This window comes from Bradyrhizobium sp. SPXBL-02 (genome assembly GCF_051853065.1).
In the GTDB taxonomy this organism is placed as follows: domain Bacteria; phylum Pseudomonadota; class Alphaproteobacteria; order Rhizobiales; family Xanthobacteraceae; genus Bradyrhizobium.
In genome coordinates this window covers 3775327-3831294 of record NZ_CP182474.1, presented here as the reverse complement: position 1 = coordinate 3831294, position 55968 = coordinate 3775327, and the positions used below count along the sequence as shown (strand labels likewise).

At 64.0% G+C, this 55968-nt stretch carries 55 protein-coding genes, 1 tRNA gene and 1 pseudogene (2 of these 57 cut by a window edge); 17 read left to right on the top strand and 40 right to left on the bottom strand.

Annotated features, from left to right (window positions below; translation table 11 throughout):
• From proS to ACNJYD_RS17785, 7 genes are all read right to left on the bottom strand, one after another.
• A protein-coding gene (gene proS / locus ACNJYD_RS17815) for a proline--tRNA ligase (RefSeq protein ID WP_172783563.1) crosses the window boundary here: on the bottom strand, positions 1-257 show its 5' portion. The gene continues 1063 nt to the left of window position 1, outside the view; the window shows 257 of its 1320 coding nt (coding positions 1-257); its start codon is at positions 255-257; its stop codon lies beyond the left edge, outside the window.
• Positions 258-422: 165 nt separating this feature from the next.
• Positions 423-1985 (bottom strand): copper resistance CopC/CopD family protein, encoded by a 1563-nt coding sequence (locus ACNJYD_RS17810; protein ID WP_212257242.1) that lies wholly within the window; start codon positions 1983-1985, stop codon positions 423-425.
• On the bottom strand, positions 1985-2512 hold the full coding sequence (locus ACNJYD_RS17805; protein ID WP_212257243.1) for a YcnI family copper-binding membrane protein: 528 nt from the start codon (positions 2510-2512) through the stop codon (positions 1985-1987). Before ACNJYD_RS17805 ends, ACNJYD_RS17810 begins: the two co-directional genes overlap by 1 nt.
• Before the next feature lie 15 nt (positions 2513-2527).
• A complete protein-coding gene (locus ACNJYD_RS17800) occupies positions 2528-3304 on the bottom strand; it encodes a DJ-1/PfpI family protein (protein WP_212257244.1) in 777 nt (258 codons plus the stop codon).
• A gap of 36 nt (positions 3305-3340) precedes the next feature.
• A complete protein-coding gene (locus ACNJYD_RS17795) occupies positions 3341-3871 on the bottom strand; it encodes a copper chaperone PCu(A)C (protein WP_212257245.1) in 531 nt (176 codons plus the stop codon).
• Between the two features lie 67 nt (positions 3872-3938).
• Positions 3939-6185, bottom strand: coding sequence for a TonB-dependent receptor family protein (locus tag ACNJYD_RS17790; protein ID WP_439367212.1), 2247 nt, complete (start codon positions 6183-6185; stop codon positions 3939-3941).
• A gap of 49 nt (positions 6186-6234) precedes the next feature.
• The gene (locus ACNJYD_RS17785) at positions 6235-6609 is read right to left on the bottom strand and encodes a DUF2946 domain-containing protein (protein WP_212257247.1); all 375 of its coding nucleotides are present in this window, start codon (positions 6607-6609) and stop codon (positions 6235-6237) included.
• A gap of 484 nt (positions 6610-7093) precedes the next feature.
• Here ACNJYD_RS17785 and ACNJYD_RS17780 point away from each other — a divergent pair, with 484 nt between their 5' ends.
• The 4 genes from ACNJYD_RS17780 (at position 7094) to ACNJYD_RS17765 (ending at position 11223) form a co-directional block, all read left to right on the top strand.
• On the top strand, positions 7094-7498 hold the full coding sequence (locus ACNJYD_RS17780) for a globin (RefSeq protein WP_212257248.1): 405 nt from the start codon (positions 7094-7096) through the stop codon (positions 7496-7498).
• 143 nt (positions 7499-7641) lie between these two features.
• Positions 7642-8664 carry a sugar ABC transporter substrate-binding protein gene (locus tag ACNJYD_RS17775; protein WP_172783556.1) on the top strand — a complete coding sequence of 341 codons (1023 nt, stop codon included), beginning with the start codon at positions 7642-7644 and terminating at the stop codon, positions 8662-8664.
• A 19-nt stretch (positions 8665-8683) separates the two neighbouring features.
• Positions 8684-10186, top strand: a complete 1503-nt coding sequence (locus ACNJYD_RS17770; protein WP_172783555.1) for a sugar ABC transporter ATP-binding protein — start codon at positions 8684-8686, stop codon at positions 10184-10186.
• 11 nt (positions 10187-10197) lie between these two features.
• Positions 10198-11223, top strand: a complete 1026-nt coding sequence (locus tag ACNJYD_RS17765) for an ABC transporter permease (RefSeq protein WP_439367209.1) — start codon at positions 10198-10200, stop codon at positions 11221-11223.
• Positions 11224-11530: 307 nt separating this feature from the next.
• Here ACNJYD_RS17765 and ACNJYD_RS17760 read toward each other — a convergent pair whose 3' ends face one another.
• Positions 11531-12220, bottom strand: a complete 690-nt coding sequence (locus ACNJYD_RS17760; RefSeq protein WP_439367207.1) for an L-2-amino-thiazoline-4-carboxylic acid hydrolase — start codon at positions 12218-12220, stop codon at positions 11531-11533.
• 45 nt (positions 12221-12265) lie between these two features.
• Entirely contained in the window at positions 12266-12658 is a 393-nt protein-coding gene (locus ACNJYD_RS17755; protein WP_439367205.1) for a RidA family protein, read from the bottom strand.
• A 130-nt stretch (positions 12659-12788) separates the two neighbouring features.
• On the opposite strand from ACNJYD_RS17755, the gene ACNJYD_RS17750 reads away from it, so the two are divergent.
• Positions 12789-13415, top strand: coding sequence for a LysR family transcriptional regulator (locus ACNJYD_RS17750; protein WP_439367203.1), 627 nt, complete (start codon positions 12789-12791; stop codon positions 13413-13415).
• 276 nt (positions 13416-13691) lie between these two features.
• On the top strand, positions 13692-14261 hold the full coding sequence (locus tag ACNJYD_RS17745; RefSeq protein WP_172783550.1) for a hypothetical protein: 570 nt from the start codon (positions 13692-13694) through the stop codon (positions 14259-14261).
• 229 nt (positions 14262-14490) lie between these two features.
• Here the strand turns inward: ACNJYD_RS17745 and ACNJYD_RS17740 are convergent, their stop codons facing one another.
• Positions 14491-14943 carry a cupin domain-containing protein gene (locus ACNJYD_RS17740; protein WP_172783549.1) on the bottom strand — a complete coding sequence of 151 codons (453 nt, stop codon included), beginning with the start codon at positions 14941-14943 and terminating at the stop codon, positions 14491-14493.
• 595 nt (positions 14944-15538) lie between these two features.
• On the opposite strand from ACNJYD_RS17740, the gene ACNJYD_RS17735 reads away from it, so the two are divergent.
• On the top strand, positions 15539-17290 hold the full coding sequence (locus ACNJYD_RS17735) for an adenylate/guanylate cyclase domain-containing protein (protein ID WP_439367200.1): 1752 nt from the start codon (positions 15539-15541) through the stop codon (positions 17288-17290).
• A gap of 543 nt (positions 17291-17833) precedes the next feature.
• Positions 17834-18820, top strand: a complete 987-nt coding sequence (locus ACNJYD_RS17730) for a VOC family protein (protein WP_439367198.1) — start codon at positions 17834-17836, stop codon at positions 18818-18820.
• A gap of 310 nt (positions 18821-19130) precedes the next feature.
• On the opposite strand, the gene ACNJYD_RS17725 is transcribed toward ACNJYD_RS17730, so the two are convergent.
• From ACNJYD_RS17725 to ACNJYD_RS17700, 6 genes and pseudogenes are all read right to left on the bottom strand, one after another.
• Complete coding sequence (locus tag ACNJYD_RS17725) at positions 19131-19520, bottom strand: hypothetical protein (protein WP_439367578.1); 390 nt, start codon at positions 19518-19520, stop codon at positions 19131-19133.
• Between the two features lie 450 nt (positions 19521-19970).
• On the bottom strand, positions 19971-20999 hold the full coding sequence (locus ACNJYD_RS17720; RefSeq protein WP_439367196.1) for an ABC transporter ATP-binding protein: 1029 nt from the start codon (positions 20997-20999) through the stop codon (positions 19971-19973).
• Complete coding sequence (locus tag ACNJYD_RS17715; RefSeq protein ID WP_439367194.1) at positions 20992-21972, bottom strand: ABC transporter ATP-binding protein; 981 nt, start codon at positions 21970-21972, stop codon at positions 20992-20994. Before ACNJYD_RS17715 ends, ACNJYD_RS17720 begins: the two co-directional genes overlap by 8 nt.
• Positions 21969-22790 carry an ABC transporter permease gene (locus ACNJYD_RS17710; RefSeq protein ID WP_271498646.1) on the bottom strand — a complete coding sequence of 274 codons (822 nt, stop codon included), beginning with the start codon at positions 22788-22790 and terminating at the stop codon, positions 21969-21971. Before ACNJYD_RS17710 ends, ACNJYD_RS17715 begins: the two co-directional genes overlap by 4 nt.
• Positions 22787-23710, bottom strand: coding sequence for an ABC transporter permease (locus tag ACNJYD_RS17705; protein WP_260379339.1), 924 nt, complete (start codon positions 23708-23710; stop codon positions 22787-22789). The genes ACNJYD_RS17710 and ACNJYD_RS17705 overlap by 4 nt, the downstream gene beginning before the upstream one ends.
• A 54-nt stretch (positions 23711-23764) precedes the next feature.
• Positions 23765-25353 (bottom strand): annotated as a pseudogene (locus tag ACNJYD_RS17700) (ABC transporter substrate-binding protein).
• A 168-nt stretch (positions 25354-25521) separates the two neighbouring features.
• Between ACNJYD_RS17700 and ACNJYD_RS17695 the strand changes: the two are divergent.
• Positions 25522-26463 (top strand): hypothetical protein, encoded by a 942-nt coding sequence (locus ACNJYD_RS17695; protein ID WP_439367192.1) that lies wholly within the window; start codon positions 25522-25524, stop codon positions 26461-26463.
• Positions 26464-26588: 125 nt separating this feature from the next.
• Here the strand turns inward: ACNJYD_RS17695 and mtnK are convergent, their stop codons facing one another.
• From mtnK to ACNJYD_RS17585, 22 genes are all read right to left on the bottom strand, one after another.
• Positions 26589-27875, bottom strand: coding sequence for an S-methyl-5-thioribose kinase (gene mtnK, locus ACNJYD_RS17690; RefSeq protein ID WP_439367190.1), 1287 nt, complete (start codon positions 27873-27875; stop codon positions 26589-26591).
• A 31-nt stretch (positions 27876-27906) separates the two neighbouring features.
• Positions 27907-28254, bottom strand: a complete 348-nt coding sequence (locus ACNJYD_RS17685) for a hypothetical protein (RefSeq protein ID WP_172783539.1) — start codon at positions 28252-28254, stop codon at positions 27907-27909.
• Positions 28255-28407: 153 nt separating this feature from the next.
• On the bottom strand, positions 28408-28683 hold the full coding sequence (locus ACNJYD_RS17680; protein ID WP_439367188.1) for a DUF1467 family protein: 276 nt from the start codon (positions 28681-28683) through the stop codon (positions 28408-28410).
• Between the two features lie 11 nt (positions 28684-28694).
• Positions 28695-29099: a methylmalonyl-CoA epimerase gene (gene mce / locus ACNJYD_RS17675; protein ID WP_097662509.1), complete on the bottom strand. Its 405-nt coding sequence runs from the start codon at positions 29097-29099 to the stop codon at positions 28695-28697.
• A 42-nt stretch (positions 29100-29141) separates the two neighbouring features.
• Positions 29142-30812 (bottom strand): ribonuclease J, encoded by a 1671-nt coding sequence (locus tag ACNJYD_RS17670; RefSeq protein ID WP_260379346.1) that lies wholly within the window; start codon positions 30810-30812, stop codon positions 29142-29144.
• Positions 30812-31618, bottom strand: a complete 807-nt coding sequence (locus ACNJYD_RS17665) for a biotin--[acetyl-CoA-carboxylase] ligase (RefSeq protein WP_172783536.1) — start codon at positions 31616-31618, stop codon at positions 30812-30814. The genes ACNJYD_RS17670 and ACNJYD_RS17665 overlap by 1 nt, the downstream gene beginning before the upstream one ends.
• Before the next feature lies 1 nt (position 31619).
• Positions 31620-33056: an NADH-quinone oxidoreductase subunit NuoN gene (nuoN, locus tag ACNJYD_RS17660; RefSeq protein ID WP_439367185.1), complete on the bottom strand. Its 1437-nt coding sequence runs from the start codon at positions 33054-33056 to the stop codon at positions 31620-31622.
• Positions 33057-33078: 22 nt separating this feature from the next.
• Positions 33079-34587 carry an NADH-quinone oxidoreductase subunit M gene (locus tag ACNJYD_RS17655; protein ID WP_439367183.1) on the bottom strand — a complete coding sequence of 503 codons (1509 nt, stop codon included), beginning with the start codon at positions 34585-34587 and terminating at the stop codon, positions 33079-33081.
• Positions 34588-36690, bottom strand: a complete 2103-nt coding sequence (gene nuoL, locus ACNJYD_RS17650) for an NADH-quinone oxidoreductase subunit L (RefSeq protein ID WP_212257263.1) — start codon at positions 36688-36690, stop codon at positions 34588-34590.
• 8 nt (positions 36691-36698) lie between these two features.
• Positions 36699-37007: an NADH-quinone oxidoreductase subunit NuoK gene (gene nuoK, locus ACNJYD_RS17645; protein ID WP_008547737.1), complete on the bottom strand. Its 309-nt coding sequence runs from the start codon at positions 37005-37007 to the stop codon at positions 36699-36701.
• On the bottom strand, positions 37004-37642 hold the full coding sequence (locus ACNJYD_RS17640) for an NADH-quinone oxidoreductase subunit J (protein WP_212257264.1): 639 nt from the start codon (positions 37640-37642) through the stop codon (positions 37004-37006). The genes nuoK and ACNJYD_RS17640 overlap by 4 nt, the downstream gene beginning before the upstream one ends.
• 9 nt (positions 37643-37651) lie before the next feature.
• The gene (gene nuoI / locus ACNJYD_RS17635; RefSeq protein ID WP_210268102.1) at positions 37652-38146 is read right to left on the bottom strand and encodes an NADH-quinone oxidoreductase subunit NuoI; all 495 of its coding nucleotides are present in this window, start codon (positions 38144-38146) and stop codon (positions 37652-37654) included.
• An 8-nt stretch (positions 38147-38154) separates the two neighbouring features.
• On the bottom strand, positions 38155-39222 hold the full coding sequence (nuoH, locus tag ACNJYD_RS17630; protein ID WP_172783531.1) for an NADH-quinone oxidoreductase subunit NuoH: 1068 nt from the start codon (positions 39220-39222) through the stop codon (positions 38155-38157).
• A 10-nt stretch (positions 39223-39232) separates the two neighbouring features.
• On the bottom strand, positions 39233-41308 hold the full coding sequence (gene nuoG, locus ACNJYD_RS17625) for an NADH-quinone oxidoreductase subunit NuoG (RefSeq protein WP_212257265.1): 2076 nt from the start codon (positions 41306-41308) through the stop codon (positions 39233-39235).
• Positions 41309-41313: 5 nt separating this feature from the next.
• Positions 41314-42639: an NADH-quinone oxidoreductase subunit NuoF gene (nuoF, locus tag ACNJYD_RS17620; RefSeq protein ID WP_439367180.1), complete on the bottom strand. Its 1326-nt coding sequence runs from the start codon at positions 42637-42639 to the stop codon at positions 41314-41316.
• A gap of 15 nt (positions 42640-42654) precedes the next feature.
• Positions 42655-42861, bottom strand: a complete 207-nt coding sequence (locus ACNJYD_RS17615; RefSeq protein ID WP_172783529.1) for a hypothetical protein — start codon at positions 42859-42861, stop codon at positions 42655-42657.
• Entirely contained in the window at positions 42861-43472 is a 612-nt protein-coding gene (nuoE, locus tag ACNJYD_RS17610; protein ID WP_172783528.1) for an NADH-quinone oxidoreductase subunit NuoE, read from the bottom strand. The genes ACNJYD_RS17615 and nuoE overlap by 1 nt, the downstream gene beginning before the upstream one ends.
• Positions 43473-43483: 11 nt before the next feature.
• Entirely contained in the window at positions 43484-44461 is a 978-nt protein-coding gene (locus ACNJYD_RS17605) for an FkbM family methyltransferase (RefSeq protein ID WP_439367178.1), read from the bottom strand.
• Entirely contained in the window at positions 44461-45657 is a 1197-nt protein-coding gene (locus tag ACNJYD_RS17600) for an NADH-quinone oxidoreductase subunit D (RefSeq protein WP_172783526.1), read from the bottom strand. Before ACNJYD_RS17600 ends, ACNJYD_RS17605 begins: the two co-directional genes overlap by 1 nt.
• 2 nt (positions 45658-45659) lie before the next feature.
• A complete protein-coding gene (locus ACNJYD_RS17595) occupies positions 45660-46274 on the bottom strand; it encodes an NADH-quinone oxidoreductase subunit C (protein WP_172783525.1) in 615 nt (204 codons plus the stop codon).
• Between the two features lie 11 nt (positions 46275-46285).
• A complete protein-coding gene (locus tag ACNJYD_RS17590; protein ID WP_036025347.1) occupies positions 46286-46876 on the bottom strand; it encodes a NuoB/complex I 20 kDa subunit family protein in 591 nt (196 codons plus the stop codon).
• Positions 46867-47232, bottom strand: coding sequence for an NADH-quinone oxidoreductase subunit A (locus ACNJYD_RS17585; protein ID WP_008136158.1), 366 nt, complete (start codon positions 47230-47232; stop codon positions 46867-46869). The genes ACNJYD_RS17590 and ACNJYD_RS17585 overlap by 10 nt, the downstream gene beginning before the upstream one ends.
• A 163-nt stretch (positions 47233-47395) precedes the next feature.
• Between ACNJYD_RS17585 and ACNJYD_RS17580 the strand changes: the two genes are divergently transcribed.
• A complete protein-coding gene (locus ACNJYD_RS17580; RefSeq protein WP_439367174.1) occupies positions 47396-47797 on the top strand; it encodes a hypothetical protein in 402 nt (133 codons plus the stop codon).
• A 132-nt stretch (positions 47798-47929) separates the two neighbouring features.
• Here ACNJYD_RS17580 and ACNJYD_RS17575 read toward each other — a convergent pair whose 3' ends face one another.
• Entirely contained in the window at positions 47930-50179 is a 2250-nt protein-coding gene (locus ACNJYD_RS17575) for a TonB-dependent siderophore receptor (RefSeq protein WP_439367172.1), read from the bottom strand.
• A gap of 420 nt (positions 50180-50599) precedes the next feature.
• On the opposite strand from ACNJYD_RS17575, the gene ACNJYD_RS17570 reads away from it, so the two are divergent.
• From ACNJYD_RS17570 to pepT, 4 genes are all read left to right on the top strand, one after another.
• Positions 50600-50803, top strand: a complete 204-nt coding sequence (locus ACNJYD_RS17570) for a hypothetical protein (protein ID WP_015685754.1) — start codon at positions 50600-50602, stop codon at positions 50801-50803.
• Between the two features lie 159 nt (positions 50804-50962).
• Positions 50963-51039, top strand: a tRNA-Asp gene (locus ACNJYD_RS17565).
• A 202-nt stretch (positions 51040-51241) separates the two neighbouring features.
• Positions 51242-51571: an HU family DNA-binding protein gene (locus ACNJYD_RS17560; protein WP_172783522.1), complete on the top strand. Its 330-nt coding sequence runs from the start codon at positions 51242-51244 to the stop codon at positions 51569-51571.
• A 114-nt stretch (positions 51572-51685) separates the two neighbouring features.
• A complete protein-coding gene (gene pepT, locus ACNJYD_RS17555; RefSeq protein ID WP_439367170.1) occupies positions 51686-52936 on the top strand; it encodes a peptidase T in 1251 nt (416 codons plus the stop codon).
• A 55-nt stretch (positions 52937-52991) separates the two neighbouring features.
• Here the strand turns inward: pepT and ACNJYD_RS17550 are convergent, their stop codons facing one another.
• Positions 52992-53882: a hypothetical protein gene (locus tag ACNJYD_RS17550; protein ID WP_439367168.1), complete on the bottom strand. Its 891-nt coding sequence runs from the start codon at positions 53880-53882 to the stop codon at positions 52992-52994.
• A gap of 359 nt (positions 53883-54241) precedes the next feature.
• Here ACNJYD_RS17550 and ACNJYD_RS17545 point away from each other — a divergent pair, with 359 nt between their 5' ends.
• From ACNJYD_RS17545 to ihpA, 3 genes are all read left to right on the top strand, one after another.
• Complete coding sequence (locus ACNJYD_RS17545; protein ID WP_439367166.1) at positions 54242-54472, top strand: hypothetical protein; 231 nt, start codon at positions 54242-54244, stop codon at positions 54470-54472.
• A gap of 120 nt (positions 54473-54592) precedes the next feature.
• Positions 54593-54955 (top strand): hypothetical protein, encoded by a 363-nt coding sequence (locus ACNJYD_RS17540; protein ID WP_439367164.1) that lies wholly within the window; start codon positions 54593-54595, stop codon positions 54953-54955.
• A 55-nt stretch (positions 54956-55010) separates the two neighbouring features.
• Positions 55011-55968: the 5' portion of a divalent metal ion exporter subunit IhpA gene (gene ihpA / locus ACNJYD_RS17535; RefSeq protein WP_439367162.1), read on the top strand. 317 nt of this gene lie beyond the right edge of the window; the window shows 958 of its 1275 coding nt (coding positions 1-958); its start codon is at positions 55011-55013; the stop codon falls past the right edge of the window.

Genomic DNA, 55968 nt, shown 5'->3' with positions numbered 1-55968 from the left:
TAGCGGCCGCTCTCGCGCCAGAGGTCGGCGAGCTGGAGCGTCGGCATCAAGACCTCGATCGCGCCGGAGCGGTTCTGCTCCTCGCGCACGATCTGCTCGATTTTCTTCAGCACGCGGAAGCCGAGCGGCAGCCAGGCATAGATGCCGGCCGCCTCCTGCCGGATCATGCCGGCGCGCAGCATGAGCCGATGCGAGACGATCTCCGCCTCTTTCGGATTTTCCTTCAGGATGGGCAGAAAGAACCGCGACAACCGCATGGTAATACTCTGGGAATCAGTGATCGCCTGCAGTGAAACCGGATTGGAAGCGAAAACACAAGGCCGGGAATGAGGAAAAGCCGCTAACGCGACGAAATTCCTGTCATTTTTCCGTTGCCTTCAGGTTTGACTCGAACAGCAGCATGTTCTGCAAAGCCGGCGAGCCTAGGGCGGCGGCACATCGAGTTCATCCGCGAGCGTGATCTTCTCGAAATCGCTCACGAGCGCCTCGATCCGGACGCGCCAGCGGCCGGCGAAGGGCAACTCGACCTTGCGCACATGCCAGTAGCCGTCCGGCCCGAGCGAGGCGCCCCGGTCCATCGGCTCGATCCCGCGCTCGGGCAGGCTGAGCGTCAACGTCACCTCTTTGGCTGCCAGGGGCGTCCCCTCGCCGGTCATGAGCTGGAGCACGAAATCGTCCTTGCCGACCTTTCCAGGAGACACCAGCACCTGGAACATCGCCTTGTCGCTGTGGATGTGGATTGCCAAAGGCGTCTCCGGAACAATCGTTCGCGGCGGCGGGGTGAAGCGCCAGCCGGCGACGACGGCGAAGATGGCGAGGGCGACAGCACATTCGAGAAGGATCGAGCGCTTGAGGATGGACCGGGCCCCGCGATCACGCGCGAGTGGCGGGGTGAAGCGGAAGCGGTTGAGCGCCGCAAGTGCGAGCAGCATGAGGACCAGCGCGAGCTTGATCGAGAGGATGAGCCCGTAGCGGGTCTCGACCAACGCCGACGCCTTTTCGAGCTGAACAATGGCAAGGGCAAGCCCCGTCAATGCCAGCACGCCGACGGCCGGCACGGCGATGGCCGAGAAGCGGTTCACGACGGCAAATGTTGCTGGCGTCGGCTTCGACAGTAAAGCCGCCAGCGGAGCAAGAGCGCCGATCCACAGCGCAACGCACAGGCCATGAAGAAACATCGCCGGGCGCATCATCATCTGAGGCGGCGCCGTTGCGGCGTGCCCGCTCATGGCGAGCGACAAGCCCACACCGACCACCGCCATCATCGCAAGAGCCCGCGAAGGCCATGCGCTGCGCAGCGCCAGCAGAGCGAACAGCATCGCGGCGGTGGCAAAAAGAAGCGCGCGGCCGGCACTGGTCGCGAACGCGACCTTCCAAGGCGCGGCCGTCGCGAGCGCCGCCGGCGGCAGGCCGAGGAGATCGAGACCAAGCGCACCGAGGGATACCACGGCGCTCGGAAGGCCGACCGCGAGCGCAACGCGCGGCACGGTCATGCCAGTCAACGTCCGTGATATCCAGCGCGCGAACCACACACCACCGACACCAACGAACAGTCCGAGGTAGAGGCCAACGCGCGCCAGCCAGATCAGCGCGCCCAACCCGTTGCCCGCACTCGCCGGCGGCTTCGTGTCCGACGGCGTGCCGACTGAAAACATCACTGATCCGACCACCGGATGGCCATCCTGCGAGATCACGCGATAGCTGACGACCGCGGTTCCCTCAGGTAGATCCGCCGGCATCGCCACGGAAATCGTCTCGCCCGACGCACTGACACGCGAATCGTCCCGCGCCCTGCCCGCCCCGTCGATCAGCCGGATCGCGCCCGGCGTCACCGGCTCGTTGAACCGCAGCTCCACCACCTTGGGCGCGGTCGCGAGCGTGCTGCCGCTCGCCGGCTCCACCGAGATCAGCGCCGCATGCGCGAGCGCACAGCTCGCAAAGCCCGCAGCGAAGAGCAGCGTCGCGAGCGCGGCGAGGAGGCGCATCAGGGTTTGGGCAGGAGCTTCACGCCAGGCGCCGGCGACTTGCCCTCATGAGAATGCCCTGCCCCCTCGGTTGGGATTTCGATCCAGCGGCTGACGCCGGTCTCGCATTCCTGAACCACGGGGAAGTACAAGGTCGTGTTGGCCTTGAGCTTGTCGGTGAGCACCGTGTGCATGATGAACTCGTCATAGTTCTTGTCCAGCAGCTTGCCGCCGGACCACGCCACCTCCTTGACGCCGGACGAGAGCTTATTGCCGTGATAGTCGTATTCCCCGGCATATTTGCCCTCGACGACATCGATGGTCCAGCCGGCCTTCGGCATCGGCTTCACCGCAATCACCCCTTCCGGAATCTGCACGCGGATCTTCACCGTCGGCGAGCCCGCGCAGCCATGCGGAACGGTGAAGACCGCCTTGTAGGATGCGCCGATGGTGGCCTGCTTGGTCTCCAGCGAGACATGCGCGCTTGCGGGCACGGCTGCCAACAGGCATGCAGCCGTCGTGGTGGCGTAAATCGAACCTATTCGCATTGGAGCCTCACTTGTTCATAGATGCATTGCGGCACCGGCCGCCTTTGCTGCAGATTCTGCTTCGCGAATAAGGTCCTGCCGCCGCTTCAAGACATCGCCCACCAGCGCAGGACCGGCACGCTCGGGTGATCCGGAATCGAACGGCGGCTTTGGATCGTACTCGATCACGAGCTGAATTCGTCGTGCAACCTCTTCGCCCGCCAACCGAGCGGCGATCGCGAGCGCAAAATCGATGCCGGCCGTCACGCCGCCACCCGTCACTCGGTTGCGATCCTCGACGACGCGATCGGTCCGCACCACCGCACCCATCTGCGCGAGCAGATCGCGAACATACCAGTGCGACGTGGCCTGATAGCCCCTCAGCAGCCCGGCGGCGCCAAGCAAGAGCGAACCGGTACAAACGCTAGTGACGAGGCGCGCCGATCCACCCTGCTGCTTGAGGAATTCGATAGTTTCACGGTCCTGCATCGCAGCGACCGTTCCCTTCAGACCTCCAGGCACGAACAACACATCGAACATCTGTGGGGCGCTCTGGAAGGTCGCCGTCGGCGTAACCGGCAAGCGGACGTCGGTTATGACCGGCTGCTCTGTTTTGGCTATCAGGTGGACGTCAGCCTGCATAATGCTGAACACGGTGAGCGGACCGGCCAAATCAAGCAGGATCATGTCCGAATGGATCAACAGGCCCACGCGCGGTCGTGTCGGCGACGCCGGCTGCGCAAGTGCAGGCGGCGCGACGAAGTTGAGTAAGGATACGGCGGCAAGCGTCGCGTTGAACTCTCTTCGATCCATGCTGTTGCTCCACCAGTTATGAGCAGATCATGCCCATCACTTCTTCATTCCCGAATGATCCGGCATTTTCTTCATGTCCATGTGACCCGAGTGCCCGCCATCGCCCGGGGCCTGCGCGCCGACGCCCTGGACGTCGAGGGCAACAGTGATCTTTCCGGCCTTCTCGAACTGAAGCGTCACCGGCACCTTGTCGCCCTGCTTGAACGGCCCCTTCAGCTCCTGAAGCATCAAATGATTGCCGCCGGGCGCGAGCTTCACGGTCTTGCCTGGATCGATCGCCAGTCCCTTGTCGAGCGCGCGCATCTTCATCACGCCGTTGTCCATCGCCATCTCGTGAATCTCGGCCTTGCCTGCGATGTCGGCGGACACGCTGACCAGCCTGTCGGCCGCGTTGCCCTTGTTTTCGATCGTCAGATAGCCGCCGGCGACCTTGGCGCCGCCCGGCGTTGCCCGGCTCCAGGCCTGCGAGATGACGAGATCGCCGGCCTTGACGTCCTCGGCTGCGAACGCCGCGCTGGTGCCGAGCAGCATGGCGACGGCGAGAATTGAAAGCTTGATCCTGTTCATTTGGTTCCCTCGGTTTTGATCTGATCGAGCACGGTCGGTCGTGGTGGTCGCGGCAGCCTCAGTGCGCTTACCATCGATACCTTATTCCGGTGTAGACCGCCCGGCCGGCTCCTGGCTCGAACAACGCTGACGTCGCGGTGGCGCGATCGATGATACTGGCGCTTGCAATGTAGGTCTTGCTGGTTAGGTTTCGACCCTCGATATAGGCGGAGAACGGCCCGCCATTGTCGAAGCCCGCTTTCAATCCGAGCAGTGCATACGGCTCCGTCGTCAACGTGTTCATACTGTCGACAAAATAGGCTTGCGGCACCCATTCGACGTTCGGACCGGCATAGAACCCGGTCGGATGCTTGTAGAGCAATTCGGCGCGCAAATAGTGACGCGGCGCACCGGGCAGCTGGTTGTTGCCGAACGTCGGGTCGCTATCGAAGCGAAAATCGTTATAAGTATAGGCAAGGTTGAGCCAAACTTTGTCGGGCGCTCCTCCTTTCACGAAGATGTCGCGGAAGATTGCTGCCCCTGCCCCAGCCTCCACGCCCTGATGGAAGGTTCGGTCGGCATTGGTCACGTTGCAATTGCCGAAGGCGCTGTAGAGGCACAGCAGCTCATCGCGGATATTGGCGCGATAGGCGGTCAACTCCCACGAATAGTCGGGCCGTCGCATGCGCGTCCCGATCTCGTAGGTGGTCGCAATCTGCGGACGGATACTGGTGAACGGAATCGTCGGAATGCCAGGACCGCGCGCGCTCTCGCCGAAGCTCGGCACTTCGGCGCTCCGCGAAACGTTGGCGAAGGCCTGCCACGTCGGGTCGATCTGCCACAGCAGACCCGACTTCGGCGACCAAAGATCAAAACGGGTTGCTCCCGACTGGTCGCCGTCGCTAAAAAACCGGTCCCGCCGACTGCGCGTCGCATGCAGAAATTGCGTGCCGGCAATCGCAGCGACGTTCGGCAGAAAGTAGAAGCTGTCCTCTACGTAAATCGAGGTGTTCTCCGAGCGATCGACCGACGACGACAGCAATGCCCCCTTCTGTCCGGCAATGTTAGCGAATTGCTGATTGTCGATGCTGCCATTCAACAGGTTGACGCCCGCGACAAGCCTGTTGCGGTAACCGCCGATAATGCGGTCGTCCGTAACTTTCGCGAAGCCGCCGTAATCCTTGTAGCGATAATCGAGCCACTGGAAGATCGGATGCATGAGGTGCCGGTCGACGCCGAAGGCACCGAACTCGAACCTGGTGTCGTCGAATCGGATCGTCGTTTTGTTTGCCAGCCTGACCGTGTCGATGTTGCGCTGCTGGTCCATGGCAACGTTCGCCGGAGCCGCGGCCTCCGGATTGGTCAAGGCAGACACCTTGGTGACGGTTCCTGGAATGCGTTGCCGCACCTCGTTGGCGTTGAGATAGAATCGCGTCTCGAAATCCGGCGAGAACTGGTAGCCGACATTGCCGCTCACGCGGTTGCCCGAGCCGAAGCTGTGATCGCGGAAGCCGTCCGTGACCTGCGTCGATGCGGTGACGAAACCATCCCATGGCCCGTTGGCGCCCCCTGCATTGGCCTGCAGTCGCCTGAAGCCGAAGGCTCCCACGTCGAGCGAGACGCCATTCGGAAATCGGTCGCGTCCCGATGCCGTCACGAAGTTGACGGCGCCTCCCAGCGAATTGGCTCCGAACTGCAGCGCATTCCCGCCCTTGTACACCTCGACGTATTTGTAGGCGGTCGGGTCGATCTCCTGGAAATCGCCGTAGCCGTCGGCCGTGTTGATCGGGATGCCGTCCATGTAAAGCTGCACGCCACGCAGATGGAAATTGCGCGACAGGCCGGATCCGCGAATCGAAAGCCGGGTATCGTCGCCCCATTTCGGCTGCGCAAACACGCCGGGCACGTAGTCCAGGATATCCTTGATCGTGTTGGCGGGAGTCGAATTCCGGTAGGCCTCCGCTGTGACCAGCGCTACGCCGCCCGGCGTCTGGTTGATCTCGCTCAGCGCCTGCTGGGCGGTGAGAACCGTCAGGGCACCGGGGCCGGGGCCCCCTTCGGAAGCTGCCGTCGGTTGTGCAGGCGCAGTTGCAGGCGCGCGGGCCCGCGTTGATCGCGCGGCAGCTCGCTGTGCGCGGGCTGGTGAGGCCCGTTTCTCCCGCGGCGCGTCGACCGTGACGGGAGGAAGCTCGCCTCGGTTTTCCTCCGCAATCGCATTGGACGGCACAACGAGGGCAGAAGCTGAGGCAAGCAGAATTCCTGGTGCGGAAAGCAGTCGAAAGAAGCCTGAACGAGGCATGCGGTCATTCCTGATGCCGGCAGAGAGCCGGTGCATTGCGATCCCGGCACGGCCGAAGCCGGCTCGGAGCTGAAGGTTTCGCGGATCAGGAAATGCGAGGGGGAGCGCGTGCCCGGGCGCTCGAACCGTCGACGGCGGCGAGGACGGGCGCGTTCGCCACATGCCAGACGATGCGGGCGATGGGGCGGACGGGAGTTGAGAACGCCGCATGGGGCGGCGCGTCAAGCGAGGCGCCAGCGTGCGCGAGGCAGCAAAGCGCACATGCGCCGGCTTTTGCGGCCGGCGTCCCGGTCTGGTCTACCGGGCCGCCCTGCTCAGTTGCACCATGGCAGATGATGGCGGCAGAGAGCGGATCGGCAACGGCCTGGCCCGCCGCGAGACAGGCGGCGATCGGCGCCAGCACCTGCATCACCAGGGCGAGCAGGACCAGAGGCAGGAATTTTTGCAGGCGTGCGCGCATCCGGCGAACCATTCGTTCGTGCGCTAACTAAACACCGCGCCGGCCCCCGAGTCGAGGTCGGTTCCGCCGGCTACTTGGCACACCGCAAATTTCGCTAAAAACTGGGGCCGGAGCCCCCTCCTGCGGCTGGCGTCCGGCAATTGAGGCAGCTGCCCCGCCCCCGCCCATCCACAGATTTCTTATATTTGTCATGTGCTTAGATGGCTAAAAGCCCGATCATTTCGTCAGCTGCTGTTATTTTGAACATTCGTTGCTGAAAATGATGACAAGTGAGAAAAGTTGATCTAGCATCCCTCTTGCTCAGGCGCTGACCGCGAGGTCGAGGCCTGGTGGTCCAAGTCTCGGGAGGAGCCCCTGGCGCGCAAAACGCAGCGTCGCCCCGTCAATCAAGATCAAATCTTAAGATCGGGGATAATAGGGTCGACACAATTTTTGAGCGGGGCCAGGGCCCCGCTCTTTTTTTGCCCGCGCGGCTGACCTGTCGATGAACGCGGCCTCTCATCCCATCGAAGACAGCTTCGAACGCGCCGCCTCCCGCTGCGCCGATCTCACGCCCCTGGTCTACCAACGTCTGTTCGATCAGCATCCGGAAACGCAGGCGATGTTCCGCTCGGACGGCGGTGACCTCGTGAAGGGGTCGATGCTCGCGCTGACGATCGAGGCAATTCTCGATTTCGCCGACGAGCGCCGCGGACATTTCCGGCTGATCGCCTGCGAGCTCGCCTCGCACGATGCCTATGGCACGCCGCGCGAGCTGTTCGTCGCGTTCTTCGCCGTCATCAGGGATGCGCTCCGCGCTCTGCTCGGCGATGAATGGGCGCCGGAGATCGCGCAGGCCTGGGATACATTGCTCGCCGAGATCGATGCATTCGCCGCCGCGCCCACTTGACGCTTTGCGCTGCACCAACACGCGGGCCGCGACGACGCTGCGGCTGATTGCGGATTGAGTGCGAACAACTCTTGTGAGAGACTTTCGGACATCGGTAGCGCTACCAATGACGCGCCGACGACAAGTATATATGGGAGCGAGCGATGTCCGGGACGAAAGATTTCTCGACGACGAGGCGCGATCTTCTTCAGGCGGCTGCGACCGCCGGCGCCGGGGCTGCCCTGTTCGGCAGCATGGGCATAAACCCTGCACTGGCCGCCGAGGTCGGACGCAGCGAAAAGCCGCTGAAGGCGGCCTTCTCCAATGCCGGTCTTCAGGCGACCTGGTGCGCGCAAGGCAAGCAGGCCGCGGAATTCTGGGGCAAGCTGTTCAATGTCGAGGTCACCTGGTTCGACGGCCAGCTCGATGCAGTGAAGCAGCGCGCGGCGATCGACAACATGGCCTCGCAGAAATGGGACTTCGTGGCGATCCAAGCCTTCGGCATCGGCACCCTCACCCAGCCGGTGCAGAAGATGATCGACGCCGGCACGCCCGTGATCGACATGGACACGCTGATCGCGCCACTCGACCAGATCAACGTCCACTCCTTCCTCGCCCCCGACAACGAGTTCATGGGCGCATCGGTGACGCAGGCGCTGTGCAACGCCATGGGCGGCAAGGGCAAGATCATCATGACGCAGGGCGCGCTCGGCCATACCGGCGCGCAAGGACGGGCGAAGGGCTTCAACTCGGTCGTCAAGCAATTCCCGGGGATCGAGGTGCTCGACACCCAACCGGCCGATTGGGACGTGTCGAAGACCGCACGTCTCTGGGAGACCTATCTGACCAAATACCCGCAGATCGACGCGGCGTTCTTCCACAATGACGACATGGCGCTGGCCGCCGCCAATATCATGAAGGCACGCAATCGCACCAACATCCTGATCGGCGGGGTCGACGCCATGCCTCCGGCGATCCAGGCGGTCAGCGAAGGCCGCATGTTCGCCACCGTCCGCAATCCCTCGTGCCGCATCCATGGCGGCGCCATCATCGCGGGCGTCTCGGCCGTGGTCGGCGGCGAGAAGAGCGGACAGGGCATTCCGAAGAACGTCGTGACTGACGGCCCGGTCGTGACCAAGGCGAATGCGGCCGGGATGCAGTGGATGCAGGATCACTTCCTGATCTGAGCCTCAGATCTGAACTTTCATGATCGTGGGACAACAGCCCATCCTGGAACTGCAGGGCATCACGAAGAGCTTCGGCGGCGTCGAAGCGCTTCGTGGTGTCGACTTCGCGCTCTATCCCGGCGAGATCCATGGTCTCGTCGGCGAGAACGGCGCCGGCAAAAGCACGCTGATGAAGATCATCGCCGGCGTGCACACCGAGTTCTCAGGCCGCTTCCTGGTCGACGGCCGGGAGATGCATTTTCGCTCGGCGCGCGATGCGCACGCCGCCGGCATCGCCATGGTGCACCAGGAGCTCAGCGTCGCGCCCGACTTGACGGTGGCGGAGAACGTCTTCCTCGGCAATCAGCCGACCAACGCCCTCGGCCTCGTGCAATGGCGGCGGATGGCGCGCGAGGCGGGCGAGCAGCTCGCCCGCTTCGGCATCGACGTCGACCCGATGGCTCGGCTCGGGGATCTCCCGATCGGGCTGCAGCAGCTGATCGAGATCGCGCGCGTGCTGTTCTCCGGCGCGCGCATCGTCATCCTGGACGAGCCGACCTCCGCCCTCTCCCCACCCGAGGTCGAGCGGCTGTTCACAACGCTGCGGCGGCTGCGCGAGGAAGGCACCGCCATCGTCTTCATCTCGCATTTCATCGAGGACATCCTGCTGGTGTCCGACACGGTGACCGTGTTCCGCAACGGCCGGAAGGTCGCGGAGACGGCGAGCGCGGCGACCAGCAAGGGCGCGCTGATCGAGGCGATGATCGGCCGCGGCGGCGAGGCGCTCGAGCATAGCTACACCGACGACCTGATGCTGCCGCAGCCGAGCGACCGCAAGGTCGTTCTCAAGGCCGACCAGCTGTCGCTGTCCCGCAGCCTTCAAGACGTATCGTTCGAGGCCCGCGCCGGCGAGGTGCTCGGCATCTACGGCTTCATGGGCTGCGGCCAGCAGGAGCTGTCGCGCATCCTGTTCGGCAAGCTGAAGCCGGACAGCGGCACGCTTGTAGTCGAAGGCGTGCCGAAAACTTTCGCCAGCACGGCTGCGGCGCGCCGCGCCGGCGTGGCGCTGGTGCCGGAGAGCCGGCGCGACATGCTGTTTCACCAGGAGCCGGTCTACAAGAACATCTCGATCAGCATCCTCGACCGCATCTCCTCGCTGCTGCTCAAGCCGGCGCAGGAGCGCGACATCGCGAGGCGCCAGGTCGAGCAGCTGCAGATCAGGCCGCCGGTGGTCGGCCTCGACCTCGGCATGCTCTCGGGCGGCAACCAGCAGAAGGTCGCGCTGGCGAAATGGCTGACCTACCCGCCCAAGCTGCTGGTGCTGTGCGAGCCGACCCGCGGCATGGATGTCGGCGCCAAGAACGACGTCATCAACATCGTCCGCGACCTCAGAACAAAGGGGCTCGCGATCATCGTGCTGTCGACCGAGCCGGAAACGGTGCTGTCGCTGGCCGACCGCATCCTCGTGCTCAAGCGCGGCGCATTGGTGCGTGAATTCAAGAACGAGCCGGTCAGCAAGGACCGCCTGCTGGAAGCGGCGTGACGGAGAAGCACATGAGCAGCGAGACGGCTTTGGCGACAGGACAACGGGCGCGGGGCCTTGCGCCCTTCCTGCGCTCGCAGATGCGCAACATCGCCCCGTTCCTGACGCTGATCTTCCTCACCGCCTTCTTCGCCTTCGCCAGCCCCTCCTTCGCGACGCTCGACAATCTCGGCAACATCCTGACGCAGGTGTCGGTGACGAGCATCATCGCCGTCGGCCTCACCTTCGTGATCCTCTGCGCCGAGATCGACCTGTCGATCGCCAGCATTGCCAACGTCACGGGCATTGCGGTCGCCTACTTCACGCTGCAGGAATCCTACGTCAACATCGCCAACATTCCCCTGCCCGGCGCGGTCGCAATCATCCTGTCGCTCCTGCTCTGCGCCCTGCTCGGCCTCGTCAACGCGCTCGGGCTGACCGTGATCGGCATCCCCTCCTTCATCATGACGCTTGCGATGATGCAGATCGCCGCCGGCATCTCGGCGCTCCTGGTGCGCGGCCAGATCGCCTACAAGGTGCCGAGCCTGATCACGACGCTCGGCTCCGGCTCAATCGGCGGCATCCCCTGGATCGTCATCGTTGCCGCCATCATGCTGCTCGGCGGCCATCTGGTGCTGACCTACACGCGCTTCGGCCGCTACGTCTACATGGTCGGCGGCAATCGCGAGGCGGCCGAATATTCGGGTCTGAACGTCAAGCTGATCCTCGGCGCGGTCATGGTGATCTCGGCGGTGTGCTCTGGTATCGGCGGCATGCTCGGCGTCGCCCATTTCGGCAGCGCGCAGCAGAACGAGTTCGACACCTACCTGCTCGATTCCATCGCCGCCGTCGTGGTCGGCGGCACCAGCCTGTTCGGCGGCCGCGGCGGCATCGGCAACACCATCGTCGGGCTGTTCGTCCTCGGCGTGCTCAACAACGGTCTCGACCACGTCAACATCGACAGCTTCCTGAAGATCCTGATCCGCGGCCTGATCCTGTTGGCGGCGCTGGTCATCAACGTCTATGCGCAGCGCTTGAGGGAGAAAGCGGCGGAGTAGACGGCCGGCAAAACAAAAAGTGCGAAAACAACCCCATGCACAGTAGCCGGGGCCAGCGGAATCAATGACTTGCCGGCGGGTGTCGTGAACTTGCGGATTTTACGAAGCCGATTTGCTCCGTCGGGCAAAACAGGGGTATGATGTCATCATCGGCAGCCGCCTCGAAGACCCGTGGCTTACCCCGTCATTGCGAGCGCAGCGAAGCAATCCAGAGTCTTTCTGCGGAGGGATTCTGGATTGCTTCGCTGCGCTCGCAATGACGAGGTTGCGGCAGAACGGCGATCCAGGATCTACCTCTATCGCGCGGTCAGCGGGTGCGGTCTAATCGCGAGAAGCGGAAATTGCAGTGGCTGGCGCCGCCCGCCAGCGTCTGGGTCCGTTCCAGGCGGATGCCTCGCGTGGCGTAGGCGTCGAAGTCGAGGCCGCAGATGTTCGGGAGGATCTCCTTGTCGCCATGACGCGCCGCGAGCTTGCAGAAGCCGCAGGCCTTGTAGTCGATGCCGAACTCAAAGCTGTCTTGCGGGCCCGGCTCGACGAAATCGTAGACGAAATCTTCCGGAAACTCCGCTTGATGAGCTTTTGTAACGCTTCTTGCCGCCTGTTCGCGCATCAAGGCCTGGTTCTCCGGTGACATGAATTGATGCCCCGCGGCGAGACGCTCGGCTTCGGGAATCGTCAGCAGCTGCGCCTTGTAGGTTTCCCGCTCGATCTCGCCGATCACGGGCACCGGCACGCCGTGGCGCCGCAGCACCCGACTGATGGCCATGAAGCCGGTCAGGCGCATGAAGAAATCGCTCATGCGGCTTGCCGCGCCACCGACATAGGGCATCTGGGTGAGGACGATCGCGAATTCGTCCATCACGTCCTGCCTGACTCCATCGATATCGGAGAGATGCGCGCGCTCGCGAAGCATCGCTTCGGCAAGGTCTAGTCGCTCGCGCATGGCGGCTTCCATCGCATGGCGGTGCGTCTGGTAGAACGGATGGATCTCAGCCATTGGACACCTGATATGATTGGCTCATTGCAAATCGACGCCGCCGCCTCATTCCGCGGCGATCGCCTCGATCTCCAACAGCCATTTGCTGTCGACGGTCTCGACGACCACGACGGTCAGCGCCGGCTGGTGTTCCCCGAGCATGTCGCGGCGAATGGCGCGGTTGGTGACGACCTGACTGCGGTCGGTCAGGAACGTGGTGACCTTGACCAGGTGCTCGACGCCAAGGCCTGCCGCGGCGAGCACTTCCCTGACATTGCGCCAGGCCTGCTCGCATTGCGCCTCGAAGCCGTCGGGCACGGTGCCGTCGGACCTTTCTGGCACCTGGCCGCTGATGAACAGCAGGCGGCGATGCTGCTTCAGCTCCAGGCCCATGCTGTAGCCGCCGGCGGGCGGGTGAACCGTTGCTGGATTGTGGCTGACGATGTGAGCTGGCGACATGGCCTTTCTCCGGATTTGCGCGTCAAGCGTATCCGGCGGCACCACGCTAGCGCAAAGCATCATTGCTGCGGTTCAGCGCAAGAAAATCTATTGCAGGGACGCGGCCCATCGGTGTCAAAGTGCAGTTGCGATGACATACGCCCTGCCCCCACTCAACGCGCTCCGCGCCTTCGAGGCCGCCGCGCGCCATCTCAGCTTCAAGCTGGCCGCGCACGAACTGCACGTCACGCCCGCGGCCGTCGGGCAGCAGGTGAAAGCGCTGGAGGCGCGCCTCGGCGTGCAGCTGTTCGAGCGGCTGCACAAGCAGCTCATCCTCACGGAGGCCGGCCAGGCCTATCTGCCCGGGATCTCCGAAGGCTTCCGCCACATTGCCGAGGCGACCACGCAATTGAAGCCGTCAGGCACCGTGCTGCTGCAAGTGGGGGTCCACGGCAGCTACGACCTGCGCCGCCTCGAACTTGCGGAGTTTCGCAGCGCACATGCGGAGATCGGTTTGCGCGTGCTGCAGCCCGCCGGCCTGCACGAGCTCGTCGAGGGCAAGGTAGACGTGCTGATCGCCCGCGGCGTGAGCCACCATCCCGGCTATCGCTGCGAGCGGATGGATGAGGGATCGGGCCCGGGTGATTGGCTGGTTGCGCCAGAAGGCACGGCGGACTGTCCGGAGATCGTGAGTTTTCGCGCGTGGCTACGTGCGCTGCCCGCGGCGAAGCCGCTGGCAAATCGCCGCCCGCGTCTGGTCGGCGGCGTCGGGAGTTGACCGGGCTAAAGGTTGCGGGCCGAGGCCCAGGCTTCCGTTCAACTCAACGCACCCTTACCCGTATAGAGAAAAATCGCGGTGGCCGTCTAGCGCGCGTCGTCATAAACCCGCGCCGCAGTTGGAACGCGGATAAGGTCCGCTGTGCTCCTGATAGCCGCCCAGAAGCCGGCGTCACCAGACGTCAGAGTTGGGCCAACGGCGATCATGGCGCCCGACCGCATGGCAGGCTAGTTGTTATAGAGTCCTCGCCTTAGGGGCAGCTTGGAGAATTGCACGTTGACACGATCCAGAAGGTCGATCGTCGCTTTAGGAATCTTTCTGGCGTCGGTGGGCGCCGTGGTGCTCGGGCGTATGGCCTATGTCGAGGCGTTCGGCAGCGATGAGATGGATTACCGCGGCGAGAAGATCCGGCTGTCAAAGAAGTATGTCGATTACGACGACTACAAGAACGATCCCGCCAACCTTGCAGCATCGGAAATTCCGCGCGTCGAGAAGCTGATGACAGATGCGAAGGTTGGCCCGCTTTTCGCGGACTGGCACGACGTCGCGCGTCAGCTCAGCAATATCAAGGTTCCGGGCTACGGCATGGGAAGCGCTGACGACGTGGTCGCCGTTGGACGAGAGTTTGCCGTCCGCTTTATGGAAATCCCGCAAGTCGCCAAGGAACGCTATTTCGTTCTGGAAAAGCTGGAAGGGGGGAGGTTTCGTCTGGCTGATGATTTTGTGGCGCCGCGCGACCCTGGGTCGGCCTTTGCGCGGATATCCTCCATTCGCCTCGCTGACGACAGACTGATCTATGCCGACCGCAATGGCAGGGTTGTCCGCGAGACGCCCGTGGCACGCTAAGGCGCCGACTTTCATTCCATCTGCCGCTCACCAGGACTAGAGTCCGCTTAGGGTCAATCGCGAGGTTTTGGCCCGGTTTACGTTAGGTCCGATCTACCCCTTACAGCCGACATATCCTCGCCGTGGGGATGCGGCAGCGATGGGCCAACAGCCGACATCGCGCCGGTGTCGGAATTACGAAAGAGGCCGCCCGATTGAGGTGGCCTTTTTTATGCTTCGGCGTTCGTTTTTACTTCTTGCGCGGATCGTCGGCTGGATCGATGAACACGATGCCCCCCGGCCCGGTGAATACAATTTGGACCATCGTTTCTTCGTTTGTCGTCCATACATAATGGGGGTGCTTTGCCGGCAGCGCGAAGACGGAGCCCGGCTTCAATATCTCGCCTTTCGAGGGATCAAACCTTTCCCCCATGGCGTTCCCAAAGCTGCCACTCATCACGGTGACGACCTCGGCATAGGGATGAGTATGCGGCGGAACTTTATAATTCGGCGGGAATTTCACCCGCTGGACTATCGTCTCGGCCTTTGTTGGGTCACCGATCAAGATGGCGGTTTGCACGCCCCTGAAGACCGGATGCTCTATCCACGTCACCCCATCGGGCTTGACCACCTTCATCGCATCTTGAGCCATCGCAGAACTTGCCAACGCGATCAAAGTGGCAGCGACAAAGGACTTGTTCATCCTAACCTCCTCCCAATATTGCGGAGCTGGAAGGCCCAATAGGATACAGCAAAAATACTCAGACTGAACCGCATAAAATTCATTTTTGCATGGGCTTGAATCGTCCATCGCAAACCAAGTCCGAATTGGGTCACAAGCAGCGGTCATGGCGGGCACGGCCCTGCGACCGGTCTGCCGCCGATAGCCAACGCGGCAAAGGCCCGCCACTTTGCTCGGAACGCGCCAGAAGCTGAAGCCGCGTCCTCGCGCAATTTGGTTAGTTGGATCATGATTAGTTTAGTATGCAGGACCTCAAAAGGTCGCGCCGATCGCAGGCTCCGTACTCAGAACCGTAAACCGGGAAGAAATTGCTCATTTCCATGCTGAGCTCGGTCTGAGCGCGAACGAGCATCAACACGGGCGCGCATTCGCGCTCTTTCCATGTCCCAGACAAACCTCGGTCAGTCCGGCTGACGGGTTTCAATTTAGCGGCAACGAATGTTAGAGCTCAGTTTGGCGCTGCGGTCTGATCCATTGTAGAATATGGTGGGTTGGTGGGCCGTGGTGCGGCATGGTGCACGAGCGGGTCCGAGTCGAGCGTAGATTATCGGCGATCTTGGCCGCCGATGTGGCTGGCTATTCTCGGCTCATGCATAATGACGAAGAGGCGACCCACGCCAAGCTGACAGCACTCTTCGCCGGAGGTGTTGAGCCCGCAATTGCGGAGCACGGCGGCCGCATCGTGAAGAACACCGGCGACGGGTTTTTGGCGGAGTTTCCAAGTGCGGTCGAAGCGGTGCGGGCTGCCATGCAGTTCCAGTCCCGCATCAACGAACTTACCAGCGACGATGCAGAGGACAGGCGCATTCTCTTCCGTGTGGGGCTCAATATCGGCGACATCATCGTCGAATCCCATGACATCTTTGGGGACGGCGTCAACATCGCGGCACGGCTCGAGAGCATCGCCGAACCCGGCGGCATCTGCATCTCTCAGACGGTCTTCAATCACGCGCGCGACAAGGTGTCTTTCGACGTCGAGGAAGCGGGCGAGAAAACTCTCAAGAACATCGCCCGGCCCGTCCACGTTTACCGCATCATCATCGACCCAGGCCCGCGGACCGCAACGCTCAAACGCGGGGTTCCGGCGCTCGCGTTGCCTGACAAACCCTCTGTCGCCGTGCTGCCGCTGACCAATATGAGCGGCGACCCCGAACAGGAATTCGTTTCCGACGGTATTGCCGAAGATGTGATCACGGCGCTATCGCGCTATCCCTCGTTGTTCGTCATCGCTCGGAACTCGTCGTTCACTTACAAAGGGCGAGCGGTTGATGTGAGACAGGTCGGGCGCGAGCTTGGCGTCCGCTACGTGCTCGAAGGTAGTGTGCGCAAGGCCGGCAGCCGGATCCGCGTGACCGCGCAGCTCATAGAGGCGGCGACCAGCAATCATGTCTGGGCCGAGCGCTACGACCGCGATCTCGCTGATGTTTTCGCCGTGCAGGATGAGCTTACCGAAGCGGTGACGACTGCGATCGCCCCCGCCATTGCGGACGCCGAACTCCGACGCGCCATGCGCAGGCCGCCGGGGAGCCTTGATGCCTGGGCAGCCTATCAGCGCGGCCTGTGGCATCTGAGCAAAGCGACCGCAGACGACGATGAGATCGCGGAGAACTTCTTCAGACAGGCGATCGATCTCGACCCGACCTTCGGCGGCAGCTACAGCGCGCTCGGTCTCTACCAGCTGCAAGCGGCCGCGCTTTACCAGAAGATGGAACTGCGGGATGCGCAACGCTCGGCGGAGGCCTTGGCCCGCCGGGCGGTCGCGCTGGATGGCGCCGATGCGGAGGCCCGTTCGTGCCTTGGCTGGGCCTTGCAAGCCCGCGGCGAGGCTGAAGATGCGTTGGCGGAGATCGAGCGAGCTCTCTCCATGAGTCCAAATCTCGCGATAGCGCATGGCCATCGAGGCGCGACATTGATCTTTGCCGGCCGGCCCAAGGAGGGGGTCATGGCTCTCAACGCGTGTATCAGGCTCGATCCCCGCGACCCCTATCTGGCAGTCCGCTTGTTGCACATTGCATGCGGTTTATATTTCTGCGGCGAATACGAGGCTTCGATTGAGGCAGCAAAACGTCTGATCCGGTCGTATCCCGATTTTCCGATGATCTACCGCTGGACCGCGGCGGCGCTGGGCCAGCTTGGCCGCGCGGCGGAAGCGAAGGAAGAACTGGAAAAGGCCATCTCGCGTGCACCGGGAGCATTCGACATGTATGTCCGCAACAGAGCTCCGTGGTTTCGGCCAGAAGACCACGCGCATCTCGTCGACGGTTTGCGTAAGGCCGGCTGGAGGCAATGGGAGAACAAGGGACGATGAATGTCGCCTCGGGGTCACGAGCGCTAGTCTGGACCTGAGCCGACGACTTCCGGTTCAGCCCTGTCTCCGGACGTGCCCCATGCCGCGCAAACCGTCGCGAACGGCCACAAACCGAACCCAAGTCGATAACATGCGGCCACCGCTTTCACGACAGTAATCTATTCATAACTGGGGCAGGCGCCCGGCAGGGGACGAACAATTGCGACATGGGGCCAACCGAGACTCGTCACTTAATCGTGTTGGCGCGAGTGCTGTACGTAATCCGACCTTCGGCGTCGGCTGGAAGGCGACTCCGCAACCGCGCCTTGACTATTTCGATGCTGTCCGCTGACAGCAGCAGGCCTAAGCAGCGTCGAGGTTAGGTGATCACACAGCCTGGGCCCTGCCAACTTGGTGGCGTGAATTTGTGATGTTCGCTATTCCGGCTGTCACGACCACAGGAATTTTAGCTGTCCTGTGACGAGCGAACGCCCCAAAACTCCAATTGCAATGGCGTTCGCTGCCTCTTACCCTTGTCAAGAAAACAACCGGGGAGGATACACCATGGAAATCCAGGCCTTCGGTTATCTCGGCGTCGGCGCGTCGAACCTCGATGATTGGGCCGCATTCGCCGCATCAAACATTGGCATGCAGGCGGTGGACCGCGCCAGCTCGATGCGTGCCTTCCGTATGGACGACCGCAAACAGCGCCTGTTCATCGACCGAACCATTGAGCCGGGCGCTCAGGTCTTCGGCTGGGAAGTCGCCAATGCCGCGACTCTCGACTCACTCGCTGCCCGCCTCGAAACCGCTGGCGTCGCCGTGAAGCGCGAACCCGCAGGGCTGGCGGACCAGCGCTGTGTGACGGAGCTGATCTCCTTTGCTGATCCCGCCGGCAATCGTTTGGAAGCTTTCCACGGCGCCCAGGTAGCTGACACAGTCTTTAAGCCTGGCCGCGACGTCTCCGGCTTCCGTACGGGCCCACTAGGCATGGGCCACACCCTTCTGACATTCCCAGACATCGATGTCGCCCTGGCCTTCTACAAGGACCTGCTGGGGTTTCGCATTAGCGACTTCATGGTTGCCCCGCTGAAGGCTTACTTCATGCATGTCAACGCACGCCACCACAGCGTGGCTCTCGTGGCCGCGCCAGTGCGCAGCATGCATCACCTGCTTGTCGAGTATTATCTGCTCGACGACGTCGGTCAGGGGTATGACCTGCTACAGGGCAGCCCGCAGAAAGTTGTCGCCACTCTCGGCCGCCACCCGAATGATCTCATGACGTCGTATTACATGCGCACTCCGTCAGAGATCTACGTGGAGTGCGGCTGGGGCGGCAAGGAGGTCGATGACACAACGCCGCCGGTGGAGATGACCAGCGTGGGTAGCTTCTGGGGCCACAAGGGCCTATTTGAAGATATTGGCGCGCCTCCCTCGGCCGCGCCGGAGATCGGTCCACGTCGCGCCCCTGTTCAGGTGATGGAAGGCAACTACGAACGCATGGCGGGCACCTGTCCGTGGTGGGATGCGATACGCGGGAAGACCCGCTAATTTCGTGCCCGGTGTTGAAAGCATTGCGGACCTCGATGTCTCAGTCGGGTCAAAATGCGAAGAACTCAGGTCAGCAAATCTGGTCCGCTCTGGGTCAACGAGCGGACTACCGACCGCCAAGGCGCAACTTCGCCGATGGGCCACAAGGACATTCGAAAGGATGAGGGTCTCTAGCTGATGCGGCGTTACTCGTGAAGCTACGCCGATCTGACCGTCCTTTCGCCAAACAATTATGGCAGCGCATAGCTGCCGCGCCGAGCGGACCTTCGACAGACGCGACGCAACTTCGAAGATGCGCCCGAAGCTATCGTCAACTACAGGACTTTACTTCTGCAATCGCTTCAAGCAATCGCTCCGCTTCCGCGACGCTCTCCAGCTGCGCCGCCGTCCGGAGATAAGTGCGAGCGATGATGGTCAGTGTTTGGCGACGGGCCGCCGTCACCGCGAGTTCAGCCAGTTGTTCTGCCTCGGCAGCCTTGTCGCGGTATCGCTTTGCTTCGGCAATGCATTGATCCGATCGTCCTGCCGAAGCAAGTTCGCCGGTTATTAGGCATACACGACCCCGGCCTTCGGAGGTGGTAATTGCGCTGCTAGCAAGTGAGGTCGAAAGCAAGGCTGTGATCTTCGGAGGTGTTACGGAAGCGAACCTGCCGCAGGAACTTAAAAACTCGCGCCGATCGTCTTCTTCTGGAGAGGACATTGCGGCTCCTATGATTTTTTTTGAAATATTTATTGGTCGATTAGAGAGTTAAGCAGCTCAATCAAGAAATGTAACTATATCCCATGTCGTATCGGAGACCCGCCGCCGCGGGCATTGAAATTTTGACGAGGTCCGGTGCGAGTCATAAGCGGTGGTCGAAATGAGCACGGCGGCGCGTCCGGTTTCCCCCGGACAGCGGCCAACAGTGGGCATGCTAAATTTCTTCGACGACCTTGGCATCGAATTGCCTACCGCCACAGCAAACCGTTATCACGTCGCCCATGACGGCCGCAGCACCTGGGAAATAGTTTGCATCCCGACCAAGTTCTTTCGGTCACGATCTCCCCTGATTTGAGGAGAATTCGCTTGACCCAATATGGCAACTGGCAGTCCTCGCTTACGGCATCTATTGAGAGACCGAACAGACGAATACGCAAGATCAGCTTCGGGTCACGCCCCGGTCGAGACTAACCCCGTCCACCCCGCAATCTCCTCGCTCCGCCAGCATCGCACCGCATGCCCATCGGGTCGCGTCTCCAGCGTTGGCCCTGGCTCGCTCCGGCACACCGCCTCCGCGTAGCGGCAGCGCGGGCTGAAGGCGCAGCCGTTCGGCGGGTTGAGCGGATTTGGCAGGTCGCCGCCCGTCGTTGCCAGCGGGGCGTGGCGCAGCGGATCGGGGATGGCCGCGATCAGGGCCTGCGTGTAGGGGTGCGCGGGACGTTCGAAGATCTCGCGCCAGTGGCCGTTCTCGACGATGCGGCCGAGATACATCACGGCGACGCGGTCGCTCATGTGCTCGACGACGCCGAGGTCATGGCTGATCATGATGTAGGACAGGCCGAGCGTGTCCTTCAGCTCCAGCAGCAAATTGATGATCTGGGCGCGGATCGAGACGTCGAGCGCCGAAACCGGCTCGTCGCAGATGACGATCTTGGGATTGAGGATCAGGGCGCGCGCGATGCCGATGCGCTGGCGCTGGCCGCCGGAGAATTCATGCGGATAGCGGTCGGCCTGCTCGGGGCGCAGGCCAACGTGCTTCAGCATCGTCGCGACGCGGTCCTCGATCTCGCTTTTCGCTGTCACGCCGTGCACACGCAGGGGATCTTCGAGGGTGCGGCGAACGGTCTGGCGCGGATTGAGCGAGGCGTAGGGATCCTGGAACACGATCTGCACGATGCGGGCGAGCGCCTTCCGGTCGCCGGATTGCCGGTTCGTGACGACCTGCCCGTCCAGCACGATGCGGCCGCGCGTCGGCGCCAGCAGGCCCAGGATCGACAATGCGACCGTCGACTTGCCCGAGCCGGACTCGCCGACGAGGCCGAGGCATTCGCCGCGCTTCAGCCTGAGGTCGACGCCGTCGACGGCGCGGAGCAGCCGACGGCCGCGGCCCAGCAGGCCGCCGCCGAGCGGGAAATGAACGGCGAGATCCTCCACGCTGAGGATCACATCGTCATCCGCTCTCCCCCGCGGTTCATGCATGGTGGTGACACCGGACGAAACCGCCCGCCTCCAGCCCATCCGTCTGCGGCGCGGTGGTTCGGCAAATTTCCGTCGCCTGCGCGCAACGCGGATTGAACCGGCAGCCATCCGGGAAACGCGTGATCGCCGGCACGACGCCCGCGATCTCCTTCAGGCGGCTGCGGCCGAGCGCTGCGCGGCTGCCAAGCCGCGGCAGCGAGTCGACCAGGCCCTGCGTATAGGGATGGGACGGCGCGCGGAAGATGTCGGCCGAACCGCGCTCCTCGACGATGCGGCCGGCATACATGACGGCGACGCGGCGGCAGACATTGGCGACGAGGCCGAGATCGTGGCTTATCATCAGGATCGCCGTGCCGCGCTCGGCGCACAGATTGCGCATCAGCTCGATGATCTCCGCCTGCACGGTGACGTCGAGCGCGGTGGTCGGCTCGTCAGCGATCAAGAGGTCCGGACCGCAGGCGAGCGCAATCGCGATCATCACGCGCTGGCGCATCCCGCCGGACAGCTGATGCGGATAGTCCTTCACGCGCCGCTCGGGTGCGGGGACGCGGACGCTCGCGAGCGCCTCGACCGCCAGCTGGTTGGCCTCCCGCCAGCTCTTGCCCTTGTGCAGCACGAACATCTCGGCGATCTGCCGTCCCACCGGCGAGACCGGATTCAGCGCCGTCATCGGCTCCTGGAAGATCATGGCGATGCGATCGCCGCGCAGCTGCCGTTGCCTCGCCGCGGACAGGTGCTGGATTTCCCGTCCCTCGAACCGGATGACGCCGCCGCCGATCGACAAGGGCGGCCGCAGCAAGCCGATCAAGGCAAGCGCGGTAATGCTCTTGCCGCAGCCGGACTCGCCGACGAGGCCGAACGTCTCGCCGCGGTCGATGCGGAATGAAACGCCTTCGGCCGCCGCAACGCGCCTCGATCCGTCATCGAGATCGATGCGGAGATTCTCGACCTCGAGCAGCGGGCTGCCTGTCATGTGCGCCGGCTCCGCGATTGGGGATCGAGGATGTCGCGCAGGCCATCGCCGAGCAGATTGAGACCGAGCACGGTCAGGAAGATCGCAAGGCCGGGGAAAATCGAAAGCCACGGCGCCGTCGTGATCTGCTCGCGGGCTTCCGACAGCATGCTGCCCCAGCTCGGAAACGGCGGGCGGACGCCGAGGCCCAGGAACGACAAGGCAGCTTCCGACAGCACCGCGCTACCCATGCCCAGCGTGCCGATGACGACGATGGGGCCCAGCATGTTCGGCAGGAGCTGCGTGATCATGATGCGCACATCTCCGTAGCCGAGCACGGTGGCCGCCTGCACATAGCCCTGGCTCCGCAGCGACAGCGCCGAAGCCCGTGCGAGCCGGCAGGTGAACGACCAGTTGGTCAGCCCGAGCGCGATCAGGAGGCTGGTCAGGCCGGGACCGAGCACCGCCATGATGGCGAGCGCGAAAATCAGCGAGGGGATCGCGAGCATGAGATTGGTCAGGCCGTTGACGACATCGTCCCACCAGCCTCCGAAATAGCCGGCGCTGAGGCCGAGCGCCACGCCGATGACGCTGTTGATGAGCTGGGAGACGATGCCGACCGTCAGCGAGACGCGCGCGCCGTAGAGGACGCGGGAATAGATGTCGCGGCCCTGCGCGTCGGTGCCGAACCACCAGGTCCAGCTCGGGGGCTCCTCCGCATTCATGAGGTTGGCGTCCATGACCGGATCGGTGTGCGCCAGCCACGGCGCGAGCAGGCCGACGACGATCGCCAGCGCGAACAACGCTCCCCCGATGACGAGATTGGCGCGGAGCTTCATGCGTATCTGATCCTGGGATCGATCACGCCGTAGAGCACGTCGATCAAGAGATTGATCGCCAGAAAGAACAGCACCACGACCAGGATGGAGCCCTGGACGGCGGGAATGTCGCGCTGCAGCACGCTGTCGACCAGCAGCGAGCCGATGCCCGGCCAGGAGAACAGTTTCTCGACCACGACCGCCTGCCCCATCAGCGCGCCGAATTGCAGGCCCATGGTCGTGAGGATGAGAACGAGCGCGTTGCGCATCACGTGCCACTTGACGACCCTGGTCTCGCTCATGCCCTTGGACCGCGCGGTGCGGACGAAGTCGGCGGTCATGATCTCGAGCACCGCCGCGCGCGTCGTCCGCGCCAGCAACGCCATCGGCGAGACGCCGAGGGCCAGTGCCGGCAGGACCAGATATTTCAAGCCCCCATCACCATAGCCGAAGCTTGGCAGCCAGCCGAGCTTCAACGCGAAAAGATACATGAGCATCAGTCCGAGCCAGAACTTGGCGATCGAAAGGCCCGACACCGCGACGATCATTGCCAGCGTGTCGACGAGGCCGCCGGGCCGCAGAGCCGCGACGAAGCCGAGCGGCACGCCGACCACGACCGCAAACGCCATGGATGCGAAGATCAGCTGCAGCGTCGGCCATGCCCGCTTGGCGATCATGGTCGTGACAGGCTCGCGCGTCCGGAACGAGGTTCCGAAATCGCCGGTCGCGAGCTGGGCGATGTAAGTGCCGAAACGCATATAGACGGGCTGATCGAGACCGAGCTGCTTCTTCAGGCGCAGCTCGATCTGCGGATCGCTGTCGTCGCTCATGGTCGAGACGATGCTGCCGGGAACGACGCTGAACAGCACGAACACCAGCAGCACGACGGCGAGCACGGTCGGAATGGTCTGCAGGACGCGGCGGATCAGGAACGAGAGCATCTCAACTTTTCTCCGCTCCCGCCCTCGCCCGTCGCGCTGGAGGGAGCGCGCGTGTCACTTCGCGGGCGAGGTCTCGTCGACCCAGAGGTCCTCGACGTTCTGGTGGGTCAGCTCCGTCGCGTTCAGCTGAATGCCCTTCAGCCACGGCTGCACCGCCATGACCGCCTTGTTGTAGTTGAAGAACCAGACCGGCGCCTCCTCGTAGAGCAGCGCATTGGCCTTCTGCAGCAGCTGGACGCGCTTTGCGGGATCGTCGGCCTGGCCGGCCTCGTCGATGATCTTGTCGAGGTCGGCATTCTTGAAGGTCGTGTAGTTACAGGCCGACTGCGGCGTCGCCGAATGGAAGCATTTCAGCGCGGCTTGCGGATCCGGGCCGCTTGCCTGGGAATAGATGAAAGCCTGGTAATCGCCGGTGCGAACCACCTCCGCCAGCACCGCGGTCTCGACCTGCTTGACCTTGGCCTTGATGCCGACCTTGTCCAGCATCGGGATGACGGCCGAGACGATCGGCAGGCCCCAGCTCTCATTCTGGCTGGTGGTCCATTCGAACTCGAAGCCGGATGCGTAGCCGGCCTCTGTGAGCAGCTGCTTGGCCTTGGCGGGATCGTAGGGGTAAGGCTTCATCGCCTTGTCGTAGCCCGGCGCAGTCAGCGGCAGCCAGCTGGTGGCGCGATAGGCCTTGCCCTTGACCAGCTTGTGATGATCAGATCGGTGTCGATCGCGTAGTTGATCGCCTGCCTCACGCGCTTGTCGGCGAACGGCTTGAAATTGGGATTCATGCCCATGTAGCGCGTGAATACCTCGGCGACCTCGACGATGGTGCCCTTCAGGTCGGCGTCGGACTGGTAGGCCACGTATTGCGCAGGTCCCAGTACCGAGGTGTCGATCTCCTTGTTGCGGAAGGCGACGTCGCGCGCCGCGGCCTCGCCCATGACCGACACGACGATCTTGTCGGCATAGGGCTTGCCCGGCTTGTAGAACCGGTCCCAGCGCTCCAGGACGATGCGCGATCCCGGCACGTGCTCGACGAACTTGAAGGGCCCGAGACCGATCGGCTTCTGGATGAAGCTTTCCTTGGCGGCCTCGTCGGCGGGATAGATCGAGGTCAGCGCGGTGAAGAAATAGAAGCCCGGATCCACCTTCTCGGTCAGCTTCATCTCGATGGTGAAGTCGTCGATCTTCTTCAGGCCGGAGATCTCCTTGGCCTGCCCCTTCTCGACTGCGGCCGCCCCCTCGATGACACGGACGTAACGCGCGCCGGGATAGGCTTTGCTGCCATCCATGATGCGGTTGTAGGACCAGATGACGTCGTCGGCCGTCATCTTGCGCCCGCTGTGGAAATAGGCGTCGTCGCGCAGCTTGAAGGTGTGAACGAGGCCTCCGCCCGACACCACGTCCTCCTTGGCGAGCTCCAGCACCGGCTTGCCTTCCGCCGAATTCCAGATGTAGAGCGAACGGTGCAGGGCCTTGGCGTAGATCTCGTCCTGGGCACGCTGCGTGGTGTGAATGTCGAGGCTGGTGAAGCTGGAGCCGTAGGGCGCCGTCATGCGGATGGTTCCGCCCTTGCGCGGCGTCTGCGCCTCCGCCGTGGTGCTGAGCGCCAGTCCCAAACCGGCAACGATCGCGATGGTCTTGAACATCATGTGTCCCCCCGGCAACGCAGGCGTATTCCGACACCAGATTTGATCACTCGTCGGCTACCGAAGGCAAGCTTCGTTTTGACGGCAAAAGATGCCGGTTCCTGAGGCAGTCCTTCGGCGGGGCATTGACGCGGTGCGTCATCGGGCGACCGGGATCGATGAACATCTTTCGTGATCGACGCGACCAAGCTCAGGATCATTATCCGAGCCCGAGGGATCGCGGAAAAAATGAATCGCCGAACGCTAGGTGCCCTGCTCGCCACCGGTCTGGTCGCCGCGACGGCCGTGCTGGCGCGTCCGGTCGCGGCCAGCCTCGGTGGAGAGAGCGCGACAGACACTATCCAGTTCGGCTGGAGTCGCACCTCCGGCTTGAACGACAATAACGATCAAACGTGGTGGGCGGTCCGGAGCCATTGGGCCCCCGACAATTTCGCCGAGCGGTTGCTCTGCATTCCAGTTGCGGTCCTGGCACGGAGCGCAGCCGCGGGTTTCGAGGCCAAGCTCTCCGAGAATACCGGCCTGCCACTGCCCGAGGGCTGGGCCCTCGCGACGGCAAAACATTCGCCGCAGATCCAGTCGATCTACGCCGAGACGCCGAGCGATCTCGCTTCTGTGCTCGGCTTCTATCGCGACGCACTCGGCAAGCGCGGCTGGACGGAGAAAGACGGTGCGGTGGCAGAGCCGGACCGGGCCGTGATCACATTCCTGACGAGAGAGGGACCGGTCCTGGTCCGGCTCTCACGTCAGGACGACAGGACAATTGCCGAGCTGTCGCGGCGCAAATCCGCCCCGGCGACCATCGGCCTCCTGCCGAAGCCGGGGCAAGTGAGGCTGATGCTCGGCAACAAGACGGATGAAGCGGCGGTGATCACCGTCGCCGACCAGGCCATCAAACTGGCGGCGCACGCCGGCGAAGAACTGGCGCACTCCGACGGTGCCGCAGGCGAATTGCCGGACAGCCAGAAGCTCGATCTGCCGCCCGGCAGGTACCAGGTCACCCTGAAGGTGGACGGCAGTGCGGCAGTGACCCGTGAGTTCGAGGTCGCGGCCAACGAGACCTGGGGTCTGCTGGCCGGCGCGGACGGCACCCTGCTGCCGATGCGGCTTTATTGAGGCCGCCACTTCGTCATTGCGAGCGCAGCGAAGCAATCCAGACTGCCTCGGCGGAAAGATTTTGGATTGCTTCGCTGCGCTCGCAATGACGGAGCGTGGGGCGGGCTCCTTAACATGTGGCTCATTCAGCCGGACAATTCCGGCATCCAATCCCGTAGTTTTCGCGCGGCGCCGATGACGTCGGCGATCGAAGGGAACGCCCCCGTCTCCAACATCATCGCCCTCGCCAGCCGCACGGCGCGGGCCTCGCTGACCGCCCGCCGCTTGGATGGCTCGATCAGCTCGAAATCGATGTTGTGGGCGAGGCCGAAGATGCGGCGGATGATTTTTGCGGCGGCGAACCCGACCACATCGGTGAACAGGCGCTGCATGTAGGCCTCCCGCTCGGCCTCCAGCCGCGCGGCGCCCTTCTCGCCCGGAAAGAGCGACGGCGGATAGGCATCACCGGCCGCGCCGGCGCGCCAGAGGTCGAGGAACTTTCGGGCAAACTGGTTCCAGACCTGCTCGACCGTCTCCAGCACCCAGGCCTCGAATGCCGCCCGTTCGCCCGGCGCGCGCTCGTGGCCGGCAGAAGCGAAAAAGGCCATCAGCAGATTGGCCAGCACGGCGCCGACGTCGAAGCCCATGGGACCGTAGAATGCGAATTCCGGGTCGATCACCCGGGTCTGGCTGTCCGTGACCATGATCGAGCCGGTGTGGAGGTCGCCATGGATCAGCGCTTCCGGGCTCGCCATGAATTTCAACTTCAGCCGGGAGACGGCGACGTGCAGGTCCATGTCGTCGCGCAAGCTCGCGGCGAGGCCGTCGAGATAGGGCGCGGTCCAGCGGTTCTGCTCGGCGATGCGGTAGGGATCGGTGAAGATCAGGTCCTCGGTGATCTTGCACAGGGCGTGGTTGCCGGCAAACGCCGCGATGGCCTCCTTCTTCTCGGCCGCCGTGAGCGCGAGGTCCGAGGTGAAGAACAGCGTCCGCGCCATGAAGGTCGTGATGTCGTCCACGAAACGCGGATAGCGCGTTCCCGCGACCAGCCCCTTGCGCATGATGATGTGGGGCTCGAGCAGCTCCATCGCAGTCAGCGCCAGGGCGTCGTTGTGATGCAGCACGGCCGGCACGAGGCCGGGCGCGAGCTGGGCCTGGCGGGACAGCGCGAGATATTCGTAATGGGCCCGCGACAGCGGCAGCGGCCAGCTCTCCCCGACGAGGCGGACGTAAGGCAGCGCCTGCTTCACGGCGATGCCGCCGCGCGCGCCCTTGACGATGAAGACGAGGTTGAGGTTGCCGTCACCGACTTCGGTGATCGCCCACGAGGCCGGCTCGCCGCCGAGCAGCTCCTTCAGGTCCGGCAGGCCCGCGAGATAGGCCCGCAAATCGGCCTCATGCAGAATCCGGTAGTCCCCCTGCCCCTGCGCCATGACGATCCACCCATCTCTGTGGGCCGGACCGTTACTCCCGCTCCAGGAAGCTCGAGCCGATCTCGGCCTTTCTTTTGATGGGATCGTAATCACAATAGACGCTGTCCGCCACCAGCGTGTAGCTGGCGCTGACGGTGTATTTGTCCAGCTTGACCGAGTTCAGGCCGATCACGGAGGTGCTCTTGCCGCCGTTCCATTTGAACGGCGTCGAGCTCTTGGCCTGCTCGCAGGCCATGACGGCTTCGTTGAAGACGTAGCCCTCGACGAAGGCCTTCATCGTGCGGGCCTGAACGGCGATCTTCCATTCGAAATAGCCGATGGCACCGAGACCGGCGACGATCAGCACCAGAAGCGCAATGACGATACGCTGAAAAGTCATTCATTTCCCCCGACCTTGTTTGAATATGCAAACTATCTCCGGCGTCATTGCGAGCGGAGCGAAGCAATCCAGAGCCTTTCCGCGGAGGGATACTGGATTGCTTCGCTTCGCTCGCAATGACGAGCTTGGTCAATATCCTTCGTCTCTTACGCTCTAAAACGGCATTCCCATCATTTTGGACAGGCGCTCGATCGAGAGATAGCCGGCGTGATAGGCCGCGATGCCGACGCCGTAGATCACCGCCGAGATGATCGTGGTCCAGATCAGCTTGCGGCCCATCCGCGTCAGGATCGGCGCGCCGGGGTCGGTGCCGGGGGCGCCGACACCGTCCTCGTGCTGGCTGCGCACGCCGAACGGCAGCGTCAGGAACAGCGCGACCCACCAGATGACGAAGTAGATCGCGATCGCGGTCGAGATCTGGATGGCCATGGGGGACGGCCTTATGCCTGCTCGATCTCGACCAGGGCGCCGGAAAAATCCTTGGGGTGCAGGAACAGCACCGGCTTGCCGTGGGCACCGATCTTGGGCACGCCGTCGCCGAGCACCCTTGCGCCCTCCTTCACCAGCGTGTCGCGCGAGGCGATGATGTCGACGACCTCGTAGCAGACGTGATGGATGCCGCCGTCCGGGTTACGTTCGACGAATTTTGCGATCGGCGAGGCCTCGCCGAGCGGCTCGATGAACTCGATCTTGGTGTTGGGCAGGGTCGCGAACACGGTGATGACGCCGTGCTCGGGCAGCGGCACGGCCTCCGAGATCTGGGCGCCGAACGCGGTGCCGTAGATCTTCGCGGCCTTGACGGCGTCCTTGGTCGCGATCGCGACATGGTTGAGCCGGCCCAGCATGTTTCTTCTCCCTCAAAGCGTGATCCGGAGACCACGCCTAATCTACACCGTCAGGACATGTACCAGACAGGGGGGCTTTTTGCCCCAATGTTCGTTGATCACGGCCCGGACAGCGCGTCGCACCGACTCGGCCAGAGCGTCCGGATCACGGCGGCGCGCCCTCGGCAGGCCCTCGATGGTCGACATCACGGCATCAAAGACGATGTCGTCGAAGGTCTCGCCGGCCCTGTTCTTCTCGGGGATGCCGACCAGATCGACCTCGGGTTCGTCGACCAGCTCCCCCTGGGCGGTCATGGCGATGGCGACGAAGGCGCAGCCGGAGAACGCCATGCGCCGGCGCTCGATCACGGCGCGCGACTTGGAATCCTCCAGGATCGTGCCGTCCTTGTAGAGACGGCCCGATGGCACCTCGCCGACGATGCCGGGATCGCCGGGTCCGAGCTTGACGAGGTCGCCGTTGCGGCAGACCAGCACGCGCGGCACGCCGGCGGCGCGGGCGAGCTTGGCGTGCTCGTGCAGGTGCAGGGCCTCGCCGTGGACGGGGATCAGGAGCTGCGGCTTCACCCAGGAGATCAAATCGCGCAGCTCGTCGCGGCGGGGATGGCCGGAGACGTGGACCAGCGCATCGCGGTCGGTGATGACCTCGACACCCTGCAGCACCAGATTGTTGATGATCGAGCCGACCGCCTTCTCGTTGCCGGGAATGGTCCGCGAGGAGAAAATGACGCTGTCGCCGCGGTTCAGCGTGATTTCGGGATGGTCGTCATTGGCGATGCGCGCCAGCGCGGCGCGCGGCTCGCCCTGGCTTCCGGTGCACAGCGCCAGCACCTTGTCCTGCGGCAGATGGCCGTAGACCTCGGGCGAGCGGAAGTTCTGCACGCCGTCGAGATAGCCGGTCTCGCGCGCGACCTGCACCACGCGCTCCATGGCCCGGCCGACCACGACCACCTCGCGGTCCGCGGCTTTCGCCGCGTCAGCCACCGCTTTGACGCGGGCGACGTTGGAGGCGAACGTCGTCACCGCGACGCGGCCCTTGGCGGATTTCACGAGGTCGATGATGGTTCTGGCGACCTCGGCCTCCGAGGGCGAACGGCCGTCGCGCACCGCATTGGTGGAATCGCCGATCAAAGCGAGCACGCCCTGCTCGCCCAATTCGCGCAGCCGCTTCTCGTCGGTCGGGGCTCCCAGCGTCGGGGTCGGGTCGATCTTCCAGTCGCCGGTGTGCAGCACGATGCCGGCGTCGGTGTGGATCGCGAGCGCATGCGCTTCCGGAATCGAATGCGCGACGGGAATGAACTCGACGTTGAACGGCCCGATATCGACGCGGCCGCCCGACGGCACCACAGTGACCGGAATCTCGGGCGCATTGCGCTCGGCGGCGCATTTGGCCTCGAACAGCGCGGCGCTGAACCTGGTGGCGTAGATCGGGCATTTCAGCTTCGGCCAGAGGTCGATGATGGCGCCGAAATGGTCCTCATGGGCGTGCGTCAGAACCAGGCCCATCAGGTTCTTGCGCTCCTTCTCCAGGAAGGAGATGTCGGGCATGATCAGGTCGATGCCCGGCAGATGCTCCTCGTCGCCGAAGGAGACGCCGAGATCGACCGCGAGCCAGGCGCGCTGGTGACGGTTGCCGAGGCCGTAGATCGACAGGTTCATGCCGATCTCGCCGACGCCGCCGAGCGGCGCAAACACCAATTCGTCGGGCCTTGCCATCACGCAGCTCCCACCGAGGCGACGGGGCCGAAGAACACCTCGCCCGCCGCCACCGGCACAAGGCGGCCCTCCGCGGTGCGGACGATCAGGCAGCCGGTGTCGTCGATGGTGTCAAAAACACCTTCCAGCGTCGTGGTTCCCGTGTGGATCGCAACCTTCTCGCCGAGGCCGGCGGCGCGCTCCAGCCAGAGCTTGCGGATCTCGGCAAAGCCGCGGCCATTGTCCCAGATGCCGCGAAACTCGACCCAGGCGTCGGAGAGGGCCGCGAACAGCTCCTCGGCGCTGATCTGGACGCCGAGGCCCGCCAGCGACACGGCGGGCGTCGGGGTGCCCTCGGGCGCGGCGACCACATTGGTGCCGATGCCGACGACGACGGCGAGGCCGCTACCGACGGCCTCGGCCTCGAGGCCAATGCCGACCAGCTTCTTGCCGCCGGCGAGCACGTCATTCGGCCATTTCAGCGCGTAGCGGGGCCGGCCTTCGCCGAGACGGAGCGCCGCCTCGAGGCTCACCTTCTGCAGGGCGGCCTCCTCGGCCAGCCCTGCGGCAAAGCCGAGCGTGGCGGCGACGGCCGGGGCGACGTCCATGACTTCGAGGATGCTGGCGGCGAGATTGCCGCGCGGCGCGATCCAGGCGCGCTGGCGCCGGCCGCGGCCGGCGGTCTGCTCGGAGGTCACGAACCACATCGGGCCGCGTTCGCCGGCGCGGGCGTGCTCGATCGCCTCGGTGTTGGTCGAGCCGGTCCGCTCGAACGCCGCGAGCTTGTAGCCCGCGGCCGATGCGCGAGGACCGAGCGCGAAGGCCATCCTAGAACAGCGACTTTGCCGCGGCGGAGGCGACGCTCACCACGGGTCCCGCGAACAGGGCAAACAGCAGGTTGAACAGACCCGCGACCGCCAGCACCGTCCGCACCTCGATGCGCACCGGATCGACCTGGCCGGCCGGCTCGTCGAAATACATCGTCTTGACGATGGCGAGATAATAGTAGGCGCCGACGACGCTGGTCAGCACGCCGATCACGGCAAGCGTGAACAGGTTCGCCTTGATCGCGGCGACGAAGACGTACCATTTGGCGAAGAAGCCGGCGAGCGGCGGGATGCCGGCGAGCGAGAACAGCAGCATCGCGAACATGAAGGCGAGCAGCGGATTGGTGCGCGACAGGCCGGCGAAATCGCTGATCTGCTCGACGGCCTGGCCGTTGCGCTTCATGGCGAGGATGATGGAGAACGAGCCGAGCGTCATCGCGACATAGATCACGATGTACATCAAGACGCCCTGCGCGCCCTCGACCGTGCCGGAGGCAAGACCGACCAGCGCAAAACCCATGTGGCCGATCGAGGAATAGGCCATCAGGCGCTTGATGTTGCTCTGGCCGATCGCGGCAAAGGAGCCGAGCGCCATCGAGGCGATCGACACGAACACCAGGATCTGCTGCCACTGCGAGACGATGCCGGGGAATGCGGTCAGCGTGACGCGGGTGAACACGGCGAGCGCGGCGACCTTCGGCGCCGAGGCGAAGAAGGCGGTGACCGGCGTCGGCGCGCCCTCGTAGACATCAGGCGTCCACATATGGAACGGCACGGCCGAAACCTTGAAGCAGAGGCCGACGAGCAGGAAGACGAGGCCGAACACCAGGCCGACATTCGAGACCGTCGCGGCCGCGGCGATGCCGGTGAAGCTCACGGTGCCGGTAAAGCCATAGACCAGCGATGCCCCGTACAGCAGCATGCCCGAGGACAGCGCGCCGAGCACGAAGTACTTCAGGCCGGCCTCGGTCGACTTGGCGTTGTCGCGGTTCGAAGCCGCAACGACATAGAGCGCCAGCGACATCAGTTCGAGACCGAGATAGAGCGAGATCAAGTCGCCGGCCGAGATCAGCACCATCATGCCGAGCGTCGAGAGCAGCACGAGGATGGCGTATTCGAAGATGCGGCGCGACGGGTCGGACAGGAACTCGGTCGACAGGATCAGCGTCACGGCCGAGCCGATCAGGGCCAGGATCTTCATGAAGCGGGCGAAGTCGTCGACGATGAAGCTGCCGCCGAACGTCACCTGCTTGCCCGCGGGCTGCATGTAGACGAGCGCACCCACCACGACCAGGAGCACCACCGCCAGCGACGTGACGGTCCTGGTCGTCTCCTGCCCGCGATAGGCCCCGAGCATCAGAAGCGCCATGGCGCCGACCGCGAGCACGAGCTCGGGCAGCACCGGCGCCAGTTGATAACCTGCAGTCGAAAAGCTCATGGCGATATCCTGACCTGCCCGATCACTGGAGCAGTGCGGCGGCCTTCACGGCCGTCACGGCGGTATTGTAATTGTTGACGAGTTGCTGGACCGAGGCGGCCGACATGTCGAGCACCGGCTTCGGATAGACGCCGAACAGGATCGTCAGCGCGATCATCGGGAATAGAACGACGCACTCCCGCAAGGTGAGGTCCTTCATGCTCGCCAGCGACGGCTTGGTCAGCGCCCCGAACACGACCTTGCGGTAGAGCCACAGCGCGTAGCCTGCCGAGAGGATCACGCCGAAGGTGGCGAAGAACGCGGTCGGGATCGAGACCTTGAACGTGCCGAGCAGCGTCATGAACTCGCCGACGAAGCCGCTGGTGCCAGGCAGACCGACATTGGCCATGGTGAACACCATGAAGGTCATCGCATAGAGCGGCATCCGGTTGACGAGGCCGCCATAGGCCGCGATCTCGCGGGTGTGCAGGCGGTCGTAGACGACGCCGACGCAGAGGAACAGCGCGCCGGAGACGATGCCGTGCGAGATCATCTGGAACACGCCGCCGGCAACGCCCTGCATGGTGCCGGCGAAGATGCCCATGGTGACGAAGCCCATATGCGCGACCGAGGAGTACGCGATCAGCTTCTTCATGTCCTCCTGCATCAGGGCCACCAGCGAGGTGTAGATGATGGCGATGGCCGAGAGCGTGAAGATCAGCGGCGCGAAGTCGTGCGAGGCCAGCGGGAACATCGGCAGCGAGAAGCGCAGGAAGCCGTAGCCGCCCATCTTCAGGAGGATCGCGGCGAGGACCACCGAGCCCGCCGTCGGCGCCTCGACGTGCGCGTCGGGCAGCCAGGTGTGCACCGGCCACATCGGCATCTTCACCGCGAAGGAGGCGAAGAAGGCCAGCCACGCCCAGGTCTGCAACGACCGCGGCACGGCGGTGTGCATCAGGGTCGGAATGTCCGTGGTGCCGCCGTTCCAGTACAGCGCCATGATGGCGAGCAGCATCAGGACCGAGCCGAGCAGCGTGTAGAGGAAGAACTTGAACGAGGCATAGACCCGGCGCGGACCGCCCCAGACGCCGATGATCAGGAACATCGGGATCAGGCCGCCCTCGAAGAACAGGTAGAACAGCACGAGATCGAGCGCCGAGAAGGTGCCGATCATCAGCGTTTCCAGGATCAGGAACGCCATCATGTATTCGCGGACGCGACTCGTGATCGCCTTCCAGCTCGCGATGATGCAGAACGGCATCACGGCGGTGGTCAGGATCACCAGCGGCAGCGAGATGCCGTCGACGCCCATGTGGTAGGTGATGCCGGTGGCGAGCCAGTTCGCCTTCTCGACGAACTGGAAGTCGGGATTGGCGGGGTCGAAGCGCATGACCAGGATCACCGACACCGCGAAGGTGATCAGCGTGGTCCAGAGCGCGATCCAGCGCGAATTGCGCCGCGCCGCCTCGTCATCACCGCGGCTCAAATAGACGATCAGCGCGCCGACCAGCGGCAGGAACGTCGTGACCGAAAGAATGGGCCAGGTTGTCATTTACTGGCCTCCAAAGCCGAACATGAACCAGGTGATCAGGCCGGCGGCGCCGATCAGCATGGCGAATGCGTAGTGATAGAGATAGCCGGTCTGGATTTTCACGACGTTGCGGGTGACGTCCAGCACGCGGGCGGAGACGCCGTCAGGACCGAAGCCGTCGATGATGAAGCCGTCGCCCTTCTTCCAGAGCTGGTAGCCGATCCACTTCGCCGGACGGACGAAGATGAGGTCATAGAGCTCGTCGAAGTACCATTTGTTGAGCAGGAACTGGTACAGCATCGGCTGCTCTTGAGCCAGCCGAACCGGGATGTAGGGCCGCCGGATGTAGAACAGGTACGAGACGAGGAAGCCCAGCACCATCATCACCGTCGGCAGGAAGGCGATGGTCTGCGGGATGTGGTGCATCTCCTCGATGATGTGCGGGTTCATCTTCACGGACTCGCGGAAGAATTCCTCGACGCCGTGGCCGGCGAACAGCTCCTTGAACGGCAGGCCCGCGACGAACGAGCCGACCGCGAGCACGCCGATCGGGATCAGGATCCAGAGCGGAGCCTCATGCGCGGCCTCGTAATGATGCTCGTCATGCGGCTCGCCGTGGAAGGTCTTGAAGATCAGGCGCCAAGAGTAGAACGAGGTCAGGCCGGCGGCGATCACCGTCATCAGGAAGCCGTACACCCCGAACGGATTGTGCGAGGCGTAGGCGGACTCGATGATCGCGTCCTTGGAGAAATAGCCGGCGGTGAGCGGGAAGCCGGTCAGCGCCAGCGTGCCGACCACCATCACCGCGTAGGTGTAGGGGATCTTCTTCCAGAGGCCGCCCATGTTCCGGATGTCCTGCTCGTGGTGCATCGCGTAGATCACCGAGCCGGAGCCCAGGAACAGCAGCGCCTTGAAGAAGGCGTGGGTGAACAGGTGGAACATGCCGACCGAATAGGCCCCCGCCCCCATCGCCACGAACATGTAGCCGAGCTGCGAACAGGTCGAGTAGGCGACGATGCGCTTGATGTCGTTCTGGACGAGACCGATCGTGGCGGCGAAGAACGCCGTGGTCGCGCCGAAGAACATCACGACGGCCTGGGCGGTCGGCGCGAGCTCGAACAGCGGCGACAGGCGCGCCACCATGAAGACGCCGGCGGTGACCATGGTCGCGGCGTGGATCAGCGCCGACACCGGGGTCGGACCTTCCATCGCGTCCGGCAACCAGGTGTGCAGCAGGAACTGCGCCGACTTGCCCATCGCGCCCATGAACAGCAACAGGCAGGTCAGGGTCAGGGCGTCGGCGTGCCAGCCGAGGAAGTTGATGGTCTTGCCGGTGAGGCCGGGCGCGGCGTGGAAGATGGTCTCGAAATCGGTCGAGCCGACCAGCATGAAGATCGCGAAAATGCCGAGGGCAAAACCGAAGTCGCCGACGCGGTTGACCACGAAGGCCTTGATGGCGGCGGCGTTCGCCGAGGGCTTCTGGTACCAGAAGCCGATCAGCAGATAGCTGGCCAGACCCACACCCTCCCAGCCGAAGAACAGCTGCACCAAATTGTCCGCGGTCACCAGCATCAGCATGGCGAAGGTGAACAGCGAGAGATAGCCGAAGAAGCGCGGCCGGTACGGGTCCTCGTCCATGTAGCCGATGGAATAGAGGTGCACGAGCGAGGACACGGTCGTCACCACCACCAGCATCACCGCCGTGAGCGTGTCGACGCGCAGCGTCCACCAGACCTGGAGGTCGCCGGAGAAGATGAAAGGCAGCAGCTGGATCCGGTAGTCGTGATGCATGAAGCCGACATCGACCAGCGTCATCCAGGACAGCGCGGCCGAGACGAACAGCAGCCCGGTGGTGATCAGCTCGGCAGCGCGCGAGCCCGCCGCAGGCGGCTCGGTCGGTCCGTGGCCGTGATCGTCGTGGCCGTCGCCGGGCTCGTGATGGGTCTCGTGGATGACGGAGGCGTCCTCGTTGATCGTGGCGGACGCATGAGCGTGCGCGTGACCATGGTCGCCGTGATGCTCGACCTCGTCGCCCGAGGGGTTGCGGGCATGCGCGCCCACAAGCGCGATCAGGCCGGCCAGAATGGCGCCCAGCAGAGGCAGGAAAACGATCGCCTGAACCATTTGAGAGCTCAGCCCTTCATCAGATTGACGTCCTCAACCGCGATCGAGCCACGGTTGCGGAAATAGACCACCAGGATGGCGAGACCGATCGCAGCTTCCGCAGCCGCGACCGTCAGCACCAGCAGCGCGAAGACCTGCCCGACGATGTCGCCGAGGAAGGTCGAGAACGCCACGAGGTTGATGTTGACCGACAGCAGGATCAGCTCGATCGACATCAGGATGACGATGATGTTCTTGCGGTTCAGGAAGATGCCGAGGATGCCGAGCGTGAACAGGATCGCGCCGACCGCCAGATAATGTCCGAGCCCGATCGTCATTTCACCCACTCCGCGGCATCCGCGTCCGAGAGCCCCTGCCCCGGCGCCACCTTGCGCATCGCCATCGCCATGTCGGGCGTGCGTGCGTTCTGAACGTTGATGTCCTGCCGCTTGACCTTCGCCTTATGGCGCAGCGTCAGCACGATGGCGCCGATCATCGCAACCAGCAGCACCATGCCGGCGAGCTGGAAGTAGTGGATGTACTTCGTATAGAGCACGAGCCCGAGCGCCTCGGTGTTGGAGACGTTGGCCGGGATCGCCGCCGTGATCGTCTTGGAGACGCCGGGGTTGATGACCCAGAAGCCGACGGTGAGCAACAGCTCGAACAGGAAGATGCCGCCGATCACGAGGCCCACCGGCAGGTACTCGATGAAGCCCTCGCGCAGCTCGAGGAAGTCGACGTCGAGCATCATGATCACGAACAGGAACAGCACCGCGACCGCGCCGACATAGACGACGATCAGCATCATGCCGAGGAACTCGGCGCCCATCAGCACGAACAGGCCGGAAGCGTTGACGAAGGCCAGGATCAAGTACAGCACGGAGTGCACGGGATTGCGCGAGACAATCACCATCACCGCCGAGGCGACGCAGATGCCGGCGAACAGATAGAAGAACAGCGCGGGAAGGATCATGCCCTCACCTCACCGGTACGGCGCGTCGAGCTCGATCGCCTTCGCGATCTCGCGTTCCCAGCGGTCGCCGTTGGCGAGCAGCTTTGCCTTGTCATAATAGAGTTCCTCGCGGGTCTCGGTCGCGAACTCGAAGTTCGGGCCTTCGACGATGGCATCGACCGGACAGGCCTCCTGGCACAGGCCACAATAGATGCACTTCACCATGTCGATGTCGTAGCGCACGGTGCGGCGGGTGCCGTCGTTGCGGCGCGGGCCGGCCTCGATGGTGATGGCCTGCGCCGGGCAGATCGCTTCGCACAGCTTGCAGGCGATGCAGCGTTCTTCGCCGTTCGGATAGCGGCGCAATGCGTGCTCGCCGCGGAAGCGGGGCGAGATCGGGCCCTTCTCGAACGGATAGTTCAGGGTCGGCTTCGGCTGGAAGAAATAGCGCATGGCGAGAAAGAACGCCGAGACGAATTCCGACAGCAGAAGCGAGCGTGCAGTGGCGTTGACGTTGATACCCATGACGGCCCTCACTTCGGCGCGATGCCGGCGAAATGCAGCACGCCGGCCACCACGATCACCATCGCCAGCGACAGCGGCAGGAACACCTTCCAGCCGAGACGCATCAATTGATCGTAGCGGTAGCGCGGCACGATCGCCTTCGCCATCGCGAACAGGAAGAACATGAAGAACAGTTTCAGCGAGAACCAGATGATCCCCGGCACCCAGTTGAAGGGCGGCAGGTCCACCGGCGGCAGCCAGCCTCCGAGGAACAGGATCGTGGCCAACGCGCACATCGTGACGATCGCGACATACTCGCCGAGCATGAACAAGAGGTATGGCGTCGAGCCGTACTCGACCATGAAGCCGGCGACGAGCTCGGACTCCGCTTCGACGAGGTCGAAGGGCGGACGGTTGGTTTCCGCCAGCGCCGAGACGTAGAACACCACGAACATCGGGAACAGCGGCCAGACGTACCAGTTCAGGATGGTCAGCTGCGGCAGCCCGATCAGGCTGGCAAGGCCGCGGGCATGCTGGGCCTCGACCACGGCCGAGAGGTTCAGCGTGCCGGCGCAGAGCAGCACGGTGATGATGACGAAGCCGATCGAGACTTCGTAGGAGACCATCTGCGCCGCCGAGCGCAGCGCGGCCAGGAACGGGTACTTCGAGTTCGACGACCAGCCGGCCATGATGATGCCGTAGATCGACAGCGACGAGATCGCGAAGATGAAGAGGACGCCGACATTGATGTCGGAGATCACCCAGCCGAGATTGGTCGGGATCACCGCCCAGGCCGCGAGCGCGAGCACGCACGACACCAGCGGCGCCAGCAGGAACACGCCCTTGTTGGCGCCGGCCGGAATGATCGGCTCCTTCAGCACGAACTTGAGCAGGTCGGCGAAGGATTGCAGCAGGCCCCAGGGACCGACCACGTTCGGGCCACGGCGGATCTGCACCGCCGCCCAGATCTTGCGGTCGGCGAGCAGGATGTAGGCGATCGCCACCAAGAGGACGACGAGCACCAGGACGCTCTGGGCGACCATGATGATCAGCGGCCAGAGGAACCCGGTCCAGAATGCGCTTTCGAAGAATTCCATCAGATCACGCTCACTCTGCTGCGGTCAGCATGTGCCCGGAGGCGAGGCGCGAGCATTCCGCCATCACGGCGGACGCACGCGCGATTGGGTTGGTCAAATAGAAGTCCTCGACCAGGGGCTTGAACGGCGCCTTCTCGGGCGAGCCGCCCTTCCCCGCCAGCTTCTTGATCTGCTCGGCGGAGCCGGCCTCGATCTGGTCGAGACGGATCAGATGCGGCACGGCCTTGAACACCGCCTGGCGCAGCGCCGAGAGCGAGTCATAGCCGAGCTTCTTGCCGAGCGCTTCCGACAGCGCGCGGACGATCGCCCAGTCCTCGCGGGCTTCGCCCGGCGGGAACGCGGCGCGACCGGTCATCTGCACCCGGCCTTCGGTGTTGACGTAGATCGCGGACTTCTCGGTGTAGGCGGCCGCCGGCAGGATGACGTCGGCGCGGTGCGCGCCGCGGTCGCCATGGGTGCCGATATAGACGACGAAGGTGCCATCCGGCGCCTTGATCTCGTCGGCCCCGAGCAGGAACAGCAAGTCCAGCGTGCCGAAGGTCGTCATCTGCGCGGCATTCAGGCCGCCTGAGGTTGCGGCGAAGCCGATGTCGAGCGCGCCGACGCGCGAGGCGGTCTCGTGCAGCACGCCAAAGCCGTTCCAGCCGTCCTTCACCGCGCCGACGTCGAGCGCGAGCTTGGCGGCGGCTGCGAGGATGGCGGCGCCGTCGTGACGGGCGGCCGCGCCCGCACCGACCAGGATGATCGGGTGCTTGGCGTTCTTCAGCACGTCCATGAAGGAGTGCTTGCCGGCCGCGAGCTCACCCAGCGTCTCTGTGCCGGCACCGAGGTGGTCGTAATCATAGGTCAGGTCGGGCTTGGCACCGATCACGCCGACCTTGAAGCCACCGGCGCGCCAGCGTTTGCGGATGCGGGCGTTGAACACGGCCGCCTCTTTCCGCGGGTTCGCGCCGATGATGAGCAGCGCGTCGGCCTGCTCGACGCCGGCGAGCGTCGGATTGAAGATGTAGGAGCCGCGGCCGAGCGCGGGGTCGAAGGCATCGCCGCCCTGCACCGCCAGATTGCTCGAGCCGTACTTGGCGAGCAGGTCCTTCAGCGCGAACATCTCCTCGACGCCGGCGAGATCGCCGGCGATCGCACCGATGCGCTTGCCGTCGGTGCGCGCCGCCTTGGCGGCGATCGCGGCGAAGGCCTCGGTCCAGCTTGCCGCGCGCAGCTTGCCCGCCTCGCGGATATAGGGCCGGTCGAGGCGCTGGGTACGCAGGCCGTCGACGACGTGGCGGGTCTTGTCCGAGATCCACTCCTCGTTCACGGCCTCGTTGATGCGCGGCAGGATCCGCATCACCTCACGGCCGCGGGTGTCGACGCGGATCGCAGAACCAAGACCGTCCATGACGTCGATCGACTGGGTCTTGCCGAGCTCCCACGGGCGCGCCGCGAAGGCATAGGGCTTCGAGGTCAGCGCGCCGACCGGGCAGATGTCGACGAGGTTGCCCTGCAGTTCCGACGTCAGGGCGTGCTCGAGATAGGTCGTGATCTCCATGTCCTCACCGCGGCCGGTGGCGCCCATCTCGGGCGCGCCGGCAACTTCCGCCGAGAAGCGGACGCAGCGCGTGCACTGGATGCAGCGGTTCATCGAGGTCTTGACCAGCGCGCCCAGATATTTGTCCTCGACCGCGCGCTTGTTCTCGGCGAAGCGGCTGGTGTCGACACCATAGCCCATTGCCTGATCCTGCAGGTCGCACTCGCCGCCCTGGTCGCAGATCGGACAATCCAAGGGATGGTTGATGAGAAGGAATTCCATCACGCCTTCGCGCGCCTTCTTCACCATCGGCGAACGCGTGGAAATCTCCGGCGGCTCGCCCTTGGGGCCTGGACGGCAGTCGCGCACGCCCCAGGCGCAGCTCGCGACCGGCTTCGGGCCGCCCTTCACCTCGACGAGGCACATCCGGCAATTGCCGGCGATCGACAGCCGCTCGTGGTAGCAGAAGCGCGGAATCTCGGCGCCGGCCGCCTCGCACGCCTGAAGCAGCGTGTACTCGGCGGGGACATCGATCTCTTTGCCGTCGATGATGAGCTTGGTCATGTCTCTTACTCCGCCGCGACCATGTTCACGGGATCGCGGACGCCGATGTCATCGACATCTGCCTTGTGCGAATACTGGTCGATGCGCGCTTCGATCTCGTGACGGAAGTGCGTGATCAGGCCCTGGATCGGCCAGGCCGCCGCGTCGCCGAGCGCGCAGATGGTGTGGCCTTCGACCTGCTTCGTCACCTCGAGCAGCATGTCGATCTCGCGCTTGTGGGCGCGGCCTTCGGCCATGCGGGTGAGGACGCGCCACATCCAGCCCGTGCCCTCGCGGCACGGCGTGCACTGGCCGCAGCTCTCATGCTTGTAGAAATAGGAGATGCGGGCAATCGCACGGATCAGGTCGGTCGACTTGTCCATCACGATCACGGCGGCGGTGCCGAGGCCCGAGCGCAGCTTGCTTAAGGAGTCGAAATCCATCGGCGTGTCGATGATCTGCTCGGCGGGCACCATGCGCACCGACGAGCCGCCGGGGATCACGGCCTTGAGGTTGTCCCAGCCGCCGCGAATGCCGCCGCAATGCTTGTCGATCAGCTCACGGAACGGGATGCCCATGGCCTCTTCGACGTTGCAGGGCCGCTCGACATGGCCGGAGATGCAGAACAGCTTGGTGCCGACGTTGTTCGGGCGGCCGATGCCGGCGAACCACGCCGCGCCGCGGCGCAGGATGTCGGGTGCAACGGCGATGGACTCGACGTTGTTGACCGTGGTCGGGCAGCCGAACAGACCGACGTTGGCCGGGAACGGCGGCTTCAGGCGCGGCTGGCCCTTCTTGCCTTCGAGGCTTTCGAGCAGCGCGGTCTCCTCGCCGCAGATATAGGCGCCGGCGCCGTGGGCGACGTAGATGTCGAACGGCCAGCCGTTGACGTTGTCCTTGCCGACCAGCTTGGCCTCATAGGCCTGGTCGATCGCGGCCTGCAGATGCTCGCGCTCGCGGATGAACTCGCCGCGGACATAGATGTAGCAGGCATGCGCGTTCATCGCGCAGCTCGCGATCAGGCAGCCTTCGATCAAGAGATGCGGATCGTGCCGCATGATCTCGCGGTCCTTGCAGGTGCCGGGCTCGGACTCATCGGCGTTGACGACGAGATAGCTCGGCCGGCCGTCGGTCGATTCCTTCGGCATGAAGGACCATTTCAGACCGGTCGGGAAGCCGGCGCCGCCGCGGCCGCGCAGGCCCGACGCCTTCATCTCGTTGATGATCCAGTCGCGGCCCTTGTCGATGATATTCTTGGTGCCATCCCAGGCGCCGCGGCGCCGCGCACCCTCGAGCCCCCAATCGTGGAGGCCGTAGAGGTTCTTGAAGATGCGGTCCTTGTCCTCGAGCATATCAGTGCTTTCCGATCAACGATTGGACTGCTTGTAGGCAAGTCCGGCGGCGCAGATGCCAAACGTCAGCGCCCAGAGCGAAGCCGATTCCAGCGATGCGTTCAGGCCGAAGCGCTGCAGCAGGAAGATGAAGGCGGCCGCCACCACGGCGTGCATCGCGATGAAGCCCCACTTCTTCATGCCAACGCTCCCCTGCGCTATCGACGAAGCGAGATCACGCATCAGGTGATCTCCTTCAGCGTGGTCGGCCCGGTGATCGGCGCCGAGAACTGGCGGCCGTTCTGCGGACCGGGCTTCGGCGGATTGCCCGAAGCGAAGCCGTCGAGCACCTTGCCGAAGGTTTCCTTGGTCAGGTCCTCATAGGTGTCCTTGCCGATCAGCACCATCGGCGCGTTCACGCAGGCGCCCAGGCACTCCACCTCTTCCCAGCTGAAATTGCCGTCCTTGGAGAGATGGAAGGGCTCGTGATGGATGCGGTGCTCGCAGACGTGGATCAGATCCTCGGCGCCGCGCAGCCGGCACGGCGTGGTGCCGCAGACCTGGACGTGAGCCTTCTTGCCGACGGGGGCGAGCTGGAACATGGTGTAGAAGGTCGCGACCTCCAGCACGCGGATATAGGGCATGTCGAGCATGTCGGCGATGACGCGGATCGCAGCTTCCGACACCCAGCCCTCGTTCTGCTCCTGCGCGCGCCAGAGGATGGCGATGACAGCGGAGGCCTGACGTCCGGCCGGATACTTCGCGATCTGCTGCCGGGCGAATGCGAGGTTCTCCTCCGTGAACGCAAAGCTCGCGGGCTGGACTTCCTTCGGTGCTAATCGGCGAACGGACATAGCTCAATCTCTCACTGCATGCGGCGCGCGGATTTCGCATTCAGGTTCTTGGCGTTCAGGGCTTCGATCCTGTCCTGCCAGAATGCGCTTGCGGTGCCGAAAACGTTGTAGCCGACGTGGGTCGAGACCTTGATGCGGTCGAGGATCGACAGCTCGGTCACGGTCTCCATGCGGTTGCTGCGCGGATCGAACACGATCAGCTTCAGCGGGGTCTGTTCGAGGATGAAGCGCGACACGGCGTGGGAGCGGTCGCTGCCGTGCTCCTCGCACATGATGACGCTGTCGGCCTCAAGCAGGCGGACGCCGCCCTTGATCGCCTCGATCTCGACGCCCTCGACGTCGAGCTTGATCAGATACTTGCCGCTCGCAGCGATCTTGCCGTCGTCGATCAGGTTGTCGAGCGCGATCACCGGCACCTCCTCCCCGTCCGCCGACTGATCGCCGGCGATGCTGAAGGCCTCGTGCTTGGTGCCCGATAGACGCGCGGTGCCGCGCGCCGCGCCGATCGCGCACTTCATCGTCTCGAAGCGGCCCGCGTTGACGCGCGCATTGTTGGCGAGCTTCGGGTAGTTCTGGCCCGACGGCTCGATCGCGATCGCCTTGTGCGCGCCGAACGGCTTGCTCGACACCAGCACCGACCAATAGCCGTAATTGGCGCCGCAATCGAGCAGTGTGTAGTCGACGTCGATTGAATCGGCGAACAGCAGCTCGAGCTCGTCTTCATAGTTGTACGAGCGATTGAGCAGCTTGCTCCAATAGCCGTCGCCGTAGGGGAATTCGAACACCGCGTCGGAATTGAGCCTGATCGCGATGTTGCGCTCGGGCAGCGTCTTGCGCAGCAAATTCGCGCAGGCGATGTAGCCCATGTGCGAGAAGTGCGAGGAGATCTTCGATCCCGTCACCAGCGCCAAGGCAGCCGTCCGCTCCCACAGGTTGGCCCCTTCAAGGGCCCCCGAGGCGCGGTCAAACTGGATTGGCGCCTGCGCCATCACCGATCGACCTCTCCGAACACGATGTCGAGCGAGCCCAGGATCGCCGAGACGTCGGCGAGCAGATGGCCGCGGCAGATGTGGTCCATGGCCTGCAGATGCGCAAAGCCCGGCGCGCGGATCTTGCACTTGTAGGGCTTGTTGGTGCCGTCGGCGACGAGATAGACGCCGAACTCGCCCTTGGGCGCCTCGACCGCGGCATAGATCTCGCCGGCCGGCACGTGGACGCCTTCGGTGTAGAGCTTGAAGTGGTGGATCAGCGCTTCCATCGAGCGCTTCATCTCGCCGCGGCGCGGCGGCGCGACCTTGTTGTCGGCGACGACGACCGGGCCCTTGCCGTCCGGCGCGTTCAGCTTCTGGATGCACTGCTTCATGATGCGCACGGACTGGCGCATCTCTTCCATGCGGATCAGATAGCGGTCGTAGCAGTCGCCGTTCTTGCCGATCGGGATGTCGAAATCCATCTCGGCGTAGCACTCGTAAGGCTGTGACTTGCGCAGGTCCCAGGCCGCGCCCGAGCCGCGCACCATCACGCCCGAGAAACCCCACTCCCAGGCTTCCTTCAGCGGCACCACGCCGATGTCGACGTTGCGCTGCTTGAAGATGCGGTTGGCGGTGAGCAGGCGATCGAGATCGTCCACCACCTTGAGGAACGGATCGCACCAGGCCTCGATGTCGTCGACCAGCTTCTGCGGCAGATCCTGGTGCACGCCGCCGATCCGGAAGTAAGCCGCATGCATGCGGCTGCCCGAGGCGCGCTCGTAGAACACCATCAGCTTCTCGCGCTCTTCGAAGCCCCACAGCGGCGGGGTCAGCGCGCCGACGTCCATCGCCTGCGTGGTGACGTTGAGCAGATGCGACAGGATGCGGCCGATCTCGCAATAGAGCACGCGGATCAGCTGGCCGCGGCGCGGCACCTCGATGCCGAGCAGCTTTTCGGCGGCCATGCAGAAGGCGTGCTCCTGGTTCATCGGCGCGACGTAGTCGAGCCGGTCGAAATAGGGGATCGCCTGCAGATAGGTTTTCTGCTCGATCAGCTTCTCGGTGCCGCGGTGAAGCAGGCCGATATGGGGATCGACGCGCTCGACCACTTCGCCGTCGAGCTCCAGCACGAGGCGCAACACGCCGTGCGCCGCCGGATGCTGCGGTCCGAAATTGATCGTAAAGTTGCGAAGCTGTTCAGATTGCTCGTTCATGATCAGACCTTCGGCCCCGCTTTTTCATCGCCCGGAAGCACCGGATAGTCGGCACCTTCCCAAGGAGACAAAAAGTCGAACTTGCGGAATTCCTGGTTGAGCCGGACCGGCTCGTACACCACCCGCTTCTCCTGGTCGTCGTAGCGGACCTCGACGAAGCCGGTGAGCGGGAAATCCTTGCGCAGCGGATGGCCCTCGAAGCCGTAGTCTGTGAGGATGCGGCGCATGTCGGGATGGCCGACGAAGAACACGCCGTAGAGGTCGTAGGCTTCGCGCTCGAACCAGTCGGCGCCGGGGAAGATGTCGATCAACGACGGCACCTGCGTGGTCTCGTCGGCTTGCGCCTTGAGCCGGATGCGGGCGTTCAGCGTTGGCGACAGGAAATGATAGATCACGTCGAAGCGCTTCTCGCGATCCGGGTAGTCCACCGCCGTGATGTCGGTGATGTTGACGAAACGGCAGCTCGGGTCGTCGCGGAGGTATTTGACCACCTCGACGATCCTGGCGGCCTCGACGTCCACGGTGAGCTGGTTGAAGGCCACCGAGTGACCGGTCGCGGCGCCCGGAAGCGCGCTAACGATCGTCTGCCCCAGGGCGTCGAGCTTGGCGTCGTCCATGACGTAAAACCTTAGCGTTCGATGGTGCCGGTGCGCCGGATCTTCTTCTGCAGCAGCAGCACGCCGTAGAGCAGCGCTTCCGCCGTGGGCGGGCAGCCCGGCACGTAGATGTCGATCGGCACGATGCGGTCGCAGCCGCGCACGACCGAATAGGAATAGTGATAGTAGCCGCCGCCATTGGCGCACGAGCCCATCGAGATGACGTAGCGCGGCTCGGGCATCTGGTCGTAGACCTTGCGCAGCGCCGGCGCCATCTTGTTGGTCAGCGTTCCCGCAACGATCATCACGTCGGACTGGCGCGGCGAGGCACGCGGCGCGAAGCCGAAGCGCTCGACGTCGTAGCGCGGCATCGAGACCTGCATCATCTCGACCGCGCAGCAGGCAAGACCGAAGGTCATCCACATCAAGGAGCCGGTGCGCGCCCAAGTGATGAGGTCGTCGGTCGCGGCCACGAAGAAGCCCTTGTCGGACAGCTCGGAATTGACCTCGAGGAAGAACGGATCATTGGCCCCGACCGGCTTGCCGGTGGACGGGTCCAGAATGCCCTTCGGGGCCGGCGCGATCACCGGACCTGCGGACTGCGTAGCTGGGTTCAATCCCATTCGAGGGCTCCTTTCTTCCATTCATAGGCGAACCCGACCGTCAGCACGGCGAGGAACACCACCATGGACCAGAAGCCGGTCGCGCCAAGCTTGCCGAACGCCACCGCCCAGGGAAACAGAAACGCCACCTCGAGGTCGAAGATGATGAAGAGGATGGCGACCAGATAGAAGCGAACGTCGAACTTCATGCGGGCGTCGTCGAACGCGTTGAAACCGCACTCGTAGGCCGACAGCTTTTCCGGGTCCGGCTGCTGGAAGGCCACGATGAAGGGCGCGATCAGCAGCACGAGGCCGATGAGGCCCGCTACCCCTATGAAGACGACAAGTGGAAGATAGTTCTGCAGAATGCCGCTCATTGGCGAGCCCTTTTTCCCGCAGCCTCGGGACAGCCACGGATTCGTCCGATTTGGAATTATTCTGAGCCTTAGCGCAGTGCACCAATGGGCGCAAGACACGCTCTTTTCAGGCCCTTTGCCGCCCCCAGAACCGTGAAAATCCCGGAATCACCCCGCGGCTGGTATGGAGCAGATCGCCATGGCCAGCAAGGGCTGCCACGGCCTCGCAGGTCAGCCGTTCGGAGATTGCGGCGCTCGGGCCGAGCCAGTTATTTGCTGTGCGATGACCGACCAAAATGCTCAGGTTTTTGGTGCGGCAGCGCACTCAGCCCCGGCAATCGCCGCCGCGGGGGCACCCCCGTCGTTCCGGCGACCCATTTTGCCGGTGGCCAGCGCGGCCAGGACGGCAATGATGATGCCGCCGCATCAGGTGCAGGAAAGACACCTTTCCACAGCCGTGAGTGATCAAAACAGCCATGCCGCACGACGGGACCGCTGGTCTGACGAATGCGCCGGCGGTCGGCTTCAAGCCGACCGCGAGCGCGGCGGCGGCGACCTCCTGGTCGCGCGCGCCGCGCTCGGATGAGCTTCGGGCCGGGGGGCATGGCCCGCGGGCTCATCGTGACGGCGGATCAGCGGTCGTCCGGGCGGAGGCGAACGAACATCACGATCAATTGCTCCAAGCCCCGGAGCCTTCCGGCCCTGCCCTCGCCCGTCCTCACCATTTGTAGGAGACGCTGGCGGTGACGCGGCGACGGTCGCCGTAGAAGCAGGACGTCGGGAACGAACAGCTCGCGACGTAGATCTTGTCGGTTACGTTGATCACATTCAGTGCCGTGCGCCAGTTCTGCCATTCGTAATGAAGGGCGAGATCGCCAAGGACGACCGCGGGAACCTCGAGCGTGTTGGCGGGGTCAGCCCAGGAGGAGCCGACGTAACGTACGCCGCCGCCGAAACCAAAACCTTCGAGCGGACCATCCTTGAAGGTGTAATCCGCCCATCCCGAGACCAGAAGCTGAGGCGTGTTGGTCGGCGTCTTGCCCACCAGCGACGGATCGAGATCCCTGCTGTTGAAGAGCTGATAGGCGGTGAAGGCGCCGATCAGCTTCAGTTCCTTGGTGGCATTGGCAACCGCTTCGAGCTCGATGCCGCGAGAGGTCACCTCGCCGGTCTGGTTCAACAAGATCGGCGTGCCTGCGGTCGTAGCCACGTTCTGACGCTTCAGGTCGAACACCGAAGCCATGAAGTAGCCGTCGAACCCCTTCGGCGCGACCTTCACGCCAATCTCGGTCTGCTGCCCGGTCTCCGGCAGGAAAAGCTGGTTGCTGGCGTTGAGGCCGATGACTGGATTGTAGCTGGTCGCGTAGGAAATATAGGGCGCGATGCCGTTGTCGAAATTGTAGATCAGCCCGGCCCGCCCGCTGAACTTGCTGTCGTTACGGCTGGCGACCGCGGCCCCGGTGTCGCGCGCGTCCTGGGACGTCTCGACCCAGTCGTTGCGGCCGCTCAGCACCAGCGTGAAATTGCCGAGCTTCATCTGATCCTGAAGATAGGTGCCCGCCTGCTTCTGCGTGATCAGGAAGTTGCGGAACGGAGCGCCCGTCAGCGGAATGCTGACACCATAGACGGGATTGAAGACATTGATCGAAGGGACGGTGCCGAAATTGAAGTTCTGGTAGTCGTCGATCTGGTAACCTTTCAAGTCGACCCCGAACAGCATGGTGTGCCGCACCGGCCCGGTGTTGAAGCGATACTCCAGCTGGTTGTCGAGATTGGCTTGGTTGGCGGTATTCTTCGCGTACCAGTTATATCGCCCCATCGTGGCCGTATTGATGTTATCCCAACCGTTGCCGATGTAACCGCGATAAGTCAGGTCGATATGCGCAAACCGCGCGTTCTGCCGGAACGTCACATCGTCAGCGAGATGGCGCTCGAACTGATAGCCGAGCATCTCCTGCTCGCGCGTGAACTTGTCGACGCTGGGATCGCCGACGAAGAAGCTGGTCGGAATCTTGCCGAACGGCGCGTTGGTCACCGTGCCTTGGTAGGGCAGGAAGTTGATGCCGCGGGTGTCGGTCTTCGACGCCGATGCGAGAACCGTAAAGGTCGTGTCGGCATCAGGCTTCCAGGTGAACGACGGTGCGATGAAATAGTTATTATCAGGCGTAAAGTCGACCTGCGTGCCACCGTTCCTGACCTCGCCGACGACTCGGTAGAACAGCTTTCCGTCCTGGGGCTGCGTCGCGACCGGCCCGCCGAAGTCGAAGCCGACATAGGCATTGCCGAAATTGTTGACGCCGGTCTCGATGTAGCGGATCGGCTCTGCCGGCGGCATCTTGCTGATGACGTTGACGATGCCGCTCGGGCTCGATCCGCCATAGAGCACCGCGGACGGACCGCGCAGCACCTCGACGCGTTCCATGTTGGACGGCGGCAGACGCCAGCTCGCATAGGAGGTGTAGAACAGCTGCATGCCGTCGAGAAACAGTCCGATGTCGTCGGACTTGAAGCCGCGGATCAGCCACCAATCGTTGCGCGTGTCCGCACCGAAGGTCCCTGCGCGCACACCGGCGGTGTAGCGCAAGACCTCGTCGAGCTTGTTCGGCTTCTGGTCGCGGATCTGCTCGGCACCGATGACGGACACCGCCTGAGGTGTCTCCATGATCGGCGTGTTGGTCTTGGTGCCCGATGAGCTGCGACCGGCGACATAGCCGTTCACCGGCCCGCGCGGCGTCTCCACGAAGCCGACTTCGCGCCGTGGCTGCGGCTTGTTTCGCTCGGCGGTCTGCACCGACGATCGCATCGCGCGGCGCTGTGGGGCCGCGGCAGCACGCTTCCGTGTTTCCGGCGCGGTGACGGTGACCGAGGGCAGATTTTGCGCGCCACTCTGCGCGGAAGATTGTGCAAGCGATGCCTGCGGCATCAAGACCCAAGCGGATGCGGTCGCCAACACGGCCGACCGCAGCATTCCAAGACTGTTCAACGCGCCACCCCAAAGCTGCATGTTCGATGCGTCATGCCGCCTGTCCCGGAACGGCATGCGCTTGGGGTGACGCTTATGTGAGGGCGCGCGATTTCCCTAATTGAAAGCTTCTTAGAACGAGTCTTAGAAGCGATCCACAAATCGGCAGGTGCGAATGAGCTTAGCTTCCTCCGGTCGCATTCGGATTTCCCGAGCTTGCGACACTGGTCGTCGCAATGGCCCCTGCCGGCTCACCGGGCTCCGCGCCAATCCGGATCGACATCCTCGTCTTGGAAAGGCCGGCCGCCTCCACTCCCTCCAAAGGGGAGATGAAACCATTTTGCGGAACCCGCGAAACCATCCGGAAACAGATGGCCCCTAGAAGATGAGCCCATAGACGGCGGCAAAGCCCGCCCGGAGGCTCAGATGAACCACTCAATTCATTCTGCTGATCGTGCGACCCACCTGAAGATCGTGGTGGTGGCGCTGGTGGCCGGCATTGCCGTGGCCGGCTTCGGAATCGCGGCCCGCACCAATGCCGATTACAGCCAGACCGCCCAGTCCACCCATGTGATCAAGGCCGGCAAGCCGGTGGTGGTGACCAGCGCGGGCACGTCCGAGATTCGCTGATATCTGCTCTTTTGGGCTGACCATAGGCCGCCGCCGGGCGGCCTTTTCGTTTTCCAGAGCAATGCTTAGCGGGGACGCCCGGGGGAAGCGCAACGTCCTTGACTTCACCATGTCCCCCCTTTAAGTCCCCCCTCGTTCCGCGCGCGTTCAGCGAACCACGCGGGAGTAGCTCAGTTGGTTAGAGCGCCGGCCTGTCACGCCGGAGGTCGCGGGTTCGAGCCCCGTCTCTCGCGCCATTTTTGGCAATCCCCTCATAAGCTTAGCCCGAACTTCTCGACGCTTTTCGCGGCTCTGCGCGCAATTTCAGGCGGCTGTTGGGAACTCTCGGCATAGTCAGCCCGCGTCCGAATCGTCTACGCCTAGAAGGGCTTAGAGGGACCCCACATATTCTCGGCTTTTTTCGGGACTCCCTGTCATTGGACGATGAGGAGGCCAGACATGGCTAAGAAGGATCCGGCTAAGAGGGATTCGGCGAAGAAGACAGCCGCGCCCGCCACGATCACGCTCAAGCACCTCGCTGCCGACATTGCCGACCGCCAGGATGTCTCCAAAAAGCACGCCGAGGCGGTCCTGACCGACATGGTCGATCTGATCGCCAAGCACCTCAAGAAGGGCGACCGGGTCCGCATCGTCGGCCTTGGCATCCTCCAGGTCCGCAAGCGCGCCGCCCGCACCGGCCGCAATCCTACCACCGGCGAAGCGATCCACATCAAGGCCAGCAGGAAGGTCGCGTTCCGCCCGGTAAAGGAACTGAAGGAGGCGATCTGAGGCCACTTTTCGTTAAGCCTGGTCGTTAGGCCTGGCCCGAGCCCGTTCCGGCCGCTTCACGGCCCGCTTTTCTGATATACCGCCTGCTTCCCGAACTCGGCGGTTTGACCAGAAATGTCCTCCCTCTCCTTTTCGCATACCGTGACCGAGCGCTTCCTGCGCTACGTCACCATCGACACCCAGTCCGATCCGGCATCGCCTCACTCGCCCTCGACCGAGAAGCAGAAGGATCTCGGCCGCGTGCTCGCTGCCGAGCTGAAGGCCATGGGCGTTGCGGACGCGCATCTCGACGAATACGGCTACGTCTACGCAACGATCCCGGCCAACACCGACAAGAAGGTGCCGGTGATCTGCTTCTGCTCGCACATGGACACCTCGCCCGACGTCACCGGCAAGGGCGTCAAGCCGCAAGTCGTGAAGAACTATCGCGGCGGCGACATCATCCTGCCCGGCGACACCAGCCAGGTGATCCGCTTCAATGAGCATCCCGCGCTGAAGAACCAGATCGGCAACGACATCATCACCACCGACGGCACCACGCTGTTGGGGGCCGACAACAAGGCCGGCGTTGCCGAGATCATGGATGCCGCGCATTTCTTCCTCAACAACCCCGACGTGAAGCACGGTACCATCAAGATCCTGTTCACGCCGGACGAGGAGATCGGCCGCGGCGTCGACAATGTCGACCTGAAGAAGCTGGGGGCCGATTTCGGCTACACCATGGACGGCGAGAGCGCCGGCTGTGTCGAGGACGAGACCTTCTCGGCCGATGGTGCCACCATCACCATCAACGGCGTCAGCGCCCATCCCGGCTACGCCAAGGGCAAGATGGAGCACGCGATCAAGATCGCCGCCGCCATCGTCGAGCGTCTGCCGAAGGAGGGCTGCTCGCCCGAGACCACCTCGGGCAAGCAGGGCTTTCTGCATCCGATCGGCATCGAGGGCGCGCTGGAGCAGGCGACGCTCTCCTTCATCGTCCGCGACTTCACCGAGGACGGGCTGAAGGAGAAGGAGGCGCTGCTCGAGGACATCGTCAAGGACGTGATGAAGGACTATCCGCGCTCGACCTACACGTTCGAGGTCAAGGAGCAGTATCGCAACATGAAGCAGGTGATCGATCGTCACCCGCACGTGCTCGAATACGCCATCGAGGCGATCCGCCGCGCCGGCCTGCGGCCGATGCGCACCGCGATCCGCGGCGGCACCGACGGCTCGCGCCTGTCCTTCATGGGCCTGCCCTGCCCCAACATCTTCGCCGGCGAGCACGCGTTTCATTCGCGGCTCGAATGGGTCAGCCGGCAGGATATGGAAAAGGCGGTGGAGACCATCGTGCATCTGGCGATGATCTGGGAAGAGAAGGCCTGAGCCTTCCTGCAGACGTCGACGATGGCCGGGCTTGCGCCCGGCCATTTGTTTTGGCCTACGGCACCGGCATTGCGCGCGGATTGCGATGGAAGCGGTTGGCGCTCGCCATCCAGCTCGGCAACGGTGCGCCGTCACGATGCCGGCCGCCGGCAACGGCTGCAGCCCAGGCCACTGCGGCGCCGATCAGGGTCGCGGCTGCGACCGAGAACGCCACGATGATCGAGTTACGCCGCGCGCGGTTGATGGCCGTCTTCGAGTCTGCGATCAGCGCATCGACCCGCCGCTCGGATTCGGGGGCCGCCAGTCCCGTCACCGCGGCGACCAGTTGCACGAGGTAGGTCCGGTCATCGGTGCTGACGCCGCTGTGGCTGGACGAGGTCATCAGGATACGTCCGGCTTCGGCGCGCGCTTCCCTGAGGTCGGTGTTCGGCGCGCGGCGCGGCGCGCGGAACAGCTTGTCGAGCTCATAGCTCAACAAGGGCTCGGCCGCCGAGGTGTTGCTCGCCGAGCTGCGCATCGGCGAACGGTCGATCGCGGCAGCGCCGAGGAGCGCGAGCAGAGCTGCGCCGGCCAGGACCGCCAGCGCCCAGGCGGTCAGGCCATGGAGTCCATCCCGCCGCTCGCCGTCATCCTCGATCGTTGCAAGCGCGGGCTCGGACCGGGTCGTCCGGCCGGCGATGTAGCCGCCGAAGCCGAAGCTGACGATCGCCTGGATGATCAGATAGAGCCCGGAGAGTAGCGCCAGCGCTGCCGAGGCATCGCGCCAGGTCGGCGAGGCCGAACTCACACCGAGGCCGACCGCGACACCAAAACCGATCAGGATGAACGACATTGCGCTCGCAGCAAGCGCGCCCGCGAACACCGAGCTCCACTGGATCGTTCGAGGCGCCTCGACTGCCAGGCCGCTTTCCATGACCTCTTCCCGCATGAGAGTTTCTACGGTCATTGCCGCGCTCTCAGCGCAGGCCGAAGAACGACAGGATCGCCATGATGACGACGATCAAGCCGATCAGATAAATCAATCCGTCCATTGTCCGTCCTCCTCAGTTCTTCTCACCGCTAATCGCGAGGTATGAGGAACGTTCCTAATTGGACAGATCGGATGGAACGAACGTGGAAGATGCGGGTTGTCTGTCCAAGTCCTAGGGATAGAGATTGTGAGCACATGAGGCCTCAGCCGGTTCGTCCGGCTGGGGCCTTTCCGCGTTGCGGCCGGCGCGTCTCCTCCTGTCGTATGTTAACGACGCCGGGGCCGGGATCATCAATGATGCGATCCGGGCGGAACCTGCAGATCAGGAGAGGCGCGTGGACCGCAGAACGGCGTGCCTGCATCAGGCGAATGCATTCCGGGAGAAAGCCCTCGCCGATCCCGAGCACCACGACCAATGGATCGACGAGGCCATCAAGTGGCTGGAACGGGCGATGGAAGCGAGCTGTCGGGCCGCCGTCTCCATGGAAGATGACAACGGCAGCGGAGCTCCGGCCCCCACGATCGAAGCCATGGTGCCACTTCGGCGCGCCATCGTTCGCCAGTGAGAGGCGCTGGCACCGCATGCGCTGCTGCGGCAATTGTTCCAGGGACGTAACAATGTTGCGGGTCGACACTGTTCCCGTGCCCATGCTAGGCCGAGCACAGACCGCAACCAGAGTGACGTCGTGCTCGCAAACCGCCAGCCCTCACGATCCTGCCGCTCGCGCGCCCGGCGCGGGCTGCTGTCCGTGCTGATCGCGGCTGTCTATCTGCTCGCGGGCGTGCTGCACGGCGCACACGATATCGACGTCACCACGCCCCGCGGCGGCTCGGAGATCGCCGCGGTCCTCGATGGCGCCGGCGGCCATAGCGACCACAAGGCCATCGGCGGACATCATTGCCACGGCTGCTTCTCGCTGACCGTGGCACAGCCGATGCCATCGACGGCAGCGACCGCGCTTGCGTCGGCGCCGAGCCCGCAGCGGGCCCCCCGGCTCGCCGGAATTGTTCCCGATACCGACTCTCCCCCTCCCAGACTCATTGCCTGAACGGATTGGTCGGGCGCCCCGCGCCCATTAGCTTCATCCTTCACAGGTCGGTTTCATGTTTCGCAGGGGAATGGCCGCGCGCCTGGCGTGCGCGGCGGCGTGTCTGATTGCAGCATCGGCGCTTGCACCATCGCACGCCCAGACTTTGACGATGCGGAGCGCCCTGGCGCGCGCGCTGGCGGCGAGCCCGCGGCTGACGGCGGCGGAGCGCGACGTCGGCATCGCCACGGGCCAGCGCATCCAGGCGGGCGCCCTGCTCAATCCGGAGCTGTCCTATGAACAGGACGATTCATTCGGCTCCGGCAGATATCGCGGAACGCGCTCGGCCGAGACCACGCTGCAGATCAGCCAGGCCTTCGAGCTGTTCGGCAAGCGCGAGGCGCGGATTGCCGCAGGCGCGGCCGGCATCGAGGTCGCCGCGATCCAGCGCAAGGCTATCAGGCTGGAGGTGCTGTCGGAGACCGCGATCGCCTTTCTCAGCGTGCTCGGCGCCCAGCGGCGCATCCAGATCCTCGACGAGCAGATTGCCGCGATCGACCGGCTGACGCCGCTCCTGCGTCGCCGGGTCGAAGCCGGCGCCTCGTCGCCGGCCGAGACCGGCCGCGCCGAGGTCGCCTCCGCTCTGGTGAAGGCCGACCGCGAGCGCTTCAAGGCGACCTTGGCGAGCGCCCGGCGCGAGCTTGCAGTGCTGATGGGCGATGCGTCCGCAAAATTCGGCGAGGTCTCCGGCCGGCTCGAGACCACCGGACGCCCGCCGACGTTCCAGGCGGTTGTCGCCGCCATCGACGCCAATCCGCAGCTGGTGCGCTGGACCGCGATCTATGCCCAGCGCAATGCCGAGCTCTTGCTGGCGCGGCTCAAGCCCTATCCGGACGTGCGGATCGCGGCCGGATGGCGTCACTATAGCGAGACCAATGACGACGCGTTGCGTCTGTCCGTCTCGGTGCCGATCCCCGTGTTCGACCAGAACCAGGGCAACATCCTTTCGGCCCAGGAAAGCCTCGCCAAGACCA

Bases quoted from the DNA above. Each gene is read 5' to 3' on its own strand.
- nuoI (WP_210268102.1), bottom strand. From the start codon at position 38,146: ATGGGTATCAACGTCAACGCCACTGCACGCTCGCTTCTGCTGTCGGAA.
- nuoK (WP_008547737.1), bottom strand. From the start codon at position 37,007: ATGACGATCGGGCTCGGACATTATCTGGCGGTCGGCGCGATCCTGTTC.
- ACNJYD_RS17720 (WP_439367196.1), bottom strand. From the start codon at position 20,999: ATGCATGAACCGCGGGGGAGAGCGGATGACGATGTGATCCTCAGCGTG.
- ACNJYD_RS17665 (WP_172783536.1), bottom strand. From the start codon at position 31,618: ATGGCCTTCGCGCTCGGTCCTCGCGCATCGGCCGCGGGCTACAAGCTC.
- ACNJYD_RS17770 (WP_172783555.1), top strand. From the start codon at position 8,684: ATGATCGTGGGACAACAGCCCATCCTGGAACTGCAGGGCATCACGAAG.
- ACNJYD_RS17670 (WP_260379346.1), bottom strand. From the start codon at position 30,812: ATGGCAAGGCCCGACGAATTGGTGTTTGCGCCGCTCGGCGGCGTCGGC.
- nuoG (WP_212257265.1), bottom strand. From the start codon at position 41,308: ATGACCAAGCTCATCATCGACGGCAAAGAGATCGATGTCCCCGCCGAG.
- ACNJYD_RS17560 (WP_172783522.1), top strand. From the start codon at position 51,242: ATGGCTAAGAAGGATCCGGCTAAGAGGGATTCGGCGAAGAAGACAGCC.
- ACNJYD_RS17750 (WP_439367203.1), top strand. From the start codon at position 12,789: ATGACATACGCCCTGCCCCCACTCAACGCGCTCCGCGCCTTCGAGGCC.
- ACNJYD_RS17705 (WP_260379339.1), bottom strand. From the start codon at position 23,710: ATGCTCTCGTTCCTGATCCGCCGCGTCCTGCAGACCATTCCGACCGTG.
- nuoN (WP_439367185.1), bottom strand. From the start codon at position 33,056: ATGAGCTTTTCGACTGCAGGTTATCAACTGGCGCCGGTGCTGCCCGAG.
- ACNJYD_RS17580 (WP_439367174.1), top strand. From the start codon at position 47,396: ATGGAGCAGATCGCCATGGCCAGCAAGGGCTGCCACGGCCTCGCAGGT.
- ACNJYD_RS17800 (WP_212257244.1), bottom strand. From the start codon at position 3,304: ATGGATCGAAGAGAGTTCAACGCGACGCTTGCCGCCGTATCCTTACTC.
- ACNJYD_RS17550 (WP_439367168.1), bottom strand. From the start codon at position 53,882: ATGACCGTAGAAACTCTCATGCGGGAAGAGGTCATGGAAAGCGGCCTG.
- nuoE (WP_172783528.1), bottom strand. From the start codon at position 43,472: ATGTCCGTTCGCCGATTAGCACCGAAGGAAGTCCAGCCCGCGAGCTTT.
- ACNJYD_RS17805 (WP_212257243.1), bottom strand. From the start codon at position 2,512: ATGCGAATAGGTTCGATTTACGCCACCACGACGGCTGCATGCCTGTTG.
- ACNJYD_RS17680 (WP_439367188.1), bottom strand. From the start codon at position 28,683: ATGGCCATCCAGATCTCGACCGCGATCGCGATCTACTTCGTCATCTGG.
- ACNJYD_RS17685 (WP_172783539.1), bottom strand. From the start codon at position 28,254: ATGACTTTTCAGCGTATCGTCATTGCGCTTCTGGTGCTGATCGTCGCC.
- ACNJYD_RS17585 (WP_008136158.1), bottom strand. From the start codon at position 47,232: ATGAGCGGCATTCTGCAGAACTATCTTCCACTTGTCGTCTTCATAGGG.
- ACNJYD_RS17725 (WP_439367578.1), bottom strand. From the start codon at position 19,520: ATGTCCTCTCCAGAAGAAGACGATCGGCGCGAGTTTTTAAGTTCCTGC.
- ACNJYD_RS17655 (WP_439367183.1), bottom strand. From the start codon at position 34,587: ATGACAACCTGGCCCATTCTTTCGGTCACGACGTTCCTGCCGCTGGTC.
- ACNJYD_RS17715 (WP_439367194.1), bottom strand. From the start codon at position 21,972: ATGACAGGCAGCCCGCTGCTCGAGGTCGAGAATCTCCGCATCGATCTC.
- ACNJYD_RS17785 (WP_212257247.1), bottom strand. From the start codon at position 6,609: ATGCGCGCACGCCTGCAAAAATTCCTGCCTCTGGTCCTGCTCGCCCTG.
- ACNJYD_RS17795 (WP_212257245.1), bottom strand. From the start codon at position 3,871: ATGAACAGGATCAAGCTTTCAATTCTCGCCGTCGCCATGCTGCTCGGC.
- ACNJYD_RS17570 (WP_015685754.1), top strand. From the start codon at position 50,600: ATGAACCACTCAATTCATTCTGCTGATCGTGCGACCCACCTGAAGATC.
- ACNJYD_RS17810 (WP_212257242.1), bottom strand. From the start codon at position 1,985: ATGCGCCTCCTCGCCGCGCTCGCGACGCTGCTCTTCGCTGCGGGCTTT.
- ACNJYD_RS17760 (WP_439367207.1), bottom strand. From the start codon at position 12,220: ATGGCTGAGATCCATCCGTTCTACCAGACGCACCGCCATGCGATGGAA.
- ACNJYD_RS17780 (WP_212257248.1), top strand. From the start codon at position 7,094: ATGAACGCGGCCTCTCATCCCATCGAAGACAGCTTCGAACGCGCCGCC.
- ACNJYD_RS17740 (WP_172783549.1), bottom strand. From the start codon at position 14,943: ATGAACAAGTCCTTTGTCGCTGCCACTTTGATCGCGTTGGCAAGTTCT.
- ACNJYD_RS17790 (WP_439367212.1), bottom strand. From the start codon at position 6,185: ATGCACCGGCTCTCTGCCGGCATCAGGAATGACCGCATGCCTCGTTCA.
- ACNJYD_RS17590 (WP_036025347.1), bottom strand. From the start codon at position 46,876: ATGGGATTGAACCCAGCTACGCAGTCCGCAGGTCCGGTGATCGCGCCG.
- ACNJYD_RS17755 (WP_439367205.1), bottom strand. From the start codon at position 12,658: ATGTCGCCAGCTCACATCGTCAGCCACAATCCAGCAACGGTTCACCCG.
- ACNJYD_RS17575 (WP_439367172.1), bottom strand. From the start codon at position 50,179: ATGCTGCGGTCGGCCGTGTTGGCGACCGCATCCGCTTGGGTCTTGATG.
- ACNJYD_RS17730 (WP_439367198.1), top strand. From the start codon at position 17,834: ATGGAAATCCAGGCCTTCGGTTATCTCGGCGTCGGCGCGTCGAACCTC.
- ACNJYD_RS17710 (WP_271498646.1), bottom strand. From the start codon at position 22,790: ATGAAGCTCCGCGCCAATCTCGTCATCGGGGGAGCGTTGTTCGCGCTG.
- ACNJYD_RS17640 (WP_212257264.1), bottom strand. From the start codon at position 37,642: ATGATCCTTCCCGCGCTGTTCTTCTATCTGTTCGCCGGCATCTGCGTC.
- nuoH (WP_172783531.1), bottom strand. From the start codon at position 39,222: ATGGAATTCTTCGAAAGCGCATTCTGGACCGGGTTCCTCTGGCCGCTG.
- pepT (WP_439367170.1), top strand. From the start codon at position 51,686: ATGTCCTCCCTCTCCTTTTCGCATACCGTGACCGAGCGCTTCCTGCGC.
- nuoF (WP_439367180.1), bottom strand. From the start codon at position 42,639: ATGCTCGAGGACAAGGACCGCATCTTCAAGAACCTCTACGGCCTCCAC.
- mtnK (WP_439367190.1), bottom strand. From the start codon at position 27,875: ATGGCGCAGGGGCAGGGGGACTACCGGATTCTGCATGAGGCCGATTTG.
- ACNJYD_RS17615 (WP_172783529.1), bottom strand. From the start codon at position 42,861: ATGCGTGATCTCGCTTCGTCGATAGCGCAGGGGAGCGTTGGCATGAAG.
- ACNJYD_RS17600 (WP_172783526.1), bottom strand. From the start codon at position 45,657: ATGAACGAGCAATCTGAACAGCTTCGCAACTTTACGATCAATTTCGGA.
- ACNJYD_RS17765 (WP_439367209.1), top strand. From the start codon at position 10,198: ATGAGCAGCGAGACGGCTTTGGCGACAGGACAACGGGCGCGGGGCCTT.
- ACNJYD_RS17605 (WP_439367178.1), bottom strand. From the start codon at position 44,461: ATGGCGCAGGCGCCAATCCAGTTTGACCGCGCCTCGGGGGCCCTTGAA.
- ACNJYD_RS17595 (WP_172783525.1), bottom strand. From the start codon at position 46,274: ATGGACGACGCCAAGCTCGACGCCCTGGGGCAGACGATCGTTAGCGCG.
- mce (WP_097662509.1), bottom strand. From the start codon at position 29,099: ATGCTGGGCCGGCTCAACCATGTCGCGATCGCGACCAAGGACGCCGTC.
- nuoL (WP_212257263.1), bottom strand. From the start codon at position 36,690: ATGGTTCAGGCGATCGTTTTCCTGCCTCTGCTGGGCGCCATTCTGGCC.
- ACNJYD_RS17775 (WP_172783556.1), top strand. From the start codon at position 7,642: ATGTCCGGGACGAAAGATTTCTCGACGACGAGGCGCGATCTTCTTCAG.